Raw genomic sequence first — 57,671 nt, 5'->3', positions numbered from 1 at the left:
AAGGACAAGGGCGCGACCGATTTCGTGGGTAACTACGCCGTCGGTAACAGCAGCCTGAAGGCGATCCAAGCGACCGTCGACCTCCTCTGGTCCACGAAGATTCACCGCATGATCGACTTCGAGTACGGCATCGGGCTCGGCGTCGGGTTCGTGTTCGGCGATCTCCTCAATAACTGGGTGAAGGAGGGCACGGGCAACCCGCAGTACTCCGCGAACGGCAAGACCTACGTCCAGTGCGACGCGGCAGAGGACCGCACGCCCAGCACGGGCTCGGGCTGCAACCCACGCGATCACCAGGCGTCGAAGGTCAACCGCGTGGGCGGGTACCTGGAGCCGAGCTGGGCCAACGGGGGCTCGAAGCCGAACGTCATCCCGTGGGTCGCCATCCCGCAGGTCGGCCTCCGCTTCAAGCCGGTCAAGCAGTTCGAGGGGCGCCTCAGCCTCGGCCTCGCGCTCACCGGGTTCTGGTTCGGCTTCAGCGGCAGCTACGGCTTCGAGCGACCGATCGCCCGGGGGCCCGAGCTCGCGCCCCCCCCGCCGCCGCCGGCAAGGTAGCGGCGGGTCGCGGTGAAGATCCCCGCGCGCTACGAGGGCGCGCAGCAGCTTGGTCAGGGTGGCGGCGGCGCCGTCTACGCGGTCACCGATCGAATCACGGGCGCCCGGTTGGCGTTCAAGGTGCTCGCGGAGGGCGCGGGCGAGGCAGAGTCTCGCGCGCTCGTGCGCGAGGCGGTCGCGCTCTCGGCCCTCGACGGCCTCGGCCTGCCGCGGATCATTGGCTTCGGTGCTCTGGCGAGCGGCGAGCGCTACATGGTGCGCGAGCTTGCGCCCGGCGACGCCCTCGACGCGGTGCTCGCCACGCCGGAGCGCGCGTGGCTCGCGCCGCTCGCCGACGCGACCGATCAGCTTACGTTGCTCCACCGAAGTGGGCTCCTGCACGGAGACGTGAAGCCCGCGAACATCGTCGTGAGCGCGGAGGGCCGCGCGACCTTGGTCGACCTCGGCCTCGCCGCCCCGCTGCGCGAGGGCGGACCCGCGCGTGGGCTCACGCCCAAGTACGCGGCGCCGGAGGTGCTCGCGGGGGAGGCCGTCGGTGTGCGGGCCGAGGTTTACGCGCTCGGCGCCACGCTGCAAGAGGGCCTCGACGAGCGCGGCGACGAGCTTGAGCGCGACGTGTACGCGGCCCTGACGCGGGTCGCGAAGCGGGCGACCGAGGGCGAGCCCGAAGATCGCTACCCGAGCGCTGACGAGCTCGGGACCGCGCTGCGCCGGGCGGCGGGGCTTGGCCAGGGCGCGCTCACGGGGGCGCTGGGCTGGCAGGTCTTGGGGCTCGAGGCCCTGGGCGCGTCGCTCGAAAAACGTGTAGTATCCATGCAAGAGGGCGGTGCGCTCGCGCTCGAGGGGCCGCTAGGCTCGGGCCGGTCTACGCTGCTCCGGCGCCTGGCGTTCTCGCTCGGCCTACAGGGCGTGCCGGCGGCCGTCGTCGAGGCCCCGCAGACCGGCCTGTCCGCGCTGGAGGCGCTCCGGCTCGCGACCGCGGGCGCGGCGCCCGGCAGGTTGGTGCTCTGCGTCGACGACCTCGCGGCGCTGCCCGCGGACGCCCTGGCGGCGCTGCGGGCCCTGACCGCCGAGGGCGCGCGCCTCGTGGCGGTCGCGACCGAGGAGGAGCTGCGAGCCGTGGCCAAGGGCCCGAGCGCGCGCTTCGAGATGCCCGAGCTCGAGCCGCGTGCAGCGGAGGAGCTCGCGCGCAGGGTGATCGTGTCGCTCCCGGACTCACTCGTCGCGCACCTCGTGGAGCGCGCGGGCGGGAACCCCGGCGCGCTGCGCGATCTGCTCCACAAGCTCGGGCGCGAAGCCCTCGTGTCGGCCTTCGACGTCGACGCCGCGCTCGCGAAGCACGACGCCGCCCTGGAGAGCACGCGCGCGGACTCGAAGTCACTCGAGCTCGTCGCGGAGGCGGAGGCCGCCGCCGATCGCGGCCGGTTCGACGTCGCCGTCGACGTGCTCTCCGGCCTCACCGCCGCCGGCCCAGACGAGCGATTCCGCGTGGCGTGCGTGCGCGCGCGGGTCGACCTCGCGAAGGGAGACCCTCGCGCCGCGGCGAAGGAGCTCGACGCGGTCGCGCAGCTTGGCGACGCCGCGGGCGCTCGCGTGTGGACCCTTCTCCGGGCTCGCACCGCGATGCGCCTCGGCGAGTTCGCGCGCGCGCTCGAGCTGACCGAGCCCATCACGCGAGGGCGCCTGGAGGACGCCGTGGCCTCGGAGGCGCTCGCCGTGCGCGGCGTCGCGCTCGCGTACTCGGGCGAAGATGCGCGCGCGCGGCAGACGCTCGAGTCGGCGGTGATGGTGGCCAACCTCGCGCAGGACGCGCGCGCGCTGGGTATCGCCAAGGGCTCGCTGGGCGTCGCCCACCAGCGCGCGGGGCGCCCGGCCGATGCCCGGAGGGCGTACGAAGAGGCGCTCGCCGCCGCAGAGCTCGCCAACGACGCGTGGGGCGTCGCGACGGCCCGGCTGAACCTCTCGGGCCTGGCGCAGGGCGAAGGCGACCTCGGGCGCGCTATCCTTCACCTCGAGGCGGCCACGGATCTCGGGCAGCGGGCGGGTGGCGCGCTCGCGTCTCGCCAGGCGGCGCTCAACCTGGCGAATCTCGACCTCTATCTGGGCCGCGTCGGTCGGGCGCGCGCGACGATCGAGGCGCTCGACGCCGACAAGGAGGACCTCCCGCCGGCCGCCCGCGCGCAGCTGCTCGGCCTCCACGCGGACCTCGCCCAGCGTGAGCCGGGGGAGTCGCCTGATCGCGAGCGCGCGCGCGAGCTCTACGAGGCGTGCGCCGCGGCGTACGACGCGCTCGGGCGACCGCACGACGCGGCTGAGGCCCGGCTCGAGGGCCTCCTTGTCGCGATGCGGGAGCCGCACCCCGACCCCGCGGCCGTGCTGCGCGAGCTCGAGGCCCTCCGGGGTGCCGGAGAGCTCGGGTTCGGCGAGCACGAGGCGCTCGCGTCCATCGTGAAGGCCACCTGCCTCACCGCGGCCGGCGACGAGGTGGCGGCGAAGGCCGCGCTCGACGACGCCTACGAGCGCGCGCGCGCCGACGGGAAGCGCGAGTTCGCCTGTCGCGCGCTCGAGGCACGCGGTGAGCTCGCCGCGTCACAGGGGAGCACGGCGACCGCGAGGCGCGACACCGAGGCGGCGCTGGCGATGCTCGAGGAGGTCGCGGCGAAGCTGCCGCGAGATCTTCGCGAGGTCTTTTGGGACGCGCCCCGCCGGCGTGCGCTCCGCGCGGCGGTGGCCACCACGCTCACCACCGCAGCCGGTCGCTCGTCGCATTCGTCGCATTCGTCGCCCCCGAGTCTGAGCCGCACCACGCGCGCGGCCGGGGGGAGCGGTCTGCCTGACTCCGATCGGCTCACCCGCATCTTCGAGATCACCCGGGACCTCGCGCGTGAGAAGGAGCTCGGTCCGTTGCTCGAGCGCGTGGTCGATCACGCGATCGCGCTCGTCGGCGCGGAGCGCGGGTTCGTGCTCCTCGTCGACGAGGACGGTAAGCTCGTCGCCCAGACCGTGCGCGGCCAGCGCGCCGAGGACGGCCACGCGAGGTTCTCGCGGAGCGTGGCCGAGAAGGTCCTTGCTGAGGGCGAGCCCGTGATCGCGGCGAGCGCCCGCGACGACGAGCGCCTCGCGCAGGCCGTGAGCGTGCACCAGCTCATGATCCAGTCGATCGCGTGCGTGCCCATTCGCGGGCCGCAGCTGGCCCAGGCCGCCATCGGGGCGTTGTACCTCGAGACGCGCCTCCGACCGGGCTTGCGGTTCCGGGAAGAGCTCCCGACCCTCTCGGCGTTCGCCGACCAGGCGGCCATCGCCATCGAAAACGCGCGACTCATCGAGGAGAACCGACGGCGCGCCAACGAGCTCGCGATCGCGAACGAGGAGCTGCAGCGCGCCCGCGTGCGTCTCGAGGAGTCGTTGGGCAGGCGCACCGAGCAGCTCGCCGCGACGCGACGCGACCTCAAGCTCGTGCGAGCCGAGCTGAAGAGCCACTTCGGCTATGCCGGGATCGTCGGCACGAGCGCTCCCATGCGCAAGCTGTACGCGATCCTCGAGCGCGTGAAGGACACCGACGTGCCCGTGCTCGTCACCGGCGAGAGCGGCACGGGCAAAGAGGTCGTCGCGCGGGCCATCCACCAGGTGTCGGCGCGGGCGAAGAACGTGTTCACCGGCGTGAACTGCGGCGCGATCCCCGGCAACCTCCTCGAGAGCGAGCTCTTTGGTCACGTGCGCGGCTCGTTCACGGGCGCCGACCGCGAGCGGAAGGGGCTCTTCCGCGAGGCGGAGGGAGGGACCATCCTGCTCGACGAGATCGGGGAGATGCCCCACAAGATGCAGGCGGGGCTTCTGCGGGTGCTCCAAGAGAAGACCGTGCGCCCGGTCGGCGGCACGGCCGAGGAGCCGGTGAACGTGCGGGTGATCGCGGCGACCAACCGCGACCTCGAGCACATGGTCCGGGAGGGGACGTTCCGCGAAGACCTCTACTACCGGCTCCACGTCATCACCGTCGAAATCCCGCCGCTTCGAGGCAGGCGCGACGACCTCCCGGCCCTCGTCGATCACTTCCTCGGCATCTTCGCCGCGCGCCATCGACGGGAGCGCAAGACGGTGAGCCGCGCCGCGATGAAGAAGCTCGCGGGCTACGACTGGCCGGGTAACGTGCGTCAGCTCGAGCATGTGCTCCTGAACGCGTGGCTCATGAGCGACGACACCGAGATGGGGCCTGAGGACTTCTCGCTCCCCGCGACGGCGGCGGAGCCGAGGGCGCAGGGCGGCCCCGCCCGGCCGCGCACGCCGGGCGAGTTCCGGCTGTCGGAGAAGGAGCGCATCCTCGACGCGCTCGGCCGCGCGAGCTGGAACCGCATGCAGGCGGCCAAGCTCGCGGGCATCCCGAGGCGCACCTTCTACCGCCGGCTGAAGGAGTACGGGATCCTCGAGACCGAGGGGGGCGATGAGGCCGAGGGCGACGGGGCGGACGATTGATCGACCGCGCTGATCTCTCGAGGTCAGGTCACGTAGTGGACGGGCTCGCGCGCGAGCCAGGTGCGCTGACGGCGAGCGAAGACCCTCGTCGAGCGGGTGATCGCCTCGACGAGCTCGGCATCAAGGAGCTCGCCGTCCACCGCTGCGAGCGCCTCGCGGTAGCCCACCGAGCGCATGGCCCGCGTCTCACGGTGTCCGGCGAGCGCGAGCGCCCGAACCTCGTCGAGCAAGCCGCCCGTGACGAACGACTCGACGCGCGCGCGTATGCGCCCCGTGAGCTCCTCGGGAGTGCGCGCCGGCGACACGAGCAGGGCCGCGTGGCGCCGCTGGCGGAAGCCGTGGGCGCGATGGAGGTCGGAGAGCCGCTGCCCGGTGAGCTCGAACACCTCGAGGGCGCGGCTCACCCGGAGCACGTCGTTCGGGTGGAGCCGCGGCGCGAGCCCGGGATCGGCCGCCTCGAGTAGGAGGTGGAGGGCATGAGAGCCTTCGCGCGCGACGAGCTCGCGGTGCCTCGCGCGGATGGTCTCATCGCCCTTGGGCGCGTCGCTGAGCCCCGAGAGGAGCGCCTTCACCCACAGGAACGTGCCTCCGCAGACGATGGGCGTGCGCCCGCGCGCGCGGACCTCCGCGATCGCGCGGTCGGCGAGCGATACGAAGCGCGCGGCGTCGAACGGCGAGGAGGGATCGGCCACGTCAATCAGGTGATGCGGGACGCGCGCCCGCTCCTCGGCGGTCGGCTTCCCCGAGCCGACGTCGAACCCTCGGTAGATCTGCACGCTGTCGGCGCCCACAATCTCGCCATCGAGGCGCTCGGCGAGGTGCAGCGCGAGGGCGCTCTTTCCCCCCGCCGTTGGGCCGACGACGCAGAGGAGCGCGCCCGGCTCGCTCCGGAGCAGGTCCAAGACCGCCGCGCCCTGCCGCTCGAGCTCAGCGTCCGACACGGCGCTCGAGCTCGTCGAAGGGCAGGCGGGTCACGACGGGTCTGCCGTGCGGGCAGTGGCCCGAGAAGTCGACCTCGTCGAGCGCGGTGAGGAGCGCGCGCACCTCTTGGGGGTCGAGCATGTCGCCGGCGCGCACGGACCCGTGGCAAGCGAGGGTCGCCAGCGCGAGATCGACGCGGCCCGAGAGCGGTCGCGTTGCGCTCCTGCCGAGCTCCGCGCCGAGCTCGCGTACGAGGTCTTCGGGGCTCGCGCGCGACAGCAGAGCCGGCACCGCGTGGACGGCGACGCTCCGCTCGCCGAACGGGCGCACGTCGAAGCCGAGGGCGGCGATCTCGGCCTCGGCCTCGGTGAACAGCGCGACGAGCGCGTGACCGACGTCGACCAGCGCCGGCGTGAGGAGGCCCTGGGATGAGGTGGAGCGCCGCCGGCGGGCGGTCACGAGTCGGTGAAAGAGCACCCGCTCGGCTGCCGCGTGCTGATCGAGCACGTAGAGCCCGTCGGCGCCCTCGCAGACGAGGAACGTGGCCCGCACCTGCGCGAGGTAGCGCAGTGCACCGTAGAAGCCCTCGGCGGGGGCACCGAAGAGGGCCTCGCGGAGCGGCGCGGCGCCCTGCCGCGGGAAGAGCTCGGCTGCGTCCAAGGGGGGGGCGGTGGGCTCGTGCGCGGCGGCGGTGGGTCGCTCCGGCGCGTAGACGCCTTGCGGATCGTCACGGACCGGGAGCGCGGTCGACAGCGAGCGCGCGGCGTAAGGGTCGAGGCCGGAGGGGGAGTCGGCGGGGCGGCCAAACGCGTTCGCGCGGTTGGGGCCGAGCCCGAGCGCCGGCACGGCGAACACGCGCCCGAGCCCCTCGTTGAGCGCGCGGACCACGGCGCCCTGTAGCTCACGCGCGTCGTGGAAGCGGACCTCGGCCTTCTGCGGGTGGACGTTCACGTCGACGCGCTCGGGGGGCATATCGATGTAAAGTACACCCACAGGGTACCTGCCGGGCTCGAGCACCGAGCCGTAGCCCTGGGCGACCGCCCGCGCGAGGGCGCGATCGCGCACGGGCCGATCGTTCACGAGGATCTCGAGGCCCGTGGCGCCGCTGCGCGCGCGCTCGGGCGCGGAGAGGAACGCGCTCACTCGGTAGGGCCCGCGCTCCCCGAAGACCGCGCGCAGCTCCTCGCCGGGGACGACCTGGGCGACCCGCTCCTCGCGCGACGCGGCCCGCAGGTAGTCGCGCGCGGTCTTGCCGTCGCGTAGCAGCCGGAACGCCACCCCAGGGCGGCAGAGCGCTGCGTCGGCGATGACCGCGCCCACGTGAGCGCTCTCGGTCGCGGGGGCCTTCAGGAACTTCCGCCGAGCGGGGACGTTGTAGAAGAGGTCCGCCACGTCGACGCGCGTGCCCACCGCGGCCCCGCAGGGGCCCGAGGGCTGCGGGTGTCCCCCGTGGAGGACGACGCGGAACGCCTCGGATTGGCCGCGCGCTCGCGTCGTCAGCGTGACCTTCGCGACCGACGCGATGCTGGGGAGCGCCTCGCCCCGGAAGCCGAACGTACCCAGGTGTTCCAGGTCCTCGATGCGCGCAAGCTTGCTCGTCGCGTGGCGTTCGAACGCGAGCGTGGCCTCGATCGCGGTCATGCCGTCACCGTCGTCGACCACGGCGATGCGGCCCAGCCCCCCTTGCTCGATCTCGACGGTGACGCGCGTCGCGCCGGCGTCCACGGCGTTCTCGAGCAGCTCCTTCACGACGCTCGCCGGGCGCTCGACGACCTCGCCGGCGGCGATCTGGTTGGCGAGCGCGTCGGGCAGGCGCCGAATGCGGCACGCGGGCGTGGCGGTCGAGCTCACTCCTCGGCGCTCGCCGGCTCCAGCAGCTCGCGCGCCCGCGGTCTCGTGAGGGCGAAGATCACGAGCAGCGCGACGAGCGTGCGTGCGCCTAGCATCGCTGGGGCCAAGAACTCGAGGAGGGCGCGCGTGACGCGCTCGTGGCGATCGCGCTCTTCGCGCGAGACGAACGGGCGCGGCGCGTTGCCCATGCTGCGGACCACGTACACGTCGCGTTCGGCCCAGCGGATCTCCTTGGTCGCGGCGAACGTAACGACCGCGAGCGCGGCCTGCACCGAGAGCACCTGAACGAGGGCGCTTCGGCCGCCTGGCTTGCCGGCGAGGCCGCGCGCGGCGAGCGAGAGGATAGCGGCGCCGAGGACGAACGCCGCGGCGCCGAGGGGGAACGCGTGCCCACGTGCTGCGTCGCGGGCCGTGAACCAGCGCTCGATCGCGCGGTCGAGGCGCGGTCGCTCAGCCTCGTCTTTCAGCTCGAGGTCGACCCGCATCGCCGACGGCTCGGCGTGGTAATATGCGACGTTCTCGCAGCCACCTACCCACCCGCCGGTGCCCAAGGCGAACGCCATGGCGAGCGCCGCCACCAGGTAGAGCGGGCGCTTCTTTGCGGGGGTTGGGGGCACCGTGCTCACCCCCTCGACCTAGCACGGGGGTCCGTAGAGCGCCTGTGAAACGCGCTCTGTCGAACTTCGTCGTCGGCGTGAAATTTTCGGCGGCGCTGCGACGACTCCCCTTGCGATGCTGGTGGCGTTGCTCGACTCGGCTGCTTCCACGTTCGCGCGCGACGGACGCCCCGCCGTGGAGGTGCGGGCAGCGGCGGAGCTTGGCCCGCTCCGGCCCCTCGTGCGCGCCGTCGTCGCGGCGGTGTTGCGCGAGGCGGTCTCGCACCCCGACGTGGAGGACGCGGTCCAGGAGACGCTCCGCCGCGCGATCGAGTCACGGTCGTGGCCGGCCGGCGCCACGCGACCCTGGCTCCTCGGCATCGCTCGACACGTCGCGCTCGACGCGCTGCGCATGCGGCGCCGCGACCGCGCGCGCCGCGCGGACGGCGACGCGGCCCCAGAGAGCGCGACGGGGCGCTTCGTCGAGCGCCTCGCGGACCCGTCGGTGCCGGTCGACGACGCGCTCGATGCGGCGCAGCGGGAGGCCCTCGTGGCGCGCGCGCTCTCCCGACTCCCCGATGGGCCACGGCGGGCGCTCGAGCTCTTTCACGCCGAGGGCCTCGGGTACTCCGCGATCGCCGAGCAGCTCGGGGTGCCCCTCGGCACCGTCGCGACCTGGGTGACCCGGGGTCGCCGCGCCCTCGCCGAGGTGGTCGCCCAAGAACCAAGCGAGAGCGCGAACGCAGGTCGATCGCGGCCCCAAGCCGCAGGCGAGGTGACGCGATGAACGACACGTCCTCAGACACGCCCGCCTCGCTCCCCGAAGATCTGCTCTATGGGGAGGACGGGCACGCGAGCGATGTGGTGCTCACCTGCCTGGCCGACGGCGAGGAGGCGCTCGTGCCCGGCCGCGTGCGTGTCCACGTCCTCGAGTGCGCGGTGTGCAGCGCGCAGCTGGGGAACGCGGCGCTCCTCTCGCTCCGCGCCCACGACGAGGTGCGCGGTTACGTCGCCGCGCGGGCCAAGGCCGCGCCCGCTCCGCCCCACTCTCCCTATCTTGCGCTCGCGCTCGGCTCCCTCGTGGCGGGCCTCTCCGCCGTCCCGCGGCTCGCGTCGCTCGCGGCGGAGGCCCCGCGCCTGGGTCGCGACCTCGCCCACGGCGGCCCGAGCTTCCTGCGCGTACTCCGCGAGGCGGCGTGGCTCGGGGCTCACGCTCTCGTCGGCCGAGGTCTGTCGGTCTCTCTCTCGGCGTCCTTTGCGCTGCTCGCGTGCGCGGTGTGGCTCGCGCGAGCCCGCGCGCGCGCTCGCCCGTAGCGCGAGGCCGCTCTCGTTTTCGCTCTTCGCCTCCAACGAACTGGAACAATCTATGCTCTCTTCCCTCTTCACCTCTCACGCTCTCCGGGCCCTCGCGAGGCTCCTCGGCCCCGCGCTCGCCGTCCTCGTCTTCCTCCACGCCGCCGCGGCCGAAGCGAGCGTGCGAAAAGAGGGGACGTGGCCCCGCGACGAGGAGGCGGTCACCTTTCACTACGAAGGCACGCGGGCGGGCGGGCTCGAGAAGCTCGCCGAGCAGGCGGGCTGGTCGCTCGTGCTCGCCGACAAGGGAGGCCTCACCACGCCGCACACCGTGTCGGTGTCCATGAAGGAGCAGGCTCCCGCGGACGTGCTCGACGCGCTGCTCCAGGATGGCACTTTCGCGGCGTATCGAAAGGGCTCGCTCGTCCGGATCGAGGTGCTCGACGCGGGTGCTCCGACGGCGATCGCGCCCGCCCCCACGCGCGCGGAGTCGCGCGAGGACGCCGAGGACATGAAGGTGATGGGCGGGACCGGCACGGTCGAGAAGGGCCAGTCGGTGAGGAACCTGACGGTGATGGGCGGGCACTGCGACGTCTACGGGCGCGTGGACGGCGACGTGAGCGTCATGGGCGGCTCCGTGGTGCTCCACGACGGCGCGGTCGTGGAGCACGACGTGACGACGATGGGGGGGCACGTCGAGGTGAAGAAGGGCGCCGAGGTGCGCGGCCGCGCGTCGACGCTCGGGGGATCCATCGAGGACCAGGACGGCGAGCTCGTCTCCGGCCACGTGGATGGCGCGGCGATGAGGGCGAGCGGGCGAGGGCACGCCCCGCCTTCGCGCTCGTCGGGCGTGCTCCGGCGGGCGAGCGATGCGGTCACGAACACCGCGCTGCTGTTCCTGCTCGGCGTCGTGTTCCTGGCGGTCGCGCCGGTGCGCATGGAGTCGCTGCGGGTCGCCGTCGCGAAGGCGCCGATGAGGCAGCTCGGCTTGGGGGTGCTCGGCGTGCTCGGCTTCGTGGTCGCGGTCGTGCTCCTGTGCGTCACGGTCGTGGGCATTCCCTTCGCGGGTGTGGGCCTGATGCTCGGGCTCGTGGCGCTCTACGCCGGCATGGTCGCCGCGCTCACGACGCTGGGCGCCGCGCTGTCGAAGCACAAAACCGAGAATCCTTACGCGCACTTGGCCGTTGGCTGCGGCGTGTTCCTCTTCGCGTATCCGCTCCCCTGGGTGGGACCATGGCTGGTGGCGGCGCTCGCGCTGGTGGGCGTCGGCACGATCGTCTCGACCCGCGTCGCGGGGTACTTTCCTGCGAAGAAGGGCGCCTCCGTCGACGCGCTCCCCGAGGGCCCGTATCGCTGAGCATCCGGCGGCGCGGCGGGGAGGTCGGCGCGAACGATCGGCCCGCCGCGCGGCGAGGCGAGTGGTGTACGTTGGTGTACCCATGAGCTACCGCCGGCTTCCGCTCATCGTCACCGTCGCGTCCATCTCGCTGTCGCTCGCCGCGGGCGTCACGCCCCGACCCGCGGCGGCCCAGGCGCAGCTCTCGGAGGCCGAGCGCAAGGCGACCGCACGCACCCTCTTCGCGCAGGGCGTGAAAGAGCAGGACACCGGGCAGCACGCAGCGGCCCTCTCGCTCTTCCAGAAGGCGCAGAACCTCTTCGACGCGCCGACGCACCTGCTCCACATCGCGCAGTGCCAGAGCGCCCTGGGCAAGCTCGTCGAGGCGGCCGAGACCTACGAGACGCTCAAGCGCGTCCCGCTCGCGCCCGGCGCTCCCGAGGTGTTCGAGGCGGCCAAGGCGAAGGCCGACACGGAGCTGCCGCTGCTGCGCGCGCGGATCCCCACGCTCCGCGTCGATCTCACGCCGAAGCCCGCGGGCCTGTTGGACCTCCAGCTCGTCGTCAATGGCGTGCTCATCCCCGCCGACCTCGTCGGCATCGCCCGGCCCGTGAACCCCGGGCCCACGAAGCTCGTCGCCAAGGCCACGGGCTACAAGGACGCGGAGCTCGAGGTCAACCTCAGGGAGAAGGAGCAGCGCTCGGTCGGGCTCGCGCTCGTGCCCGGCCAGAGCAGCCTGCCCGCCGCGGTCGTCGTCGCCGCCCCGGTCCGAGGCCCGCAGGACTCGCCGCGAGATCCGCACTATGTGCCCGACAAGCCGGCCCCAAAGGAGCCCGGGGCGCGCATCACGCTGTCGTATTCGCCGAACATTCCCCTGAACGGGAACAACGACCTCTCGTTCGACGCGGTCGCGCACAACATCGGCGGCGAGTTCATCTTCGGTCAGGGCGTCTTCCGCTACCACCTCTTCGCGGGCTTCTCGACGGTCGCTGGCTTCAAGGGGGTGCGGTTCGACCCCGTCACGTTCGGCGCCGCGATCCCCGTGTCGAAGCGGGAGGGCCTGCGGATCGAGATCGAGCCTACGTTCCAGTTTCTCAACCTGAACGTCATCGGCGGCAACGGTGGGGCGATCGCGGCCGTGTCCGCGGGCGGTGACATTCGGGTGAACGCCGCGATTGGCAAGCTCTTCTTGTCGCTCGCGCCCGTCGGCGTCGACGTCCGCTGGGCGGCCGCCGGCTCGGGCCCGGGCTTCGCGGGGGCGGGCATCGGCGCGGGCGTCGATTTCCGGCCGCGCCTGCTGATAGGCGTCGAGCTCTGAGCACGCGTCGGGCGCGGGACAGAGCGCGCCCGCGGCCTGGTGGGTGCCGTCGCTCGCGCGCGAGGCCGGCGCTTCCGCTCAGCGGTGAGGTGGTACATTCGCGCGACGAGCCGTGACCACGTCGACCACCACGAGCCCCTATCCGCAAATAGGGCACTACCGCGTCGTGCGCCTGCTCGGGCGTGGTGGGATGGGCAGCGTCTTCCTCGCCCGCGACATGCGCCTTGGGCGATCTGTCGCGCTCAAGCTCCTAGCGCACGAGCTGTCGAGCGCGACGGACCGCAGGCAGTTCGACGTCGAGGCCCGTACGACGGCGAGCCTCTCGCACCCCAACATCGTGACCCTCTTCGACATCGGCGAGCACGAGGGCCGCCCGTGGGTAGCGCTCGAGTACATCGACGGCTGCACGCTCGCGCAGCGCATGAGCGAAGATTGGCCGACGTCCGCCGAGACCCTGAGAGTCGGGCTCGCGATCGCCCGCGCGATCGAGGCCGCCCACCGCGCCGGCGTCGTGCACCGAGATCTGAAGCCCGCGAACGTGCTCCTCGGCGTGGACGGGCGGCCGCGGGTCGTCGACTTCGGAATTGCCCGCTTCGTGGGAGGGCACTCCGAGCCTCCCCCGTCCACCGCCGAGGGCGACGACCTCACGCTGGTAGGCACTCCCTCGTACATGGCGCCCGAGCAATGGCGGGGCGAGGATGGCCCCGAAACCGACGTGTGGGCGCTCGGCCTGATTCTGTATCAGCTGCTCTCGCGCGCCCACCCGCTGCGGGGGCTGGACGCGGCCCAGATCGCCCTCCGCGCGGAGCTCGCCGAGCCCGTGCCCTCGACTCCCGAGCTCCACGCGGCGTCGCCCGAGCTCGCCCCCATCGTGATGCGGTGTCTGCGCCGGCTCCCGAGCGAGCGGCCTACGGCGACCGAGCTCGTCACGCAGCTCGCGGCGCTCGAGGGGCGCCTGCGCGCTCCGACCCCGACCGAGAACCCCTTTCGCGGGCTGCTCCCGTTCTCTGAGCGGCACGCGCACCTCTTCTTCGGGCGCGACGGGGAGGTGAGCGCGTTCGTCGAGCGACTCCGCGCCCAGTCGATCCTCGTCGTCGTCGGCTCCTCCGGCGCGGGCAAGAGCTCGTTCGTGCTCGCGGGCGTCGCGCCGCGAATCAAGGAGTCGGCCAGCGTGCGCGTCATCACGGTGCGGCCGCAGGGGCGCCCGTTCTCCGTCCTCGCGGAGAGCATCGTGCGCGAGACGCCCTCGAGCTCCGGTGTCTCCACCCTCGTCGACCCGCCGCGCTTCGCGGGGGCTCGCGAGCCCGAGGCGCTCGCGGACCCGCGGCAGCTCGAGGCGCGCCTGCTCGAGTCGCCCGGGCTGCTCTCGGTCGTGCTCACCGAGATCGCCGCGAGGACGGGCGAGCGGGTCCTCTTGGTGGTCGACCAGCTCGAGGAGATCTGCACCGTCGTCCACGATCGGGCCGAGGCGCGCGCGTTCCTCGCCGCCGTGTGTGGCGCCGCGGGCGATCCGAACGAGCCCGTACGCGTCGTGATGACCGTGCGCGACGACTTCCTCGGCCGACTCCCATGGGGCGCGAACAGCGGCGCGGCGCTCTCCGGGCTCGTGTTGCTCGCACCCCCCGACACCGACGCGCTGCGAGAGATCGTGCGACAGCCGCTCATGCAGACGGGATATGCCTTCGACGACCCCGCTCTGCTCGAGGAGATCGTGACCTCGGTGCGCGGGGAGGCCGCGTGCTTGCCGCTGCTCCAGTTCGCGATGAGCCTCCTCTGGGCTCGCCGCGACGAGACGCGTCAGCGCCTGGTCCGCGCCGTCTATGACGAGATCGGTGGCGTGGGCGGCGCGCTCGCCGCGCACGCCGAGAACGTGGTGGGGGCGCTCGACCCGGCCAGCCTCGAGCTCTGTCGTCAGCTCCTCCTTCGCCTCGTGACCGCCTCCGGGACCCGGCGCGCAATGGGGCGCGCGGCCCTCGTCATGGGGCTCTCGGCGGGCGCCGAGGGGCTGCTGGCCAAGCTGCTCGACGCGCGGCTCCTGGCGCAGCAGCGCGGCGATGACGCTCGGGTCGAGCTCGCGCACGAGTCCCTCACGCGCGTCTGGCGCAGGCTCGAGCGCTGGATCGAGGAGAGCCACGAGGACCTCGCCGTCGCCGCCGATCTCGTGGCGGCGGCCGAGCGCTGGGAGCGGCTCGGCAAACGGGACGACGAGCTCTGGCAGGGCGACGCACTCCGCGACGCCTCGAGGCTGGTGGCCCGAGGCTCGACGCGGCTCCCCGACGTGGCGCTCTCCCTCGTGCGGGACTCGACGCGGCGGGAGCGCCGCGGGGCCCTCCGGAGGACCGTCGCGGCCGCGTCCCTCTTCGTCGCCGCGGGCGTCGCGGTGCTCGCCTCCTCGATGGCCGCGTGGGCGCTGCGTGAGCGCAAGAACGACGCGCTCGGGGCCGCCCGGCGGGCCGAACAGGCCAGCGCGCTCCTGCTGGAGGAGCGCGCCCTCGCGAGCTTCGCGGATGGCGACAACCACGCCGCGCGCGCGCAGCTCCGCGCCGCGCTGGAGGCGCGCGACTCCGTGTCGTCGAGGAACCTCGCGCGAAAGCTGGAGAGCGCGCCGCTCCGGGTGTACCTGCGCCACAACACCGTGGTCTACGACGGCCTCTTGTTGTCGGACGGGCGCACGTTCTTCGCGGCGAGCCACTCCGGGAACATCGGCGTCTTCGACACCTTCACGCTCGAGCAGCGCGTCCTTCGCGGGCATACGGATCAGGTGCTCGGGCTCGCGCTGCTGCCTGGCGGCCGCCTGGCCTCGGCCAGCTGGAACGGCGAGCTGCGCGCCTGGACGGTCGGCACCGGCGGCGGAGCACAAGTGGCGAGGCGGCCAAGCTTCACCGCGCTCGCGACCTTTGGGGCGACGATCGCGGCGTCGCGGGATCGGGAGTTGCTGCTGGTGGACGCGGGCGACAAAGTGCGCACGATCCCCCTCGAGGTCACCCAGCCGTTCGGGCTCGCCTTCGGCCCGGACGGCAAGGAGGTCTTCGTGGGGGGCGCCGAGGGCAAGGTGCGGGTCGTCGATCTCCGGACCCACGCGGTCGCCCGCGAGAGCGAGGCCGGCGCGCCCATCTCGCGGCTCGCCGTCGACCCGAACGGCCGCTTCCTCGCCAAGGGCGGGCGCGACGGGAGCCTCACGGTCCTCGACCTCCACACCCTCCGCCGACGGAGCGAGGTGCGCGCGAGCGGCGGTGCGGCCCGCGCGCTCGCGGTCTCGAAGGATGGGCGCGTGTGGATGAACGGCATGGACCGCCGCATCGTGGCGTGGAATCCGGGGACGGGCGCCCTCTCGGCGGAGGTGGCCACCCACCTCGACGAGGTGACGAGCCTGTCCATCACGGAAGACCAAGCCTCCCTGGTCGCGACGGGCACCGGGGGCTCCGAGATCTGGAGTCTCGCGGCCATGCCGCGCGAGCGCGTCATTCCGCCGGACCCGCACCCTATCCTCGATATCGCATTTTCAGCAGATGGCCGAGAGCTCGTGAGCGCATCTCACAAGAGGATCCTCGTGTGGAGCACCGCCACGGGACGCCCGGTCACCGAGATTCAACGCCACGGCATCCGCAGCCGGGATGTCGCGCTGGACGCGGCCAATCACCGCGTGGCGGCGGCAGACGAGCGCGGCGGATTGGCCCTCTGGGAGCTGCCCTCGGGTCGCCCGCTCGGCACCCTCGGGACAACGGCGGTCGTGCCCCTCGGCCTCGTCTACTCCCCACGATATGACCTCGCCGCGGTCGGCACGAGCGCGGGCGCGATCCTCGTGTATGCGCTCGACGCGCGCGCGCTTCGCTTCGAGCTCGTCGACCCGGCCGGGAGCGCCGTGCGAGCGCTCGCCCTCTCGCCCGACGGCGCGACGCTCTATTCGTCGTCGATCGATGGCACTCTGCGCGCGTGGGACCTGGCCACGCGGAAGGCCAAGGTGCTGCACCGCGTGGCGACAGGCAACTACGGCCTCGCCCTGTCGAAGGATGGACAGCGCCTCGCCGCCACGTCGCCCGACGGCGCCGCGCTGGTGCTCGACGTGGCGTCCTCGGCGGTGACGCCGCTCGGACACTTCGCGGGGCGGCTGTACCGCCCCGCGTTCTCCCCGGACGGGGGCACGGTCGCGCTCCCTTGCTCGGACGGCAAGGTGTACCTCGTCGACGTCGCCGCGAAGGGGCCGCCGCGCGTCGTGACCGGGGCTCATGGTGAGGTGAACGTCGCCGTGTTCAGCGCCGACGGAGCGCTCCTCGCGACCGGGAGCGACGACCACACCGTGCGACTCTTCGACGCCACGACGGGCAAGCCACGCTGGATCGCGATGGGAGCCGCCACCGTCAAGGGCCCGGTCCCGAGCGAGCCGGGCGCGACCGCCGGCCTCGAGCTTCCGAACCGGCACATTGTCGGCTTCGACAGCGGCCTGGTGGAGGTGCGCCACGCGGCAGGGGGCGCGACGCTCGTCCTCCGCGACACGCCCCCGCACGCGGTGACTCACGTCGTGGAGGGGCCCTCGGGGACGCTGGCGCTCGGCTTTGCGGACGGGTCCTTCGGGGTCTGGGATCCTGGCACGGGGCGGGCGCTCGATCGCGTCCTCCTCCACGGCCACCTCGCGAGCCTCACGGTCAAGGGCGGGCTCGTCGACGCCGAGACCGAGCTCGGCGACCGCGGTAGCCTCGACCTCTCGATCCTCGGCGTCGACTACTGCGCGCTCATGTCAGACCTATGGCGGCGAACACCCTTCGTGTGGCGATCGGGCTCGATTCGCGTGGAGGCGCCCACGGGGGGACGGTGTCCGCCCCCCGACCGCGGCCGGTAAGCGCGCGCGTCCCGGCGTGCGGCTCGCGCCGCCGCCAACACGCGCTAGCCTGAGCAGCCCATGCACGCCGCCCTCTCGCCGCTCCACTCCGCGGTCTCTTCGTGGTTCGCTGAGGTCCTCGGGGAGCCCACCGCGCCTCAGGTCGGCGCGTGGCCGGAGATCCGCGCGGGCCGCGACGTGCTCGTGGCCGCGCCGACCGGCTCGGGCAAGACGCTGGCCGCGTTCCTGGCCGCCCTCGACGAGCTCGCCCGCGAGGCCGAGGCGGGCACGCTGCCCGACGAGGTCCGCGTCGTGTACGTCTCGCCGCTGAAGGCGCTCTCGAACGACGTGCACAAGAACCTCATGGTGCCGCTCGAGGCCATCGGGGTGCGCCTCCGGCCGGGCGCCGTCGAGCTCCGCGCGGCGGTGCGCACCGGAGACACTCCGCAAAAGGAGCGCGCTCAGGTCACGCGGCGGCCGCCGCACGTGCTCGTGACCACGCCGGAGTCGCTGTACGTGCTCCTCGGCTCGGAGTCGGGGAGGCGAATGCTCTCCACCGCGCGCTCGGTCATCGTCGACGAGATCCACGCCGTGGCCGCCACGCGCCGCGGCGCCCACCTGTGCCTCTCGCTCGAGCGCTTGGAGGCGGTCGCCGGTCGCAAGCTCCAGCGGGTCGGTCTGTCGGCCACACAGCGGCCCGTCGAGGAGGTGGCGCGCTTCCTCGTGGGCACCCGCCGCGTGGCACGCGACGGCGGAGGAGCGCCGAGCTGCGCCATCGTCGACTGCGGACACCTGCGCGCGGTCGAGGTGGAGATCGAGGTGCCGCGGTCGCCGCTCGAGGCCGTGATGAGCGCCGAGGTCTGGACCGAGGTCGTCGCCCGGATGGCGGAGCTCGCGCTGAGCCACCGCACGACCCTCGTCTTCGTCAACACGCGTCGCCTCGCGGAGCGCGTGGCCGCTCAGCTCGAGGCGCGCCTCGCCGAGACCATCGGCCCAGGCCTCGTGTGCGCACACCACGGCTCCATGTCGCGCGACAAGCGGCTCCACGCCGAGCAGCGCCTCAAGGCGGGCGATCTGCGCGTGCTCGTGGCCACGTCGTCGCTCGAGCTAGGCATCGACGTGGGCGCCGTCGAGCTCGTGTGCCAGGTGGGGGTCACGAAGAGCATCGCGGCGCTGCTCCAGCGCGTCGGTCGCGCGAACCACACGACCACGGGCACGCCCCGCGGCAAGCTCTTCCCCCTCTCGCGCGACGAGCTCATGGAGGCCGCGGCGCTCGTCGACGCCATCGCCCACCGCGACCTCGACGCGCTCGCCGTGCCGAGCGGTGGCCTCGACATCCTCGCGCAGCACATCGTGGCGGCCGTGGGCGACGCCGAGGCGCCGCGCGACGAGCTCTACGCCCTCGCGCGCGGCGCGTGGCCGTACCGCGATCTGTCCCGCGAGGACTTCGACGACGTGATTGAGCTGCTCCACGAGGGGGTCCGCACGCACCGCGGCCGCCGCGGCGCGCACGTGTTCGTCGACGGCACGACCGGCGTCGTGAAGGGGCGCCGTGGTGCTCGCCTCGCCGCGCTCACGTCGGGCGGCGCGATCCCCGATCAAGGCGACTACACCGTGGTGGAGGAGCCCCAGGGGCTCGTGGTCGGCACCATCAACGAGGACTTCGCGATCGAGAGCATGGCCGGCGACATCTTCCAGCTCGGCACGACCTCCTGGCGCATCCTCCGGGTCGACCGAGGCACGGTGCGCGTCGAGGACGCGAAGGGGCAGCCGCCGTCGATCCCCTTCTGGCTTGGCGAGGCGCCCGCGCGCACCCGGGAGCTGTCGGCGCGCATCGACGGCCTCCGTGACGCCGTGTCGGCGCAGCTCGAGGCCGGCCGCGACGCGGACTGGCTCGAGCGGTGGCTCGTCGAGGCCCGGGGCCTGCCCCCGGCGGCCGCGCGCCAGCTCGCCGCCTACCTCGCCGCCACGCACGCGGCGCTCGGCGGCCTGCCTACCGAAAAGAACATTGTTTTCGAGCGTTTTCATGACGATCTCGGGGGCTCGCAGATCGTCATCCACGCCCCGCTCGGCGGCCGCGTCACCCGCGCGTGGGGGCTCGCGCTGCGCAAGCGATTCTGCCGCTCGTTCGATTTCGAGCTCCAGGCCGCCGCCACCGAGGACGCCGTGCTCCTCTCGGTCGGCGCCGTCGAGGGGGTCGATCTCACCGCGCTGCCCAACTTCCTGAGCTCGAAGACGGTTCGCGCGGTGCTCGTGCAGGCGCTCCTCGACGCGCCGATGTTCGGCACGCGCTTCCGGTGGAACGCCACGCGCGCGCTCACGCTCCTGCGCATGCGAGGTGGCAAACGGGTGCCGCCGGGTCTCCAGCGCCTCGAGGCGGAGGACCTCCTCGTGAGCCTCTTCCCCGAGCAGGTCGCGTGCCTCGAGAACATCGTCGGCGATCGCGAGATCCCCGACGCCGTGCTCGTTCGCCAGACCGTCCACGACTGCCTGCACGAGGCGATGGATATCGACGGCCTCGAGGACGTGTTGCGGCGTGTGGAGGCGGGCGAGATCACGATCCGCTGCGTCGAGACGGTCATGCCGTCGCCGCTCGCCCACGAGATCCTCGCCGCCAAGCCCTACGCGTTCCTCGACGACGTGCCCTTGGAAGAGCGCCGCGTGCAGGCGGTGTTCGTCCCCCGCGGCCTCGACGGCCAGGGCGCGCCGCTCGATCCGGCGATCGTCGCCGAGGTGCTCGCCGAGCTGCACACGCCGCTCGCCGATCGCGACGAGGCTCACGACCTGCTCCTCCAGACCGGGTTCCTGTTCGACGACGAGCTCGTCGCCGTGGGTGGCGCGTGCATGGCCGCGCTGCTCGGCGAGCTCGCCCTCGCGGGGCGTGTGCGTCGCGTGCCCATCGGGGCGGGGCTCCGCCGCGGGGCCCACGTGGCGATCGAGCGCCTCGCGCGCGTGGCGACCCTAGGCGCCGACCACGGATCGCTCGCCCCCGTGCTGCTCGGGCGGCTCGAGGTGCGCGGCCCACGCCCCGAGGCCGATCTGCTCTGCGAGCTCGGTGTCTCGTCCGAGCGCCTCCGCGAGACCCTCGGCGAGCTCGAGCGCACGGGTGAGGTGCTGCGGGGCCGCTTGGATCCTCGGGTGTCCGCCGAGGTCGTCTGGTCGAAGCGCCTCGTCACCCGTGTGCGCCGCCGCATGCTCGACCGGCTGCGGGCCCAGATCGAGCCCGTACACGCGCAAGACCTCATGCGATTTCTCCTTTCGTGGCAGCGACTTACGGGACTTCGAGCGGGCGGCGTCGACGGCCTGTACGGCGTCATCACCCGCCTCGCCGGCGCGAGCGCGCCCGCCGGCGCCTGGGAGGACGAGCTGCTCGCGCGGCGCGTGTTGGGCTACGATCCACGGTGGCTCGACCAGCTCTGCTTCGCGGGGCGGGTGGCGTGGCTCCGGCTCGAGGGTCGGGTGGCCGGGGAGCGCGCGTCGGGCCCTTCGCGCGCGCTTCGCACGAGCGCCATCGCGGTGATGCCGCGCGAGCTGACCGATCTCTTCGTGCCGAGGCCGACGGAGCGCACCGGGACGCCGACCGCGGCCGAAGACGTCGCGCTCTCGTCCACTGCGCAGCTCGCGCTCGGCGTGCTCCGGGCGCGCGGGGCGAGCTTCTTCCAGGACGTCGCGCGCGAGGCGCGCCTCCTCCCCGAGCCGGCCGAGCACGCGCTCGCGGAGCTCGTCGCCGCGGGGCTCGCGTCGTGCGACGGCTTCGCGGGGGTCCGCGCGCTGCTGCTCTCCTCGAAGGACCGCGAACGCGCGCGTCGCCATCCGCGTGGCCGGGCGGGCCTCGCCGCCTCGCTCGACCTCGGCGGCCGGTGGTCCGCCAGCACCCAGGCGGCCACGCCCCTCGCCGACGAGGCGCGCGCCGAGGGGCAGGCGCGCGCCCTCCTGCAGCGCACGGGGGTCGTGTTTCGCAAGCTCGTCGAGCGCGACGCGGGGCTCCTCCCTTGGCGCGATCTGCTGTTCGCGCTCCGCCGGCTCGAGGCGCGCGGCGACGTCCGCGGCGGCCGCTTCGTCGCGGGCTTCTCGGGCGAGCAGTTCGCGCTGCCCGAGGTGGGCGTCGCGCTCCGCGCCGCACGCTCCGCGTCACGTCGGCCAGGGGCCGGCGAGGTGGCGGTGGTGAGCGCCGCCGACCCGATGAACCTCACGGGGATCGTGCTGCCGGGCCCCCGCGTGCCGGCCGTGCTCGGGCACCGGCTGCTCCTCGAGGACGGCTTGGTCGTGGCGGTGTTCGACGCGGGCGGAGTGCGACACACCGGCGAGACTACGCTGGACGCCTCCCAGGTGAACGCGCTGCTGCGCCGTGGACCTCGCGCCTCCGCGAGACAGGCCGACGACGAGGAGCGCGCGGCGGCGCCGTCGGCGTGATCACCCGCTCGCGAGCGGTCTGTTCGAATGGTTCAGCAGTTGCGTGTGGTTGGTTCGGTGGTGCCTAGCCCGGATAATTCACTGGACGTGGGCGTGGTCTAGCTAGAACGTGACGTCTCCGCCTGGCGGAGGCGCGGGCGAAGGCGTCGGCGAGCTCGGAGCGGCCGCCGGCGTCGGTGAGCTCGGAGCGGCCGCCGGCGTCGGCGGCGTCGCGGGGGAAGCGGGCGCGCGTGGCGCGGGCGGCGGCACACCGTGCTCGTACGGCGTGGCGGTCTCCTCCTGGCGCGTGCGCGTGCGCCACTTGCGCTCGCGTCCTTCCCATAGCTCGAAGTCGATGCCGAACGTGAGTAGCCCGCCGGCCCCATACTGCACGGGCGAGTCGAAGCCCGTGAGGGGCCGGTAAATCATCGCCGACACATTCACGAGGTCGAACAGGTGCGCGCCGTAGCCTACCGCCGGCACGAACAAGAGGCCGCTCGACGCGATCGTGCTGCCGTTCTGGGCCTTGTTCGTGAAGCCGTCGTTCTGGAAGCCCGTCGTGAAGCCGAGCGAGAGGAACACGTGGCCGTACTCGCCCGCGCTGCCGAACATGTAGCTCGGCACCAGCGCCCCCTGGAAGGTGAGGTGCGTCTCACGGGCTTCGGTGAAGAGTGCATACCTCACGTTGTTCTGGTCGACGGCGCACGGCACCGTGGCCGAGCACGCCGCCTGGTCGGTGCCCACGCGGTTCCACTGGGCGTAGGGCACGCTGTTCCACAGCGCGTTCAGGCCGAAGCCGAGGCCGAACGCGCGCGCGCGACCGAAGCGGACCTCGCCATGGGCCTCGGGTCCAAAACCCCACGTGCCGCCTCGGCTCGGGACGGGCATGGTGCCGGTCGTGGCGCTCTGCGCCCAGCGGTAGGCCGCGTACGACCCGCGGACGCCGAGCTCGAAGCCGCGGACCGGCGCCACCGTCAGGCTACCCTCGGACGTGATCTCCGGCACCTTGAGCGCCGTGTCGTGCAGCTCGGCGTAGGGCTTCTCGTAGACGTCGCCGGCCGCGAGCGTGCCGGAGAGCCGCAGCGAGCCGTCGGGCGCCGTCCGCCCGTCGAACGGGAGGGGCTTGGCCGCCGGCGTCAGGCCGGTGTAGCGGTATGGGGTGCTGGGCGGCGTGCAGCCGCTCACCACGAGCCACGCGAGCGCCGCCTGCGCGGCGGAGGAGAGGGCGCTTCGGTTCAAGGCGAGACCTCGCCTTCGGCGCGGGCTCGACTTCGACCCATTTTGGGGGGGCTCGCGTTCTGGTGCATGCGGACGCGAGACTAGCGAAGGCCGTGCCACACCGCCCGCGCAGGATTCGGAGGCCTCGCGGTGGCCATCGCGGCCGGCGGGGGCCGCGCCGCATGACATTCGTGCCCCGAGTCGTGTAGACGGGCTTCCGCAGCGCGCGCGAGAAACGTGCATACTGCATGAGAAGCCATGACCCCAAGCAAGAACCTGAAGGTGAGCCCCGCAGGGGCGAACGAAGGTCGATGGAGAGCCCGAGCCGAAGGCGAGGTCTCGCCATGAACACGCAAGCGAGCCGACGGCGAGCGGCGTGCCTATGCCGCCCGACCGAAGGGAGGAAGGCATGAACCCCTACGCCGAATGTCCGAGGCTCCCCGAGGGCGAAGCGGTGCCTCTACGGGGCCTCGTGGCTGGGGAGCCGCTCGAGCTCGAGATCGGTCCCGGTCGCGGCGGGTTTCTCTTCGAGCGCGCGATCGCCGCGCCGACGGCGGGGCTCGTCGGCCTCGAGGTGCGCCGCAAGTGGGCGACGATCGTCGACCAGCGCCTCGCGAAGCAGGGCCTCGGGGCGCGCTGCCGGGTCTTCGCGGAGGACGCGAAGCTCGCCCTCCCACGGCTCGCGCCGACGGGCGGCGTGCGCCGAGTGTTCATGCACTTCCCCGACCCCTGGTGGAAAAAACGCCACGAGAAGCGCCTCGTGATGGGCGACGTGTTCCTCGATCAGGTGGCCCGCCTCCTCGCGCCCGGGGGCGAGCTCTTCGTGCAGACCGACGTGGAAGAGCGCGCGGTCGCCTACGCGGCCGCGATCACCGCGCACGGCGCCTTCAGCCCGGCGGGCGACGTGGCCGGCTCGCCCTGGCTCGCGGAGAACCCCTACGACGCGCGGAGCCCGCGGGAGCACCGCGCGATCGCCGACGGACTGCCCGTGCATCGTATGCGGTATACACGTAACTAGAGCGACGCGCCTCGTCTTCGGTTCGTGTCACTGGGGGCAATCGTCGAACCAGTCCGTCCCGCAGGGCCTCGGCTCCGCGGCGGAGACGACAGGGCCCGCCAGCGCCATGACCGCGGAGAACCGCAGCGCCAGCGAGATCGCGCGGCACGGCACCGCGCGGCCGTCGTCGGCGCGGGTTCCGGGCAGATCCATCACCGCGCAGACACGTCGCTTCGCCTCCAGATAGAGCGGCTCCTGCCGGCAGAGCGGCTGGAGGCTGATCGGCGAGCGCAGCACCTCGAGGCCGGTGAGCAGATCGGCGGCCAGCACGCGCCCCGAGAGGATGGCGTCCCGGAGGCGCAGGAGCGGGCCCTCGCGCACGAGCCTCCCGACGAGCTTCGCCTCCTTCGCTCGTGCTCGGAACAGGCCGACGCGGAGGTCGATGTCGAGCGTCGCGACGAGCACGCCGTCGCGCACGTACGCCGCGCGGTCGTCTATGCGCGTCTCGAACGGGAAGGTCTGCGAGGTGCCCACGACGGAGTCGTCTTCGACCTGCCAGGTGTCCGTGCCGTCGAGCTTCGGGAGGGGGCTCGGGCCCGCGTCGGTGCGCCCGAGAATGCCGGGCGAGGCGATGACGCCGACATGCACCGCGTCGTCGTTGTCGGTGCCGTTGTAGCCCTGCAGCTGCACGAGGATGTTCTGGCTGCCCGCCTTGATGTAGTCGGTGCCGGTGTACTCGCCGCGGCCTGGGAAGAGGGCGAGGGTCGACGTGAGGAGCGGACCGAGCACGTTGTCGACGCCGCGCGGGCCGTCGCACGCGGGCGACGGGTTCACCGCGAGGGTGCAGGCGGTGGCGCCGGGGCAAGTGCAGAGGCCGTCGAGATCGTAGCCTTCGCCCGCGCGCCCGTACTCGAGGGTGTCGCCCGCGAGGAGGAACGCCGACGAGGTCGGATCGCCCGGCGGGGGCCGGCTCGGAGGGAGCAGCGGGTCGCAGGTCGGTGGGGCATCGACCGCGGCCTCGACGGGCGGGGGAGGCGGCGCGCTCGTGTCGGGAGCGGCCTCGGGCCCCGCGGGGGTCGCGTCGACCGTCCCTCCCGAGTACCCGTCGAGCGGGTTCAGCAGAGTGCACGAGGCGGCGATGCCCAGCGCCCCAGCCGCCGCGAGCGCTCGTCGCCCCAGTCGCATCAGAGGCACTCGGGTTTCGGCTTCTTGATGCCGTCGACGATCGTGAAGGGGGGATCGCAGCGATTCTGCGCGGGGGTGGCGGTCGCCGTGGGCTTGGCGGTCGGGCGGGGTGGGGCGGCGCGCGCGGGCGTGGGGGCCGCCTTCGCGGCGGGCGTGGTGGACGCGGTCGGCGCGGTCGGCGCGGTCGGCGCGCTCGCGGACGCCGAGGGCGTGGAGTTGGCCGCGACGGCGGCGGTGTTGGGGGGCGCCGCGGTCATCGCGGGCAAGGCCGAACCGGGCGCGCCAGCCGCGGGCCCGCGCGTCGTCGAGGGCGCGCGGGTCACGAACACCGCGCCGGCGACGAGCCCGCCGGCGATCATCACCGCCAGGGCGATGAGGCCCGCCCGCCCGCGCCCCTGGCGCGCCTGCTCCGCCTGGTCGCGCGCGAGGCTCAACCGGGCCTGGGTCGCCGATGCAGGGACCTCGAACTGCGACTGGGAAATGGAGGGGTAGGGCGCGCGGGGTTGGGCGGCCGCCGCCGTCTCGGCCGACGTGGCGAGGAGCGTCGACGTGCTCGGCAGACCCGAGCTGCTCTCGATTTCTTCGATGCGCGAGGCGCGCGACAGGAGTGGCTCGCCCCCGAGCTCTTGGACCCACTCGCCCACGATGCGCGGCGTCGCGGGCTGCTGCGCGCGCTCCAGCGCGACGGCCATGTCGCGCGCCGTCGCGTAGCGCTGCGAGAGGTCTCGGGAGAGCCCGCGGAGCACGACGGCGTCGAGCGCGGGCGTGCACTCCGGCCGGTAGGCGCTCGGGGGCGGGATCGGGTCGTTCAGCACCTTCAGCGCGATGGTCGCCTGCACCTCCGCGCGGAAGAGGCGCATGCCGGTGAGGGCCTCCCACAGGCAAACCGACGCGGCCCACACGTCGGCGCGCCGATCGACCGCCTCCGCCATGATCTGCTGCGGTGACATGTACGCGAGCTTCCCTTTGAGCTCGTCGTTCTGTGTAGATTGCAGTCTTCCACTCGCCTTCGCGACCCCGAAATCGAGCACGCGGGTCGCGCCGTCGACGCCCACGATCACGTTCTGGGGCGAGACGTCGCGGTGCACGATGCCGAGCGGCTCACCCCGCTCGTTGCGGGCCTCGTGCGCCGCGTGCAGGCCGTTCAGCGCGTCGATCACCATCGCCGAGCAGATGGCGAGCGGGACCTCTTGACCGGCGCGGCGGGTCGCGCCGATGAGCCGGCTCATCGACTCGCCGTGGACGTACTCCATGACGAGGAAGAGCTCGTTCGGCTCGCGCACGACGTCGAGCATCGGCACGACGTTCGGGTGCCGAATGCGCGCGACGAGGCGGGCCTCGTCGAGCAGCATCGCGACGAACTCTTGCTCCTGCGCAAAGTTCGGGTGGAGGCGCTTCACCGCGACGGTGCGCGAGAACCCCGCCTCGCCGACGAGACGCGCGAAGTGCACCGTGGCCATGCCGCCGGCGGCGAGCACCCCGTGGAGCTCGTAGCGACCGATGCGGATCGAGCCGCTCGCGTCGGAGAGCGAGGGCCGCGGTGGGGGGTACGCCGCGGGCACGGCGCCGCGCGCCGAGCGGGACGAACCGCTGCCCTCAGAACTCACCGCGCACCGCGCTTTCGAGCCAAGAGGGCCGCGTGTCGCGCGTGACCGCCGCGCGCCCCGGGCGCGTGATCTCCGGGCGCGTGAGGTAGAGGGTGAGCGCGCCGGCCAGCGCGAGCACCCCCACCGCGAGCGAGACGTCCGCGACGATGAAGCGCGTGCGCACGCTCGACACGTCGCTGTCGAGGCAGCTCGGCTTGCAGGCCTCGAGGCCCGATTTGCCGCTCGCGCCCGAGACCCCGAAGCCGACGAAGGCGCCGGCGCCCACGAGGCCCAGGCCGCCGAGCGCGTACACGGTCCATGGCACCGGACGCTCGACGCTGGTCGCCGTGTGCGGTGCCTCTCGGCCCGGGTCTCGCGGCGCCGGGGTCGCCGGCGCGGACGTGCGCGCGAGCGTCGAGATCGCGGCCACGCGTTGCGACTTCTCGCCTTCGCGTACGATCTGCTTGACCGTGACGGGGGGCTCCCCCGGAGGTTGGAACACGAACGTGTGCTCGCCCGGATCGAGGTCGAAGGCGCGACCGTCGGTGCGGGCGCCCGAAGGCCTGCCGTCGATCGTCGCGGGCACCCGCGTCTGGTCGGTGCCGTCGCGGCCCTTGAACGACAGCACGATGGAGGGGCGTCGCGCGTCGACCTCCTTCAGCCATCCGGCGCAGTCGGCCTGGAGCGTGCGCGGGCAGCCGTCGCTGAGGCACACGCCGAGCTTCTCGCGCGCTGCGCCGAGCGCGCTCTGCTTCATGTCGACCTGCGCGCCCTGGTAGGCGTTGATGCACTGCTCCTTCGAGGGTGGCGCTGCGAACGCGATCGAGCCCAGCGTGAGCCACGCCGTAGCGATCCCCGAGCACGACACCCACCGCACCCACCGCATCGGAGGATCGTACCACGCGGTGGGGGCCCGGGCCCAAGGACTTCCAGTGAGGCGTGCGGACACCGGGCGCGCCGCCCGTCACCCGACGAGCCGAACCAGTTGGCGGCACAAGTGCTTGATTTTAAAGGGAAAACTTGTAGCGCGCGACACCGTCGGCGGGCACCTGCACCGTCGCCGAGAGCGCCTTGCCCTCGGCGGTGGTGCACGTGATCTTGTGGGTTCCGGCGGGCAGCTCGATTCCGGCGGCGGGCGTGGCGCCGCGGGGCTTGCCGTCGACCGTGACGTTGCACCAGCCGCCGCTCGCGCCCACGTTCAGCTTGCCCACGCCACCCGCCGCGGCAGGGGGCGGCGTCGCGGCGGAGGCTGCGGTGTGCGCGCTCGCGCTCGCGCTCGGCGCTGGGCGGCGGTCGTGCGAGGCGACGGCCGTGGGGCTCCGCTCGAGGGCGACGTCGAGGCGCTTCTTCTCGAGCGGGCCACCGGTGAACGTGACCGACTTGTCGACGAAGCCGGGCGCGGAGACCGTGACGGTGTGCTCCACCCCGGACGAGAGATCGGCGACCTCCGGACCGGCGGCCAGCTTGCCGTCGATCGTGAACGTGGCGTCGGCCGCGGGGGGGGAGAGCACCACGTTCAGCACCACGGAGCCGCGCCTCAGCTGCGCGCGCACCTCTTGGGTGGGCAGGCCGTCGGTGAGGGTGACCTTGTGCCGCGACTGCTCGTGGTCGGCCATCGACAGCTTGACGTCGAGCTCTACGCCGCGCGGCAGCTCGAGCGAGGCGGGAGTGGTCTCGGTCCGCAGGTCGCCGTTCAGCCAGATGGAAGCCCCCGGCGGATCGCTCGTCACCACGAGCGTGCCTCGCGCCGGCGGCCGGGCGGGGACCGCGGCGCTCGCGAGGGCCTCGTCGGCGTGTCGCGCGCGCAGGCCACCGAGCACCCCCGCGCCGATCGCGAGCAGCACGGCCGCCCCGACGCCCACGGCGAACCACGGGCCCCGCGCGCCGCGGCCGTGGGCGACGGCGTCCGTGACCGTGTGCGCCGCCGCCGGCATGCTCGGCGTGACCAGGCGCGCGCCGTTCGTGAACGCGTCGAACTCCATCGTGGACTCGGGTGGCCTCATCGATGCGTGCGCGTGCTGCGAGTCGATGATGTCCGCGAGCTGCTTGCCCTGCGAGAGCGCCTCCTTTTGCGCCGCGAGCTTGTCCTCGAAGAGGCTCTGCATGAAGCCGTGGAGCGCGAGGCTGCTCACGCCCACGCGGTGGCGCCGCACGAACTCCTCGAGGTCGCGCTGCATGGCCCGCGCGCTCGGGTACCGCTCGTCCTTGTTCTTGGCGAGCGCGCGCATCACGATCGCCTCGAGGTCCTTCGGGTAGTCGGAGCGCACCTGCGATGGCAGCGGGTACTCCTCGTCGCAGATGAGCTTGAGCGTCTCGAACTCGCTGCCACCCTTGAAGAGGCGCTTCCCGGTCGTCAGCTCGAACAGCATGATCCCGGTGGCGAAGATGTCGGTGCGGGCGTCGACCGCCTCGCCGCGGGCCTGCTCGGGCGACATGTAAGGGACCTTGCCCTTCAGCTTCCCGCTCTTCGTGTGCTCGGCGAAGCGCTTGTCGCTCTTCGCGATACCGAAGTCGACGATCTTCACGTCGCCCCCGAACGTGACGACGACGTTCTGAGGCGACACGTCGCGGTGCACGATGTGGAGCGGCTGCCCGTTCATGTCGTGGTGCTCGTGCGCGTAGGCGAGCCCGGCGCACATGCCCAAAATGATGGCGAGCGCGTGCTCGACGGGGAACTCGTTGACGTCGCGCTTCTTCATCTGCCGCACGATCGAGCGCAGGTCCTCGCCGTGGACGTGCTCCATCGCGATGAAGTAGCTGCCGTCGACCTGGCCTACGTCGAACGTCTGGCACACGTTCGGATGGGAGAGCGTCGCCGCGACGCGCGCCTCGTGCAGGAGCATCTCGATGAACGCCGTGTCTTGGCTCACGGCGGGCAAGATGCGCTTGATGACGATGAGCTTCTCGAAGCCCGCGACGCTGCGCTGGATGGCGAGGAAGAGCTCCGCCATGCCACCCTGCGCGAGCTTGCGCAGCAGCGTGTACTTGCCGAAGCGCTTGGGCATTCCGTCTGCGGGGTCGGCCGTCGCGGCCGTCGACTCCGGAGCCATCGAGGCCGGCGGAAGCGCCCCGGACGACGCGGCGTCGATGGGCGCGCCGGTGGGACTCATCGGCGACGCAGCCACGGGCTCACTCGACGGAGCGAGCCAGGCGGGTGCGGCGATGGCGGCAGGGAGGGAAGAGCGAGACATGTCTCCTCGGCAGACGAGGCGGGAACGCTACACGCGAAGTGACGACAAAAACAGCTAGTCAAAGGGTAGTCCGGCGCCTCTCGGCGGTCAAACGCGAGGGTCGAGCCGGGCGGCCCCCCGCGAGGGTCTCCATAGCGCGGCCCCACCTGGCGTGCCACCCTTCCTCGCACGGCGCAGTGGCGCCCCCGAGGCCGCCAAAGAAGTGCCGCCCGGGAACCTGGCGCTGCGGGCGGCGTCCGAGCCCGGACCGGCCACCCTAGCCCCCGAAGAATCGGAGCCCCCTTGACCCTCGATCCCCGCCTCTGCGCCCGTTCCTCGCCCCGCCCCGCGCGCGAGCTCGGGTTCTACGCCGGCCTCGCCCTCGTCCTCGTCGCCGCGAGCGGCTGCGCCGAGCCGCCCTCGGGCGCGCGCCCGCCGGAGCTCGGGCCCCCTCGGAAGGAGGCGGCGCAGCACCAGATCTTCTCGCCCAAGGTGGAGGGCTCGGTGCGGGAGCTCGCCGAGCGGGGGGAGCGCGCCCTCCTGGCGCAGCGCTGGCGGGAGGCGGCGGACGCGTACGAGGCGCTGGTGGGCGCGGAGCCGACCGCGAAGGACGCGCCGGCCTGGATGGCCTCGCTCGGCGCCGCCTACGAGGGACTGGGCGAGCTCGAGCGCGCGCGCGCCACCTACCGCCGCCTCGTCGCGGCCTTCCCCGCCGACACGCACGTTCGCGGCGCGCGCATGCGCGAGGTGTCGCTCGACGCGTACCTCGACGACTGGAAGGCGCTCGGCGAGCTCGGCGACACGATCCTCGCGTCCGCGCGCCCCGGCGAGCACGACGTCGACCGCATGTTGGGCCTAGGCGCCCGGGCGCTGCGTAAGGTGCAGACGGGCGACGACGTGGCCGCGCTCCGCGACGTGAACGAGGGGCTCGAGCTCATGGAGTCGCTCCACTATGGCGCCTCGGGTCGGCTGCCCGTGCCGGCCGCCCAGCTGCGCTTCGCGCTCGCCGAGGTGCGGCGCGTGCGCTCGGAGAAGATCGCCCTGCAGCCCGTGACCGACGACTTCCTCGTGAAGATGGAAATGCGGTGCCAGGGCCTTCTCGACGCCCAGAGCGCCTACGCCGACGCCATCCGCAGCGTCGATCCCACATGGGCGAAGATGAGCGGCGTTCGCGTCGGCGAGATGTACCGCACCCTGCACCGCGAGCTCATGGCGGTGCCGCCGGATCGCGCGAAGTCGGAGAGCGACCGCAACCTCTTCTACGCGATCATGCACGTGCGCTACCGGGCGCTCGTCGAGAAGGGCATGGAAATGATGACCCGCACGATCGACTTCGCGAAGAAGTCGGACGACGAGTCGGTGTGGGTCACCCGCGCCCGCGAAGCCAAAGAGCAAATGCAGCGCTCGCTCGACGAAGAGAAGGCCCAGCTCGCGAAGCTGCCCTACACGGAGGCCGAGGTCGAGCGCACCCTCGAGATGATGCGCGAGCGCGCGCTCGCTCGGGCCCAAGGGAAGCCGGTGCCCCCGTTGAAGCTCCCAAAGGGCAAGTAGCCCGATTTCTGACCGCGTCAGCGTACCCCGCCACGCTTGACACCACCCGAGACCCGCGGTATGTCGCGCATCCCTTCACGGCGAAGGTGCGTCCACAAGGCAGGTAGCCCACCCGGGGCCCCGCTCGAGGCCGCAGCAGCGCCGGTGGGGGGGATCGCACGCCGATGGCTTGCGTCGTCTCCGAAGCTGAGGTACCAACGCCGCGTCAAACGCTGGCGTAGCTCAATTGGCAGAGCACCGGTTTTGTAAACCGGCGGTTAGGGGTTCAACTCCCCTCGCTAGCTCGGTCGAGCCTCGGCGCTCCCCGCTTCCTTGAAATCTCGTTCGTGCAGTTTCGGAGGGTTACCCGAGTGGCCAAAGGGAGCAGACTGTAAATCTGCCGGTTTTACCTTCGATGGTTCGAATCCATCACCCTCCACGATATCTCCAAGCTCTCTCCAAAAGCGTCGTCTCCGTCCTCTTCGCTTCGTTCGCCGGTCCGCACCGGCGCGCTCTCGCGGGTGTAGCTCAGTTGGTAGAGCTTCAGCCTTCCAAGCTGATTGTCGCCGGTTCGAACCCGGTCGCCCGCTCGGCCTCTCCCTCTTCGTCCTAGCTTCTTCGTTTCGCTTCGTTTCGCTTCGTTTCGGTCTCCTACACTGCCCACCTAGCTCAGTGGTAGAGCACTTCCTTGGTAAGGAAGAGGTCACGGGTTCAAGCCCCGTGGTGGGCTCGGCGAACTCCCCGGTTCGAGCCGAGGTTCGGCAAACCGCTTCCCCTTTCATCCGCGCCCCTTCGCGAGTTTTCAGGAGCTTTCCATGGCGAAAGAGAAATTCAACCGCAGCAAGCCCCACGTGAACGTCGGCACGATCGGTCACATCGACCACGGCAAGACGACGCTGACCGCATCGCTCGTGAAGGTGCAGAGCAAGAAGGGCCTGGCGAAGGTCATTTCTTATGCCGACATCGCGAAGGGCGGCACGGTCCGCGACGCGACGAAGACCGTGACGATCGCGGCGTCGCACGTGGAGTACGAGTCGGCGACGCGCCACTACGCGCACGTCGACTGCCCCGGGCACGCGGACTACATCAAGAACATGATCACGGGCGCGGCGCAGATGGACGGGGCGATCCTCGTCGTGTCGGCGCTCGACTCGGTCATGCCGCAGACGCGCGAGCACGTGCTCCTGGCGCGCCAGGTGGGTCTGCAGCACATCGTGGTGGCGCTGAACAAGTGCGACGCGGTGGAAGACGAAGAGATGCTCGACCTGGTCGAGATGGAAGTGCGCGAGCTCCTGTCGAAGTACAAGTTCGACGGCGACAACGCGAAGATCGTGCGCGTGGCGGCGTTCCCGGCGCTCCAGGGCGAGGCGAAGTGGGAGGAGTCCATCGGGCAGCTCATCGCGGCGCTCGACTCCGACGTGCCGGAGCCGGTTCGCGACATCGACAAGCCGTTCCTGATGGCGATCGAGGACGTGTTCTCGATCAAGGGCCGCGGCACGGTGGTGACCGGTCGCGTGGAGCGCGGCATCGTGAAGACGGGCGAAGACGTCGAGATCATCGGCTTCCGCGACACGCGCAAGACCACGGTGACGGGCGTGGAGATGTTCCGCAAGCTGCTCGACGAGGGCCGCGCGGGCGAGAACATCGGCGTGCTCCTCCGCGGCATCGAGCGCACGGACGTGGAGCGCGGGCAGATCCTGGCGAAGCCGGGCTCGGTCACGCCGCACAAGAAGTTCCTGGGCGAGGTGTACGTCCTCAAGAAGGAAGAGGGCGGCCGCCACACGCCGTTCTTCACGAACTACCGCCCGCAGTTCTACATGCGGACGACCGACGTGACCGGCACCTGCGAGCTCCCCGAGGGCACGAAGATGGTCATGCCCGGCGACAACATCACGATGACGATCTCGCTCATCGTCCCCGTGGGTCTCGAGGAGCAAATGCGCTTCGCGATCCGCGAGGGCGGGCGCACGGTCGGCGCCGGCATCGTCACCAAGATTCTGGAGTAATCGTGCGGGCGCTGACGCGCTCATGACCGAGGGAGCAGACCATGGGTGATCGTATCGAGGTCTCCCTGGTCTGCACCGAGTGCGAGGGGCGCAACTACCGCACCACGCGTCGGCCAGACCAGGTCGGGCAGCTCGAGAAGAAGAAATTCTGCCCGAGCTGCAAGCGTCACACGGTCCACAAGGAGACCAAGTAGCCGGGCCTGTCGCGCCGTCGAGGTGCGCCAGGCCCCGCCGATCCCCCCCGCTGGGGGTGGTCATCCGTCGGAGAAGAGTTACAGTTCCTCGCTCGTCGAGGACCCTAGGGGTTTAGCTCAGCTGGTAGAGCAGCGGATTCCAAATCCGCAGGTCGTGGGTTCGAGCCCCTCAGCCCCTGCTAGAACAAGAGAAGAGAGTGAGCCGACGGTCTCACCAGAAGCGCAACGAACCATGGCCGACCAAGAGCTCGAGAAGAATGCCGACGAGGCCGAGGAAGAGTCCTCGGCGGGCGAAGCCTCGACCGACGAGGCGGATGCCCCGGGCGACGAGTCCGGCGAGCCGGCCGTGAAGGTGCGCGCCGACGTGCTCGATCCCGTGGAAGAGGCCGAAATCGAGGCCGCGCTCGCCGCGCAGACCGGCAACGTGCTCGGCGCCGAGCGCTTCGTGTACGCCGCATACCTCGCCGGGGCCGTCATGGCCGCCTTCGTCTTCTCGAAGCTCGGGCACGCGGCCTGGCTCAAGCTCGCGGCGTGGAAGCCCGAGCAAATCGGTGAGCCGCGCGACGAGCTCGTGTATCTCGCCGCGGCGCTCGTGGGGGTCGGCGTAGCCCTCCACTACTGGCGCCGTAAGGACGCGCGCCAGTACGCGACCGAGGTCGCCGAGGAGCTGTCGAAGGTCACCTGGCCAAGCAAGAAGGAAGTCCAGAACTCCACCTTCATCGTCGTGCTGACCACCCTCTTCGCGACGGTGTTCTTCGCGCTGATGGATCAGTTTTGGCGCTTCATCACCGACAAGGTCTACGGCTTTTAGGGCCCCGGGGTTCCGTCATGACTAAGAAGTGGTACGTCATCCAAACCTACTCGGGCTACGAGAACCGCGTCCGTGAGTCGCTCCAGCAGCGCATCAAGGAGTTCGGGAAAGAGGCCATGTTTGGGGAGATCTTGATCCCCACCGAGACCGTGCAGGAGGCCCGCGCCAGCGGCAAGCCGCGCGTTCGGCAGAAGAACAGCTTCCCGGGGTACATCTTCGTCGAGATGGACATGGGCGAAGAGGCCTGGCACCTCGTCAAGGACACCGCGAAGGTCACGGGTTTCATCGGAAACCAGCGCCCGCAAGAGGTGAAGCCGCCGCAAATCGACGACCTCCGCAAGGCGATCGTCGAGGGCACGGTGAAGCCGAAGCCCCGCGTCTCCTTCGAGACCGGCGACGAGATCCGCGTCATCGACGGAGCCTTCGCCAACTTCATGGGCACGGTCGAGGAAGTGAAGCCCGACAAGCAGAAGCTCAAGGTGAAGGTCAGCATCTTCGGTCGCGCCACGCCCGTGGAGCTTGACTTCACTCAGGTCGAGAAGCGCGCGTAATCGCAGGGGTTTTCGGCGTCCACGCCGCGTCGACGCCGCTCTTCGGGGCGGCGTCCTTGTTTTGTGCGCGGCCGGCCTCGTCGCGCGGATCCTACGAGCCCTCCTGTTCGATGGGGTCTCGCGTGGCGAAGCCCCACTCGGCGTACGCTAGCGCCATGCTCAGACGCGCGCTGCTTCACGTGTGCCTCCCTCTGCTCGTGCTCGCGTGTGGAACGGCGGACGTCCCTGCCGAGGGCGGCGGGCCTCCGGTCGAGGTGGTGGCCGACGCCTCTGCCGTGCTCGACGCGTCCCCGGCCGACGCGTCTCTTCCGGCCCGGGATGGCGCGCCCGACGGGCCGCTGGACGCGTCGCCACCTCGTCGCGCCGAGGTCGCCTTCGTGGGCAGCGGTGACGGGAACGTCCGGACCTACGCGGTAGACAGCGCGACCGGGGCGCTGGCTCCGAAGGGGGTCACGGCGGTCGGTGGCGATCCGTCGTACCTGGCGTTCGACGAGGGGCGCCGGCTCGCGTTCGTCGTCGACTCCACCCGCAACCGCGTGCACGCGTATTCGGTAGACCCCAGCACCGGGACGCTCACGAAGAAGAACGACGTCGCCTCGGGCGGCACCGGCGCGACGCATGTCTCGCTGGTCCCAAGCGGCCGCTACCTGCTCGTCGCCCACTACACGAGCGGGCAACTCAGCGTGGTGCCGGTCGCCGCCGACGGCACGCTCGCGGCCCCCTCGGACGTCGTCTTCGCGGGGGAGAAGGCCCACTACGCCCAGATGGACGCCGCGCGGCGCACGGTCTTCGTGCCGTGCCTCGGCGCCAACGTGGTCGCGCGCTACACGCTCGACGAGGGATCGGGGGCGCTCGCGGCGCTTGCCCCGGTGGGCCTCCCCGCGGGCGCGGGGCCGCGTCACCTGGCGTTCGCGCCGAGCACGCCCTTCGCGTTCGTGGTGAACGAGCTCCAGAGCTCCGTGACCTCGTTTGGCTACGATGCGGCGACCGGCGGCCTCACCCTGATCGAGACCAGGTCGTCGCTGCCCGTCGACTTCGCGGGCGCGAACACCGGCGCGGCGATCTTCGCGCACCCCGCCGGTCGATACGTGTACTCGTCGAATCGGGGCCACGACTCGATCGCCCGCTTCGTCGTGGAACCGACGGGGCGGCTGACGCTCGACGGGCACGTTTCTACCTCGGGCCGCACCCCGCGCAGCTTCACGCTCGCGGGCGGGGGTCGCTTCGCGTACGTGGCGAACCAGGCCTCCGGGACCGTGTGGGGCTACACGTTCGTCCCCGCGAACGGTGAGCTCGTGCCGATGGGCGTGGCGGCCCTCGCCGAGGGCCTCGGCGCCGCGAAGTTCGTGGGTACCGCGCGCTTCGTCGACCCGTAGCGGCGCCTGCCGGCCCGCTCCACTTTCTCGGGAACCTTCGCGTCGCGCGCGTGTCTCACCCCCCCGGAACCGCGGAGGCGCAGCCCCGCCGTCCGTTGCGGCACCTCGCCTTCGGCTCGGGGCCGCCATCGACCACCGTTCGCCCCTCCGGGGCTCACTTTCAGGTTCATGGCGGCACCTCGCCTTCGGCTCGGGGCCGCCATCGACCACCGTTCGCCCTCCGGGGCTCACTTTCAGGTTCACCCACCACTCGTTGGCCTGGCGGTCCTCGCCGGGGAGGTCGTCGTGCGCAGAACGCTCGTCATGGCTCCGCTCGCGCTGCTCGGAGCGTCGCTGGTTCTCTCTTCCTCGGCCGTCGCCCTGGCCGAACCCACGGTCAACGAATGCTTCGCGATCTCTCAGGCAGAGCGCGACACGGGCGTCGAGCTCGCGATGGCGAACGGCTGTGACCGCGGCATCTCGTGCCACATGACGTGGAAGCTCCAGTGCGAGAGCCCGTCCGGCAAGGTGACCGCAGAGTCCCGCGGTCGCGCTGGCGTGCTCTTGGCGTCCGGCGAGCACCACAAGACGTTCGCGTCGGCGTCTGCCTGCCAATCCCACGCGGGGTGGACGCTGTCCGATGTGCAGTTTGCATGTACTCCGGTCCGCTGAGAGGACGGCCCGCCTCGGCGCTCGGGCTTCGCCGACCGCGCGCTCTCTCGACTCTAGCGGAGCCGCGCGCGGTGCGCGGCTACCCAGGGCGCGAGGCGCGCGCCGGTCTCGCCGCGCTGGGCAGCGACGGTCCCCGTGGCGCGCTCGATGCGAGAGGCGGCGAGCGCCACCGCGACCGCCACGGCCTCTCGCTTGCCGTCCGGCACCGTAGGGTAGCCCACGAGCTGGTCGGCGTGTCGATCCAGGAAGCCGGTGTCGTAGCGGCCCGCGACGAACTCGGGGTGCTCGAACAGGCGCTGGTGAAACGCCAGGTTCGTGCGAATCCCGGTCACCACGTACTCCGAAAGCGCGCGCCGCATGCGGGCGACGGCGCGCTCGCGGGTGGGCGCCCACACGCTGAGCTTGGAGATGAGCGGATCGTAGAAGCTCGAGATGGTGCACCCGGCGTACGCGCCGCCGTCGTCGCGGACGCCCGGCCCCGACGGGACGGACAGCCGCTCGATCGTGCCCGGCGAGGGCAGGTAACCCGCGGACGGGTCCTCGGCGTAGATGCGGCACTCGATCGCCGCGCCGCGGGCCGAGAGGTCCTCCTGCTTCATGGTGAGCGGCTCGCCCTGCGCGATGAGCACCATTTCGCGCACGAGGTCGAGCCCGGTGACGAGCTCGGTCACGGGGTGCTCGACCTGGAGGCGCGTGTTCATCTCGAGGAAGTAGAAGCCGCCTCGGTCGTCCACGAGAAATTCGAAGGTCCCGGCCGAGTGGTAACCGACCGCCTTCGCGCCTTGGACGGCGATGCGGCCCATCTCCTCCACGAGCGCGCGTGACGCTGCCGGCGAGGGGGTCTCCTCCACGACCTTCTGGTTTCGACGCTGGATGGAGCAGTCGCGCTCGAACACGTGCACGAGGTTCCCGTCGCGATCGCCGAGCACCTGGATCTCCACGTGCCGAGGCTTCAGGATCGCCTTCTCGAGGTACACCTCGTCGTCGCCGAAGAACTTCTTGGCCTCGGAGCGCGCGCGCTCCCACGCGCTCTTCATCTCGGCCGCGGAGTGCACGAGGCGCATGCCCTTCCCGCCGCCGCCGTTCGCCGCCTTCAGCAGCACGGGGAAGCCGATTTTCGAGGCGGCCTGGGCGGCCTCCTCGGCGGAGCTGCAGTTCGCGCCGGGCACGACCGGCACGCCGGCCGCGCTCATCTTCGCGCGAGCGGCTGGCTTCGAGCCGAGCTGTCGCATGGCGCTCGCCGGCGGGCCGATGAAGGTGATCCCCGCGCGCTCGCAAGCGTCGGCGAACTCTGGGTTTTCGCTGAGGAATCCGTAGCCCGGGTGGACGGCGTCGCAGCCCGCGCGCTTCGCCACGTCGAGGACCTTGTCGATGCGAAGGTAGCTCTCCGCCGCCGCCGCGGGCCCGATGGGGTACGCCTCGTCGGCCACGCGCACGTGCAGGGCTCGCCGGTCGGGATCGGAGTAGATCGCGACCGCGCCGATGCCCATCTCGTGGAGCGTTCGCGTCACGCGCACCGCGATCTCGCCGCGGTTCGCGATGAGGACCTTCTTGAACGAACGGAACTTCTGCGCCGACGCCATCGCGCGGGAATATCAGGGTTCTCCTTCGCGCGGAAGCGCGGCCGCGCGTCGCGTCCGGGCGGCGGCGGTTTCGCGCGGGCGTCGGGCGGCGTAGGATGCGGAGCGTCGCGCGTCGCGCGACCCCGGTGGCCCCGTGAGCAAAGGACGAAGGCAGGAGGCGCAAGGCCTGTTCGACTTCGGCGCCCCCGCGCCCGAGCGCCCCCCCGCGCCCGAGCGCCCCCCCGCGCAGGCGCCTCGCGAGCCGCTCGCTCGGCCCGAGGCCCGCGTACCTCTCGCAGCGGGGAGCGAGATCGTTCCGCCGTTCCCGTTCGCCCCGAGCCCCGGAGCTGGCGCCCCGCCGCCAACCCCGGCCGCCGTGGCACCGGGCGCGCCCGCCCCGAAGGATCGCGAGGCCCCCGAGCCGCTCAGTGTCTCCGCCCTCGGCAAGCTCGTCGAGCGCGCCCTCCTGCAGCGGTTCGCCGATCCGGTCATGGTCGTGGGAGAGGCCGTGAACGTGCGCCCCGCGCAGAGCGGACACTTGTATTTTACACTGAAGGACGAAGAGGGCGACGCGACCCTCGACGTGGTCGTGTACCGCACGAACCTCACGCCCCGCGCGCGCGCGCTCGTTCTCGACGGCGCGAAGGTGGTGCTCCGCGGGCGGCCCACCTACTACGCGCCGCGGGGACGGCTCCAGTTCATCGCCGACCGCGTGGGGCTCTCGGGCAAGGGCGCGCACCTCGAGGCCCTGCAGAGGCTGAAGGAGAGGCTCGCCGCCGAGGGGCTCTTCCGCGACGACCGCAAGCGCGCGCTGCCTCGCGAGCCTCGCGTCGTCGGCGTGGTCACCTCGAAGACCGGCGCCGTCATCCACGACATCTGCCGCGTCGCCTTCCGCCGCGGTGGCGCCCACATCTTGCTCGCGCCCGCGCAGGTCCAAGGGGCGGCCGCGCCGGCGGCCATCTGCCGCGCGCTGCGCGAGCTGCAGCGCGTCCCCGAGGTGGACGTCATCATCGTGGGGCGCGGCGGAGGCTCCGCCGACGACCTCTCCGCGTTCAACGACGAGGCCGTGGTGCGGGCGGTGGCCACGTGCCGGGTGCCGATCGTGAGCGCCGTCGGCCACGAGGTCGACGTGACGCTCGCGGACTTCGCCGCGGACGCCCGCGCGTCGACGCCGTCGCAGGCCGCAGAGTTGGTCGTGCCGGACGCCCAGGCGCAAGCGAGGCTCCTCGCGGAACGCCGCGCCGCCCTCGTCCGCGCGATGCGCTCCAGGGTGGGCGAGGCCCGGCTCGCGCTCGCCTCGACCCAGCGTCGGCTCGGCGATCCGCGCACCATCGTCGCGGTGTCCCAGCAGCGCCTCGACGAGCGCCGCGTCCGGGCCGCGGCGGCGGCGCGGAGGCGCATCGAGCGCGCCGCGGAGGAGCTCCGCTCGCTCACGCGCCGGCTCGCGCTGCGGAGCCCCCGCGTCGTGCTCGCCGCCGAGCGCGCCGTCGTGGTTGCCGGGGTCTCGCGCCTCTCGGCGGCCGCCGAGCGCGCGCTCTCCGCGCGCCGCACCGAGCTCGCGGCCCTGGCGTCGAGACTCGACGCGCTGAGCCCGCTGAAGGTGCTTGCGCGCGGCTACGCGATCGTGACCACCGCGCGCGGCGCCGCCGTGCGCAGCGTGGAGGAGGTGCGCGAGGGCGAGTCCGTGAGCGTGCGCGTCGCCGACGGCACGCTCGAGGCAGAGATCACCTCGGTTCCCAAGCGCAGGGCGCCCGCGTGAGGGCCGCGCGCTTCGCCCTCCTCGGCGATCCGGTCGCGCACTCACGCAGCCCTCGCATGCACCACGCCGCGTTCGAGGCGCTCGGGCTGCCGCACACGTACGTCGCGATTCGGGCCACGGCCGCCGAGGTCGACGGCCACGTCGCCGCCCTTCGCGCTGGCGCCTACGACGGCCTCAACGTGACCGTGCCCCACAAGGAGCGCGCGCTCGCCCTCGCCGACGAGGCCGATCCGCTCGCGCGCGTGGTCGGCGCCGCGAACACGCTCACCCGCGCGCGCGGCGGGGGCGTGCGCGCGTTCAACACCGACGCGCCGGCGGTCATCGACGAGCTCCGAGGCCTCGCGCCGGAGCGCGGCGCGCGCTGGTCGGGCCAGACGGTGGTGGTGCTTGGCGCCGGCGGGGCGGCGCTCGCCGCGGTGTGCGCGGTCGCAGAGCTCGGGGTGGGGCGCGTCGTCGTGCGGTCACGCCGGTTCGAGCAGCGCGAGGCGGCCGCGGCGTTCACTCGCGACCTCGGGGGGCGCCTCGAGGGGCGAGTCGAGCTCCTGGCCGCGCCCCTCGTAGCCGATGCCGGCGTCGAGGCGCGAACCGAGGCCGTCATTCAGGCGACCAGCGCCGGGCAACATGTCGGCACGGGCGAGGAGCCCGTGGACGCGGTGGCGTGGGGAGCGCTCCCCGCCTCGGCCGTGGCGCTCGACCTCGTCTACGGGCGCGCGCCCACGCCGTTCGTGCGCGCGGCGAAGTCGTATTCCTTAAGAGTTATAGACGGTTGTGGAGTGCTGGTGGGGCAGGGCGCGCGCGCCCTCGAGCTCTGGCTCGGGCGGCCCGTTCCGCGCGAGGTGATGGCGCGCGCCGTCGCCGAGGCGCGCTGAGGGGCCGGAGCGCTACCGGATCCGCTCGCGCGCCTCGCCGAACGCCGCCGCGAGCGCGCTGCACGCCTCGCCGAGCTCCGCCTTCTCGAGCACGTCGGCCGCGAGGGCCGCAGCCGCGGCCGGAGGGTGCGGCGCGCGTGGGGCGAGCAACGCGCCCGCGTGGGTCCGCGCGAGCCGCGTGGTGCCTCGCGCGTCGGTGTGGAGCTCGTAGAGCCCCTGTGCCCGGGAGGTGACGGCGAGCACCCCGTCCGCGGCGGGGCGCAGGAAGACGAGCGTGGGCCGCCCCAGCGCGAAGCTCGCCTCCCCGTCCACGAGCTGCCCTACGCCGTCGACCTCCCCGCCCAGCGTGCGCACCCACACGTCCACGTCGACCGTTCCGGCCACGGCGCGCTCCACGTGCAGGCGCGTGTAGGTCGTGATGCGTCCGGCTTGCCACGCGCTGCGCCGCTCGCGGGGCGTCGCGACGACGATCGCGGAGGAGGTCTCGACGAGCCCTCGGTAGGTCACCGCGAGGGACACGGTGGCGTGCGCCTCCGAGGACCGCGCGACGGCGAACGCGCCGAGGAAGAGCCCTGACAGCGCCGCGAGCAGCGCGACGCGGGCGACGAGCAGGGACGGCTCCGCTGTCATGAGGATCTCCGAGCGGCGAAGGGTGCGCGGCCCCGTCGCGCCGACGCCAGCGCGAGCACGAGCCCCGCCGCGGCGAGGCCCGGGGTGGTGTCGGGCGCGCCGACCGGCCCAGCGGTGCACGCGAGGCGACGAGGGTCCGTCGCGCCGTCCGCGCCGCTCGCGGAGGTCGCAGTCGGAGTGGTCGTGGTCAGGATCGCGCGTGGTCGACACGCGCCGCCCGCGCGTCCTGCAGCCCCCAAGCTCGCCTTCGCCGCGGCGCTCCCGTCCCGAGGCGGGTACGACGCGCAGAGCGCCTGGCCGTCGTCCGCGCCGAGCGCGAGGCGCGCCATCTCGGCCGTGCCGGCGCGAGGGAACATGAGCGCCTCTCGGTCCGCCGAGTGTGCGAGCCCGAGCACGTGCCCGACCTCGTGTGTCAGCACGGCCTGAAGATCGTAGACGCCGTCGCTCGGCGCCGCCGCCGCGCCCGCGCGAATGTCGTACTCCGCCGTGTTGACCTCGATGTCCGCGTCGAGGATCTCCCCGGTCGCCGAAGCGAACGTCACCGTCGTGAGCGCCAGCTCCCCCGAGCGCGCGCTCGCGCCCGCGCCTTCGGGCCCCCGCGGGCCCGCGTGAGGCCACGCGTCGTCGCGGAACACGATCGCGTTCGTGTTGGCGCCGGTCAGGCGGTACCCTACCGCCCCGCCCGTAGTGGCGGTGAGGTCGCGCGCGTCGATGTCGACGGGCCGACCCGCGCACGTGTGCTCCGTCCACGCCGCGAACGCCTCCTGAGCCGCGTCGAGCGCCTCCGCGTAGTCGACCTTCGCGCTCGCCGCCGCGTCGAGCGAGTACCCAACGCACCCCGTGCCCCACCACAGCGGGAGCGCGAACGCCGCGCCCGAGTCGCACATGGCTCGGAGCGATTCGCAGGTCTCGTTCGCCGTCGACGCGCCGGTTCGGCACGTGGTCGAGCGGCAGTAGGCCTCGGCGCGCGACGAAAGCGCGGAGAGCCCGAGCACCAGGGCCAGCGCGAGCGCGCCTCGGGCTCGGCGCGTGAGGATCGTGACGAACGTTCTAAGCATCGGGCCTCGTCAAGCTCCGTGGCACTGCCTTGGGTCGGCATTCATCGCAGCTCCCCCTACGCGGCCTTACGTTCGCGTCGTGTTCAGCAGGTATGGCTACTTCCCTCCTCGCGGTTTCGGGGCGCGCGCGCTCCGGACGTGCCACATTCCGCGTGTGTCAGCCCGCACATCCGAGTCGAACCGGCCCACCGGCGGCCCCCGCGAGAGCGCCCAGGCGTGGGCCGAGCGGGGCACGAAGAACCTCCAGCGTCTCGGCTACCGGCGCATCGTCCAGTTTCTCATTTACCTGCTCGTCATCCCGACGGTGCTCATCCTGGCGCTGGGCATTCTGTCGATGTTCCTCGACGGCCGCACCAACCTGCTCTTCGGCGTCCTCACGGTCTGCTTCGTCTCGGTGATGGCGATCGGAATGGTGCTCGTCCTCGCCTACCTCCGGCGGGAGCAGAACCTGAGCGAGCTGCAGGCCGACTTCGTCTCGAAGGTGAGCCACGAGTTTCGCACGCCGCTGACTGCGATTCGCCTCTTCGCCGAGACCCTGGAGCGCTCGTCGGGCGATCCGGTCACCCAGGCGAAGTGCGTCGCCCAGCTCAAGCACGAGACCGAGCGGCTCACCGCGCTCATCGAGCGGCTCCTCGATTTCGGCCGCATGCAGGCAGGGCGAAAGGTCTACCTGCTGCGAGAAGAGTCGGTCGCCGACGTCTTGCGGGACGTCGAGGAGGCGTTCGCGCCCTACCGCGCGCCCGCGCCCGAGCACACGTTCACGGTGGACGTCCCCGGCGACCTACCGCGGGTGCGGGTCGATCGGGCGGCTCTCACCGACGTGCTCGTGAACCTCCTCTCGAACGCGCTCAAATACGGGGGGCAGCCGCCCGACGTGCGTCTCGCCGCGCATCGCACGAAGGACGGGGAGGTCGCGTTCGAGGTGGCGGACAACGGCGAGGGCATCCCCGGGCACGAGCGCGAGCTCATTTTTCAGAAGTTCTATCGCATCGACGATCGGCTCTCGCGCTCGCGCGAAGGCAGCGGCCTCGGCCTCGCGATCGTAGCGCACGTGGCCAAGGCCCACGGCGCACGCGTCACGGTCGACAGCGTGAAGGACAAGGGCTCCACATTCACGTTCGTCCTCCCTGCCGAGCTCGTGGTCGACGACTGAGCCGACTTCCCCGCGGCGCGCCGCCGTTAGGGTAGGCTCGCGGGGTGGCAACGATTCCCGAGGGCGATCAGGCAGGCCGAGGGCCCCACGGCCTGGAGGGGCGGCACGTGCTGGTCGTGGAAGACGATCCGAGCATCGCCCTTGGGCTGCGGATAAACCTCGAGGCCGAGGGCTACCGCGTGACGTCCGCCGACGACGGCGAGAAGGCCCTCGCCCTCATTCGCGCCGAGCCGCCCGACCTGATGCTGCTCGACGTCATGATGCCCCGCAAGAACGGCTTCGAAGTCATCCACGAGCTGCGGCGCGAGGGCATCGTGGTCCCCATCATCGTGCTCTCCGCGCGCACCGGCGAGATGGACAAGGTGACCGGGCTCGAGCTCGGCGCGGAGGACTACGTCGCGAAGCCCTTCAGTCTCGCGGAGCTGCTCGCACGTGTCCGCGTAGCGCTGCGGCGTCGGGCGGTCGCGCCGCGGGCCGACGTCGTGCGCTTCTCGTCGGTCGAGGTCGACGTGTCGGCGCGCGCGGTCAAGCGCGGTGGCGAGCACGTCGAGCTCACGGCGACCGAGTTCGACGTGCTCATGTGTCTCGTCGCGAACCGTGGCAAGGCGCTCTCACGCGACGACATCTTCCGCACCGTGTGGGGGCCGAACCACCACGGCACCCCGCGCACGATCGACAACTTCCTCCAGCAGCTCCGCCAGAAGCTCGAGGTCGACGCCGCGAGCCCGCGCCACTTCCTCACCGTGCGGGGCGTGGGTTACCGCTTCGATGGCTAGCGTTCTCGCGCGCCCAAGTTCAGCGCGCGCCCGCTGATCGGCTCGAGGCCGCTCCAGTTTGTTGGGGTGCCGCCAAACCCGCGCACCTCGACGTGGCGGAATCGAGGTACTAGCGAGAGCGCCATGGACCACAACCTCCTGCGCCACTACCTCTCGACCGTCTACGAGCTGCCCACGGTGAACGGGCCGCTGCGCGCGTCGCTCGACGGCGACGCCGTGACCGATCCGTCCACGCTGCCTGAGCTGCTCACCCGGCCGTTCACGGTGCTCACCGCGTTCAACCCCCGCAGCATGCTGCTCCCGCGCAAGGTGAACGAGGGGCGGCACGCGGTGCTGCGGGACCTGCTCATCCTCGGCTGCTACCGGGTCGAGGCGTGCGTGGGCTACGAGGAAGACCCCGACAGCACCTGGCGCGAGCCCGGGTGGCTCGTCCACGGCATGGACCGGGAAGAGGCGCTCGCCTTCGGCCGGGTGTTCCGCCAGAACACCATCGTCGTGTGCCGCGCCGGTCGCCCCGAGCTGCTCGTGACCGACCCGACCTGCGACGATCTTGGGCGTACGATCGTAGGCAACTGGCGCATCCGGAGCTGACGACCGCGGGTCAGCCGAGACTCCGCGCGCACCGCACGCCGGTCATGAGGAGGCGGAAGCTCCCGGGGTGGTGCACGCGGTTCGTGCTGCGGAGGCCGTCGGCGTCGTAGTTGTAGGCGCCGGCGCGGATCGAGCGCTCGCACTCCGTGGGGATGGGGTTCGAGCCCGTGAAGCCCTGCTTGCCATCCGCCCGTAGCTTCCGCTGCGCCTCCAAGATCTCGTCGCAGGTGCCCGGCTCGCCCCGCGACGCGCCCGCTCGCGTGTACGCGAACGGGTCGTAGAGGTCTTCCATCCACTCCCACACGTTGCCGGCCAGGTCGTCGTGACCGTATGGCCCTCGACCGGCCGGGTGGGTGCCCACCTCGTCGGTCGTGCTGGACTGGAAGACGGTGCGCTCGTGCGTGGGCGGCTCGCTTCCCCAGGGAAAGCGCCGGCCGTCGTCGCCTCGGACAGCGCGCTCCAGCTCTGCCTCGCGCGGGAGGCGGCCGCCTCGGAACGTGCAGTAGGCGCGCGCGTCGCCCCACGAGATGCCCGTCACCGGCCGCTTCGGGCTCACGAACACGCCGCCGAACCGGGCGAGGATCTTCGCATCTGGAGGCCGGCACGCTCCCGCCGCGACGCACTCTCCGTAGGCCGCGTGCGTGACCTCGGTCACGTCGAGCCAGAACGGCGCCAGCGTCACGCGGTGCGCGGGTCGCTCATCCCCTTGGCCGCCCGTGTCCGCCCCCATGGTGAACTCGCCGCCGGGCACGAGCCGCATGCCGGGCGGAGGCGTGGCGCTCGCGTTCGCGCTCGCGTTCGCGTCTGCGCTCGCGTCCGCGTCGCTCGTCGCCACGGTGGGCGCGCGCGCGTCCTCGTCCCGGCTCGGGTCTGCCGGGCGCGAGCTCGTGGCCCCGGGCCCAAGCGTGGTCACCGGAGGCGGCGCGGCTTCACGCGGAAGCGGCGCGCTCGGGGCGGAGCTCGACTCGGAGGCCGTCGGGTGGCAAGCCGCCGCGGCCAGGCTCGCGGCGAACAGCGCGGAGAGGAGAGCGGCGAGGGTTCTCACTGGCGGACTCTCCGCTCCCGTCGCCGGAAGATCAACAAACGTGGGGCTGTTGGGCTCCCACCTGGCTCGTCGGGAGCGCGCGCGTCGCCGGCAGGGGAACCCGCGCCGTCCGTCGAGCTGTCGAGGCCATCCTCGCAGGGCGCCGTGCGTCCGGCGCCCGCGTGAGCCGCGCACGCAAGCCCGTGCCGCGACGCGGCGCTCGTCCCCCGTTTCCGGAAATCGAAAAAACGTGGGATAACCCCCCGGTCGCGCCCCACGCGAGGACGTCCGCGCAAGATGATCGTCGTAGAAAACCTGGTGAAACGCTACGGAGCCAGGGCGGCGGTTCGTGATCTCTCCTTTCAGGTCAAGAAGGGTGAAATCGTTGGGTTTTTGGGGCCCAATGGTGCGGGGAAGACCACGACGCTCCGCGTGCTCGCGGGATTCCTCGCGCCCACCTCGGGTCGCGTGCGGGTGTGCGGGCACGACCTCGAGGACGAGCTCCACGAGGCCAAGTCGAAGGTGGGCTACATGCCCGAGACCGTGCCGCTCTACCCGGAGATGCGCGTGGCCGAGTACCTGGCGTTTCGCGCGGAGCTGAGGGGCGTGCCGCGCGCGAGTCGCCGCGCTCGTGTGGACGACGTGCTCGAGAAGGGGAGGGTGACCGAGGTCGCGCACGTGGTCATCGGTCACCTCTCGAAGGGCTACCGGCAGCGCGTGGGCCTCGCCGACGCCCTCGTGGCCGATCCGCCGCTGCTCATCCTCGACGAGCCGACCGCTGGCCTCGATCCGAACCAGATCCGCGACGTCCGCGAGGTCATCGCGGGGCTCGGCGGCACGCACACGGTGCTGCTCTCGACCCACATCCTCAGCGAGGTCGAGGCGACGTGTGCGCGCGCCATCGTGATCGCGCGAGGTCGCCTCGTGGCCGAGGGCACGATCGCCGCGCTGAAGGCCGAGCGGGGGGTGCGCGGCGTGCGCGTGCGAGTCTCCGGCGACGAGGCGATCGCGCGCGCAGCGATCGCGGGCGTTCGCGCCCAGCTCCCCACGCTCGAGTCCGAGCCGGAGTTCGCGATCGAGGCCGACGCTCTCCGCGTCGAGGTCGTGTGGGCGAAGCAAGACGAGGCCAAGACCCGGCTCGCCGCGCAGGCGGTGGCGCGCGCGCTCGTGCAAGCGGGGCTCGGCCTCCACGAGCTGTCTCCCCTCACGGGGCGACTCGAGGACGTCTTCGCGGAGCTCACCGGCGATCGCCGCGCCGTCCAGGCGCCGCGAGCCAGCGAGCCGTCGAGCGAGGAGACGCCGCTGTGAGGGGCTTCTGGCCGATCTACAAGCGGGAGCTCTTCTCCTTCTTCGTCACGCCGCTCGCGTGGGTGCTCGTGTGCGTCTTCCTGCTCGTGCAGGGCATGCACTTCTATCTTCTCATCGACCACTTCGCCGCGCAGGTTCAGGCCGCCTCGTCCGAGACGCCCCTCCAGGCGTTCTTCGGGAACACGGTCCTGCTCTACCTCGTGCTCTTTCTGCTCGTCCCGGCCATCACGATGCGACTCTTCGCAGAGGAGCGGCGCAGCGGCACCGCCGAGGGGCTGCTCACGGCGCCGGTGTCGACCAGCGCCGTGGTGCTCGCCAAGTACGCCGGCGCGCTCACCGTGTACGTGGTGATGTGGGCGCCGACGGCCCTCTACTTGGTGATCCTCAAGCGCACGGGCGCGCTCGACTTCCACGTCGCGCTCTCTTCGTACCTCGGCGTGATGCTCGTAGGCGCCGCCTATCTCTCCCTCGGACTCCTGATGAGCGCGATGACGAAGAGCCAGTTTCTCGCGCTCGTCTTCACCGCGCTGGTGATCCTGGCGCTCTTCGTCCTGGGCGTCGGCGAGTTCGTGGCGCGTCCCGGCACGGCGATGCACGCGGTGTGCACCCACGTGTCGGTGTGGGCCGCGATGAGCGAGCTCTCGAGCGGCATCATCGACTCTCGTCGGCTCGTCTTCTACGGCACCCTCACCGTCGTCCCGCTCTACTTCACCGTGAGGGTCGTCGACGCGTGGAGGTGGGCGTGAGCGGGCCGCCCCGGCCCCGCGCGCGCCTGCGGGCCGACGAAATAGGGAAGCTCGCCGGCCTCGTTTTCGCCGCCGTCCTCGCGGTGTTGCTAAATATGTATTCTGCACGTCACTACCGCCGCTGGGACGTGACGGAGAGCCACCGCTACACCCTCACGGACGCCACCAAGCGTACGCTGCGCGATCTGCCCGACACGGTGGAGGTCTGGGTGCTCCTCGGCCAGGCCGAGCCGCTCCGTCACACGCTCTCGCAGTTGCTCGTCGCGTACGGCGGCGAGACCACCCACCTCGTCGTCAAGTACGTCGACCCCGATCACGATCCGCTCGCCCTCGAGGACGTACGCCGGCGCTTCAAGATCGAGTCGGGCAGGAGCGAAGACGGCCACGTGCTGACGGACGCCGTCGTGGTGGTCGCACACGGCGAGAAGCGCTGGTTTCTCGACTCCACCGACTTCTACGAGGCCTCCGAGAAGGAGGACGGGAAGGTGCGCCCGCGCGAAGAGCAGGCGCTCACCCTGGCGATCCGCAGCGTGCTCGGGGGCGCGCCGACCCGACTCTGTTTCACGCGCGGACACGGCGAGGCGGAGCTTGGTGACGGGACGTCGGCGGGGCTCTTCTTTCTCAAGTCGATCCTCGAGAAGGACAACTACGAGGTCGTCTCGGTGGAGCCCACCACGCTGGGCGCGCTCGAGCCTTACAAGGGCTGCGCCGTCGTCGTGGTCGCCGGCCCCCGCGGCGCCTTCCCGCCGGAAGAGGAGAATTGGCTTCGGACCTACCTCATGACCGGCGGCAGCGCGCTGTTCGCGCTCGGCCCCGTGCCGGCGCCGGGAGGGCTCGAGAAGACGGGCCTCGAGCGGGTCGTCGCGCCGTTCGGGATCGGGCTCGGCGACGTGCTCGTGGTGGAGCGCGCCGCCGACCGCGCGCTGCCGGACTCGTACGGCGCGCGCTTCTTTGTCGAGGCCCGCCCGCACGCCGTCACCGCCGCCCTCGTGAAGCGCGACGACCGGGAGCCTCCGCGCGTGCTCATCCAGCTGGCCCGCCCGCTCACCCATCGCCCCGAGCCCGGGGCCGCGCAGGCCATCGAACTGGCCGTGTCCAGCCCGGAGGCCTTCGGCCTCACCCTGCTCGACGGGGCCGCCACGTGGACGAAGACGCCCGAGAAGCAGCCCGGGTCGGCCTCCGGTCCGTTCAACGTCGCCATGGCGAGCGAGCGACCCAAGGCGAGCCCGGGCGCGGCCCACGGCCCACGCGTCGTGGTGCTCGGGGCTTCGACGGTGCTTCACGAGTCGAACTTCCGCGAGACGTGGGGGCTGCGCGGCGCGGCTCTGCTCGTCGAGAGCTCGCTCTCGTGGCTCGCGAGCAAGCCCGAGATCCTCGACGTGCCCGCGCGCGACGCGCTGCCGGCGGGGACGGCCCTGACCGAGGAGGCTCGCGGCGAGGTCCGTCGTTACGTGCTCGTCTACATGCCGCTCGCGGTCGCGCTCCTCGGACTCGCCGTGGGGCTCCGCCGACGGGCGACCGAGGGGCGGCCCCACGCGCCCTCGACGGACCCGGCCCGCGAGCCCCGCGCATCCGGTCGCGCGCGCACGCGAACGCGCCCGCCCAAGGCGCCGAAGGCCGAAGGCCCGTGAGCCGCGCGAGGCTCGGCCGTCACATCGTGCCGATCGGCCTCGGCCTCGCCTCGGTGGCGGTGGGCTGGCTCCTCCTCCGCGATCACGGCGCGACCTCGCAGGAGCGCGAGGCCCGCGCCGGCCGCGTCTTCCCCTCGTGGCGCCGAGATCAGGTCACGCGCCTCTCGCTGTCGTCGTCGTCGGGCGAGCTCGGGCTCGACCGCGATCCGACCTCGAATGCGTGGAAACTACATGGAAGTGGCGTCCCAGCCGACGGCGCCCAGGCCGACCACCTCCTCGGTGAGCTCGAGAGCGCCGTGGCCCTCCGTTCCGTGGAAGAGGCGGTCGCTTCGGGCCTCGCGAGCCCGAGAGCTCGCGGCGAGATCGTGATGGGCGGCCTCGTGTACGTCTTCGCGCTCGGCGACGAGGCCCAGCAGCCCAAAGGTGGCGCCTACCTTCGGGTCAGGGGCGAGCGCCCCGTCGTCGTCGAGCAGCGCCTCGTCACGGTCCTCCTCGCGCCACCCGCCGACTACCGCGACAAGCTCCTCGTGGCTGCCTCGGGGGCCGAGCTCGCCGAGCTGTCGCTGGCGCCGCGCGGCGCGGCGACGTTCAGCCTGGTGCGCGACGCGAAGGCGGAGGCGCGGGTCCGCTTTCGTCTGGGCGCGGGCGGGGCGTACGCCTCTCGGGGGGCGACCGACGCGGCGCTCGGCGCGCTCGCTGGTCTCCACGCCGAGCGGTTCCTCGAGCCGAGCGTGGGCGAGGCCGTGACGCGGGATCCCTCGCTCGTGGTCTCGCTTCGCGAGTCGCCCGGGGCGAGCTCCACGTTGGCCTTCGGGCAGCCTTGCCCCGGCGCAGCGGGAGAGGTCGCCGTCGTGCGGCGCGGCAACGCTCCCGTGTACGCGTGCGTGCCCTCCACCGTCGCCGCGGTGCTGGCCCGGCCATCGAGCGCGTACGAGGAGCGCGCCGCGTTCTTCGCGAGGCCCGACGAGGTAGAGGAGATCGTCGTGAAGCGGGCCCTGGGGGAGACGCTGGACATCGCTCGGAAGGGCGGCGGCTTCCGAGAGCGGGCGCCGCGCTCGCGCGATCTTGACGAGTCCGAGTCCGAGTCCGTCAGCGGGTGGCTCACCGCGCTGCTCGGGCTGCGAGGGGCCAACGCCGCGGCGAACGCGGCGGGCGAGCCGCTCGCGGTCATCACCTTGCATTATGCAAATATCGTCGAAGAGGTCCGCTTCTCGCGGGTCGACGGCAAGGTCGTGGCGCTCCGCGGCGACGGGCGCACCGTCGAGCTCGACGCGACCGCGGGCGACCTTGCGTCGCCCCCGAGCTCGCTCACCCGGCCGCTCGTGCTCCTCCCGTCGTCCCGCGCGCGCGCGCTCCGCGCCTACGAGCTGTTCTGCGAAGGGCGCTCGCAGCGCGTCGTTCGCGAAGGGGGCTATCGGTTCGCGACGGCGGGCCCCCACCCGATCGACACGGCGCTGGCGGTCGCGGCCGCCAACGCGCTCGTCGGCGCGCGCGCCGAGCGTTGGGTCGCCGACGAGCGGAGCCCGCGCCACGCGCTCTCGAGCAGCTGCGGGGCGCGGCTCGTCTTCGAGGACGACGCAGGTCCTGCCGAGGTGACCCTCGAGCTCGGCGCTGGCGCCACGGCGCCGGTGTTCGGAGCGCTCGGGGGACAGGCCGGCGTGTTCGAGGCGCCGTCCGCCCTGATCGAGCTCGTGCGTCGCCCCCTCGTCTCGCGCGCGCTGTTCAGCGTCGATCCCGCCCGGGTCTCCGCGGTCGTCGTGCGTCGCGGCGGCGCGCTCGTGAAGCTCGCCCCTGCCGACGGTGGCCCGTCTCTCGCCGAGCTCGTAGGGGGGCTACGGCCGCTCTTCGTCGCACGGGCCGGCGTGCTCGGCGCCGACGCGGGCGAAGCCCCGGTGGACGTCGAGGTCACGCTCTCCGCGGCTCCGGGCGTCGCGGCCGAGCGCGCGCGCCTCCGCCTCGGTCGACAGGTGACCGCTCCCGAGGGGGAGATCGTCTTGTGCGGTCGCGAGGGTGTCCCCTTCGTGTTCGCGGTGCGCGCCGAACGCGTCGCGGGTCTCCGCGCGCCGAGCGCGCGTCCGTCGGTGGGGTCCAGCCCTACGGCAGCGTCGCCCCGGTGATGGCCTGGTAGAACATCCGGCGCAACTGATCGTGTCCGAGGGTGTTCGGGTGCGTGCAGTCCGACGCGTACCAGCTGGGAGTGCCCGCGTAGCCGTGCCCGCGGAACCAGCCGTGGAGGTCGGTCAGGGCCTGCCCACGCGAGGCCACGGCGCGCCCGATGTCCCCGTTCCAGTTCGCGAAATAGGTGTCGGTCGGGAAGGCCGGGAGCCCCTGTCCGAGAGCGCAGCCGTGGCTGCCGAAGTCGCCCTTCCCGTCGCTGGCGTCGTAGACGTTCGCCTCGAACACGCGCACCTGGACGCCTGCGCCGAAGCGGCCGGGTGCGAGGAGCTTCGTGAGGGCGGCGCCGACGTTCGAGACCACCTGCGCGCGGGCCACGCTGTCCGCGCCGAGCACGATCTGGGGCAGCGCGGCCTTCATGTCGTTGCCCCCGCTCGTGATGCAGACCGCGACTGGGCCCGGCAGACCCCGCGGGAGCGAGTCGATCTGGCCGCCGAGCGCCGACGTCTTCGAGCCGCTCTCCGCGGCGCTTCGGTAGGTGATCGCGCCGAACTTTGCGCCGAGGTCGGCGCGCAGCAGCTCGTAGTAGAACGGGCCCTGTCCGCCCCGATCGCTGATCGAGTCTCCCAGGATGACGAGGGCGCCCAGGCTGGTCATCGGCAAGGGAGGCGGGGTGCCCGCGTCGGCCGCGTCCATCGCGCCGGGCGCGGCGTCGGAGGGCGCGCCGGCGTCCTCCACGGACCCGATCGGGCCGCTGTCCGCGGGCGGGCTGGGGACGCTCTCGGTGGGCGCTGGGGTGGCCGCGTCGGGCTCGGGCTCCGGCACCGTCACGGCGCCGCTGGAGCACGCGACGAGGGCCGCCACGAGCCCGAGCAGCAGAGGCGACAGCGGTGTGCGGGTGATAGGGACCATCGGCTCCCGGCAGCAAGACCCGTTCCTCGACGAGCTCGCCGGAAAACGTGGCGCCTCCGCGCCGTCCCCGACCAGCGGGGCAGGGGCGGTGGTGCGGCCGCGTCCCACGCGGGGGATCCAGGCGAGGCAGCCGTTGACGTGAAGGTGGCCGTGCCCGTGGGTCTATGCCAGCCTGCGCGCCGGCCCCATGCGAAGAAGAGCGCTCACACACGACGTCCACGAGGCGCGCCCGATCGTCAAATGGGCGGGCGGAAAGGCCGCGCTGGTGCCGGCCCTCCTCGCCGAGCTGCCGCAGGAGATTCGCACGTACGTAGAGCCCTTCGCGGGCGGCGCCGCGCTGTTCTTCGCGCTCGCATCCGCGCCCGTGCGTCGCTTCCGCCGCGCGCGACTGAACGATCGCAACGCCGAGCTCGTCGCCTGCTACCGAGCCGTGCAGCGCGAGCTGCCCGCGCTGGTCGAGCGGCTCGGCACCTACCGATACGACAAGGAACTTTACTATCAGGTGCGCGACATCGACCCACGCGAGCTCGGCGATGTGGAGAGAGGCGCGCGCCTGCTCTTCTTGAACCGCACCTGCTTCAACGGCCTGTGGCGCGAGAACTCGAAGGGCAAGTTCAACGTCCCGTTCGGTACCTACAAGAATCCGCGCATCCTCGACCCGCTGCTGCTCGAGCGCGCGAACGCCGCCTTGGCGGGCGTGAAGCTCACGAACGACGACTTCGCGGCCGCGTGCGGGCGGCTCGTGGCGGGCGACTTCGTCTACTTCGATCCCCCGTATGTGCCGGCGACGAGGACCGCGTCGTTCACGGCGTACTCGGCCTCGGGGTTCACGATGGTCGACCAACAGCGCCTCGTGACCTTGCTCGCCGACCTCGCGAAGCGGGGCGTAAAGGCGATGCTGTCGAACGCCGACACCCCCGAGACGCGCAAGCTCTACGCAGGCTTTCGCTGGGTCCCCGTGAGCGCCCGTCGCCCCATCAACTCCGACCCGAGCAAGCGCGGCGCGGCGGGTGAGCTCATCGTCATGAACTTCGAGGCAGAGGCGGTCGCGCCTGCGCGTGCGCCGCGGGCCAAGTCCACCGCGAGGAGGGGCGCCCGATGAACCTGGAAGTGAGCCCCGGAGGGGCGAACGAGGTGAGCCCCGGAGGGGGCGAACGAAGGTCGATGGCGGCCCCGAGCCGCAGGCGAGGTGTCGCCATGAACCTGGAAGTGAGCCCCGGAGGGGCGAACGAAGGTCTATGGCGGCCCCGAGCCGCAGGCGAGGTGTCGCCATGAACCTGGAAGTGAGCCCCGGAGGGGCGAACGAAGGTCGATGGCGGCCCCGAGCCGCAGGCGAGGTGTCGCCATGAACCTGGAAGTGAGCCCCGGAGGGGGCGAACGAAGGTCGATGGCGGCCCCGAGCCGCAGGCGAGGTGTCGCCATGAACGAGCGCGAACGCGCGGGTGGCTCGGGCGGCTCGCGTCCGGGCCTCTACGCCGACGAGGTCATCGCGGTGAAGGTGAAGGCCGAGCTCCGCAAGCGCATGCGGGGGCTCCGACGCGCAGCTCCCGCGGGCGCGTGCGAGGCCCGATCCCAGAAGATCCGCGAGCGCCTGCTGTCGCTCCCGCGCGTCGACGCGGCACGATCCATCGCGCTGTTCTTCCCCATCGAGGGTCGCAACGAGGTGAGCCTCGTGCCGCTCGACGCCGTGCTCCGCGCGAGGGGCGTGGCCATCGGGTATCCCGCCATCGATCCCGAGTCGCGGGTGATGTGCTTCCGCACCGTCCCCAACGTGGACGCGCTGGAGGAGCGCGGGTTTGGCTTCCGCGAACCGGGCCCCGAGCACCCGCGTCTCGAGGCGCCGGACGTGGTCGTCGTGCCGGCCCTCGCGGTCGCACCGAGCGGCCATCGGCTCGGGTACGGCGCCGGGTACTACGACCGCGCGCTGGCGGAGAGCGGCGCGTGGACCGTGGCAGTGCTCTACGACTACCAGGTGCTCGCCGATCTCCCGACCCTCCCGCACGACGTGCCCGTGGCGTACGTCGTCACCGACGCGCGCGCGTTCGAGCCGGACCTTGACGCTGACGTCGGCGCCGACCCCGCTACTTGAACGTGAGAAACCGTCGAATCCTAGCGGCAGCGGCGCGCACCGCCGAGGGGTGGTGGGCCGAGACGACCTTGCCCGTGCGGCCGGAGACCACGACGTAGTACTCCTCGCCGGGGCGGCTTCGGGCCTCCCCTTCGTACGAATAGCGCACGAAATAGAGAGGCACTCGCACGAACAGCGCAGATTTCACCCGGCGCTTCGTGTCGACGTACAGCGCGCTGTTTGGCGAGATCGCGCGGGCGAGCAGGGTGAGCGCGTCGCGTTCGGCGGCCTCCCGCGGCACGTCTGCCTCGAGGAGCTCACCGCCCACGGGGGTGAAGTTCCCGAGCGACTCGAGCTCCGCTAGATCGATCTCGAGCGGCTCGTGGTCCGACACGACGCCGGAGAGGAACGACGGGAGCGCGAGCTCGTAGGGGAACGCGCGTCGCGCGCAGACGAGGAGGACCGCGTCGCGGTGCCGGTTTCCCCCGGAGGGGATCGGCACGCCGCCCACGCGCACGCCCGAGAGCCCGAGGTGGAACGTGTCGACGCCGGCGTCGACGCGCCAGAAGGGGGTCCACACGAGACGGGGCACGTCGCGCGGGGGCTCGCCGAGGTCGGCTGGGCGGAGGGCCCGCTCGACGATGGCCTTGCGCGCGAGATCCGCGGCCTCGGCGAAGGACACCCGCGCGCGCACGACGAACGTGTCGCCGTCGGGGATGACGACGGGATCGGTGAGCGGGGCGAGCAGCGGGCCTCGCGGGAAGTCGGTGGAGCCCATAGGTTGTCGTGACCACCGTACGCGCTCAGGGGCCTCGCCGCACGTCGCCCGTCGAGAGGCGGGCAGAACGCGCGCGTCGCTCAGCGCAAGGCGTCCAGGATGGCCCGCACCACGAGCACCGGCTCGTCGGCGGTGCTGGCGCGAACAAGCCGCCCGTTCTTGGACAATAGCGCGGAAGTCCACGCATTTCTCGACCGCGCGAGCGCCGCGAGGTACCGCTCGCGGGCGGCGCCGTCGCATTCGACCTCGACCCCGCCTTCGAGCGATCGGAGCCGGGTGGTCTCCTCGAACGGGAAGTCGAGCTCGTCCGGATCGAGCACCTCGAGCACCACCAGCGCGCGTCCGCGCATCGCCATCGCGGCGACCAGCTCCGGCGCCTTGGGGCCGAGGTCGAGCAGATCCGACAAGACGACGATCGCCGACCCTCGCCGGGCCGACCGCGCGATCGCGCCGACGCCGGCGTCGAGGAGCTGGCCATCGCGCGCGCCGTCACCCGTGGCCTCGAGGGCCTCCAGCGTGCCGACGAGGCGCTCGAACGCCTCGCGGCCTCCGGACACGGGCAAACCCCGCGCGCTGCCTCCGATGAGCGCGCAGCCGAACGGATCGCCGCTCGTGACCGAGACGCGGGCGAGCGCGGCGGCGACGAGCGCCGCGAACGCGAGCTTGGAGGCCGGGGCGCGCGAGCCCCGGTACGCCATGGACGCCGTGGCGTCGAGGCACAGGCGCAGGGCCCGGTCGGTCTCGGTCTCGAACTCGCGGACGAGGAGGTGGTCGTGGCGTAGGAGGGAGCGCCGATCGAGCCAGCGGAGATCGTCGCCGGGGACGTAGGGCCGGTGCCCGCCGAACTCGACGCCCGCGCCGCGGCGCGCGCTGCGGTGCGAGCCCGCGTACACGCCCTCGGCCAAGACTCGTGCGCGCAGCCGGAGCGGCGCGAGCGAGCCCCAGTCAATTTTGAAGCGCATCTTGGCGCGCAGCTCGCCGCTCATGCCCAGGCCGTCACGGCAAGCCGACGTCGGGCGGCGGGCCGCCGAGGACGCCCTTGTCGTCGCTCAGCAGGTCGCGTGCGAGGCCGACCTCCATGAGGTCGAGGCCGCCCTGGTCGAGGGTCTTGCGGAGCCCCTCTTCGGCGGCCTTCGTGTCCCCCCGCAGCCGGCGCTCCATCGCTCCGTAGAAGAACGCCTCCGCGCGTTGGGCGGGGGTGGCCGCGGCCTGAAGCAGGTCGGCCGCGGGCAGCTTCCCCAGCCCAAACGCCGCGACCTTGCCGATCCAGCGGGGATCGCCCTCGGTCTGGGCGAGGAGCTTCTCCGCCAGGCCGTCCGTCGGCTGCTTCGACTCGCGCTCGAGCAGGCGGGTCCAAAGTGCATAATACACGAGATCTTCGCGCTCGAGCTTCGCGGCCGCGCCACGGTTGAGGCCGGCCTGGGCCAGGCGCAGGTCGCGGCGGAGCAGGGCCCTCGCCACCTGCTGACCCACGGTCGCCGCCGCCTGCTTCTTGTCGTGCGCGCCCGCTTCGAAGGCACGGTCCAGCGCCCGCTCTGCGCCCGTCGCGTCGCCGAAGCGATCGAGCACCCGCGCGAGGAGTCGCTCGACGCGCGCGCGGAGCTCGCCTTCGGAGTCGGCGCGCACCCGCGCCAGGTCTTGGAGAGCCCGCCTGTACACCGCCCGCGCGCCCTCACGGTTCCCCTGCTGGCGGAGGAGGTCCGCGTGGAACAGCAGCGCCTCGCCGCGCAGCCCCGGGTCGCGCAGCGTGTCCTCTTTCGTGAGCGCAGCCTGTACGCGCGTGCTGGCCGACTCGGCGCGGTTGGTGTGTGCGTCGATGCGCGCGAGGGCGAGCAGGATGGCGCCCGTCGCCTCGTGGTGGGACGCCG

The 57,671-nt window shown here is 72.3% G+C and carries 43 protein-coding genes and 5 tRNA genes (2 of these 48 only partly in view); 32 read left to right on the top strand and 16 right to left on the bottom strand.

Features of this window, described 5'->3' with window-relative positions; translation table 11 throughout:
• On the top strand, window positions 1–555 hold the 3' portion of the coding sequence (locus IPQ09_20490) for a hypothetical protein (GenBank protein ID MBL0196556.1). Its footprint begins 498 nt before the window's first position; only the last 555 of its 1,053 coding nucleotides appear in the window; its start codon lies off the left edge, out of view; its stop codon occupies window positions 553–555.
• A 12-nt stretch (window positions 556–567) separates the two neighbouring features.
• Window positions 568–5,025, top strand: a complete 4,458-nt coding sequence (locus tag IPQ09_20485) for a sigma 54-interacting transcriptional regulator (GenBank protein MBL0196555.1) — start codon at window positions 568–570, stop codon at window positions 5,023–5,025.
• Between the two features lie 23 nt (window positions 5,026–5,048).
• Here IPQ09_20485 and miaA read toward each other — a convergent pair whose 3' ends face one another.
• From miaA to IPQ09_20470, 3 genes are read right to left on the bottom strand one after another with little or no spacing between them, the layout of a single operon-like run.
• A complete protein-coding gene (gene miaA / locus IPQ09_20480; protein ID MBL0196554.1) occupies window positions 5,049–5,966 on the bottom strand; it encodes a tRNA (adenosine(37)-N6)-dimethylallyltransferase MiaA in 918 nt (305 codons plus the stop codon).
• Window positions 5,953–7,797: a DNA mismatch repair endonuclease MutL gene (gene mutL, locus IPQ09_20475; protein MBL0196553.1), complete on the bottom strand. Its 1,845-nt coding sequence runs from the start codon at window positions 7,795–7,797 to the stop codon at window positions 5,953–5,955. Before mutL ends, miaA begins: the two co-directional genes overlap by 14 nt.
• Complete coding sequence (locus IPQ09_20470; protein MBL0196552.1) at window positions 7,794–8,423, bottom strand: hypothetical protein; 630 nt, start codon at window positions 8,421–8,423, stop codon at window positions 7,794–7,796. Before IPQ09_20470 ends, mutL begins: the two co-directional genes overlap by 4 nt.
• A gap of 106 nt (window positions 8,424–8,529) precedes the next feature.
• On the opposite strand from IPQ09_20470, the gene IPQ09_20465 reads away from it, so the two are divergent.
• From IPQ09_20465 to IPQ09_20440, 6 genes are all read left to right on the top strand, one after another.
• Window positions 8,530–9,180, top strand: a complete 651-nt coding sequence (locus tag IPQ09_20465) for an RNA polymerase sigma factor (GenBank protein ID MBL0196551.1) — start codon at window positions 8,530–8,532, stop codon at window positions 9,178–9,180.
• Complete coding sequence (locus IPQ09_20460) at window positions 9,177–9,707, top strand: hypothetical protein (GenBank protein ID MBL0196550.1); 531 nt, start codon at window positions 9,177–9,179, stop codon at window positions 9,705–9,707. The genes IPQ09_20465 and IPQ09_20460 overlap by 4 nt, the downstream gene beginning before the upstream one ends.
• A gap of 52 nt (window positions 9,708–9,759) precedes the next feature.
• Window positions 9,760–11,043, top strand: a complete 1,284-nt coding sequence (locus tag IPQ09_20455) for a hypothetical protein (protein ID MBL0196549.1) — start codon at window positions 9,760–9,762, stop codon at window positions 11,041–11,043.
• Between the two features lie 82 nt (window positions 11,044–11,125).
• Window positions 11,126–12,340: a tetratricopeptide repeat protein gene (locus tag IPQ09_20450; GenBank protein ID MBL0196548.1), complete on the top strand. Its 1,215-nt coding sequence runs from the start codon at window positions 11,126–11,128 to the stop codon at window positions 12,338–12,340.
• 112 nt (window positions 12,341–12,452) lie between these two features.
• On the top strand, window positions 12,453–17,177 hold the full coding sequence (locus IPQ09_20445; GenBank protein MBL0196547.1) for a protein kinase: 4,725 nt from the start codon (window positions 12,453–12,455) through the stop codon (window positions 17,175–17,177).
• Window positions 17,178–17,237: 60 nt separating this feature from the next.
• Window positions 17,238–21,569 (top strand): DEAD/DEAH box helicase, encoded by a 4,332-nt coding sequence (locus IPQ09_20440; protein MBL0196546.1) that lies wholly within the window; start codon window positions 17,238–17,240, stop codon window positions 21,567–21,569.
• 102 nt (window positions 21,570–21,671) lie between these two features.
• Here the strand turns inward: IPQ09_20440 and IPQ09_20435 are convergent, their stop codons facing one another.
• The gene (locus IPQ09_20435) at window positions 21,672–22,787 is read right to left on the bottom strand and encodes a hypothetical protein (protein MBL0196545.1); all 1,116 of its coding nucleotides are present in this window, start codon (window positions 22,785–22,787) and stop codon (window positions 21,672–21,674) included.
• Window positions 22,788–23,175: 388 nt separating this feature from the next.
• Between IPQ09_20435 and IPQ09_20430 the strand changes: the two genes are divergently transcribed.
• Window positions 23,176–23,784 carry a tRNA (guanine-N7)-methyltransferase gene (locus IPQ09_20430; protein ID MBL0196544.1) on the top strand — a complete coding sequence of 203 codons (609 nt, stop codon included), beginning with the start codon at window positions 23,176–23,178 and terminating at the stop codon, window positions 23,782–23,784.
• 27 nt (window positions 23,785–23,811) lie between these two features.
• On the opposite strand, the gene IPQ09_20425 is transcribed toward IPQ09_20430, so the two are convergent.
• The 4 genes from IPQ09_20425 to IPQ09_20410 form a co-directional block, all read right to left on the bottom strand.
• A complete protein-coding gene (locus tag IPQ09_20425) occupies window positions 23,812–24,957 on the bottom strand; it encodes a hypothetical protein (protein MBL0196543.1) in 1,146 nt (381 codons plus the stop codon).
• Window positions 24,948–26,408, bottom strand: a complete 1,461-nt coding sequence (locus IPQ09_20420; GenBank protein MBL0196542.1) for a serine/threonine protein kinase — start codon at window positions 26,406–26,408, stop codon at window positions 24,948–24,950. Before IPQ09_20420 ends, IPQ09_20425 begins: the two co-directional genes overlap by 10 nt.
• 136 nt (window positions 26,409–26,544) lie before the next feature.
• Window positions 26,545–27,420, bottom strand: coding sequence for a hypothetical protein (locus IPQ09_20415; GenBank protein ID MBL0196541.1), 876 nt, complete (start codon window positions 27,418–27,420; stop codon window positions 26,545–26,547).
• 121 nt (window positions 27,421–27,541) lie between these two features.
• A complete protein-coding gene (locus IPQ09_20410; GenBank protein ID MBL0196540.1) occupies window positions 27,542–29,725 on the bottom strand; it encodes a serine/threonine protein kinase in 2,184 nt (727 codons plus the stop codon).
• Between the two features lie 282 nt (window positions 29,726–30,007).
• Between IPQ09_20410 and IPQ09_20405 the strand changes: the two genes are divergently transcribed.
• The 12 genes from IPQ09_20405 (at window position 30,008) to IPQ09_20350 (ending at window position 36,823) form a co-directional block, all read left to right on the top strand.
• Window positions 30,008–31,255: a hypothetical protein gene (locus IPQ09_20405; GenBank protein MBL0196539.1), complete on the top strand. Its 1,248-nt coding sequence runs from the start codon at window positions 30,008–30,010 to the stop codon at window positions 31,253–31,255.
• A gap of 211 nt (window positions 31,256–31,466) precedes the next feature.
• Window positions 31,467–31,539, top strand: a tRNA-Thr gene (locus IPQ09_20400).
• A 52-nt stretch (window positions 31,540–31,591) separates the two neighbouring features.
• Window positions 31,592–31,673: transfer RNA gene (locus IPQ09_20395), tRNA-Tyr, on the top strand.
• A 78-nt stretch (window positions 31,674–31,751) separates the two neighbouring features.
• Window positions 31,752–31,824: transfer RNA gene (locus tag IPQ09_20390), tRNA-Gly, on the top strand.
• 68 nt (window positions 31,825–31,892) lie between these two features.
• Window positions 31,893–31,964 (top strand) — tRNA-Thr (locus IPQ09_20385).
• Window positions 31,965–32,049: 85 nt separating this feature from the next.
• Window positions 32,050–33,240, top strand: coding sequence for an elongation factor Tu (gene tuf / locus IPQ09_20380; protein ID MBL0196538.1), 1,191 nt, complete (start codon window positions 32,050–32,052; stop codon window positions 33,238–33,240).
• A gap of 41 nt (window positions 33,241–33,281) precedes the next feature.
• Window positions 33,282–33,434 carry a 50S ribosomal protein L33 gene (rpmG, locus tag IPQ09_20375; GenBank protein ID MBL0196537.1) on the top strand — a complete coding sequence of 51 codons (153 nt, stop codon included), beginning with the start codon at window positions 33,282–33,284 and terminating at the stop codon, window positions 33,432–33,434.
• Window positions 33,435–33,540: 106 nt separating this feature from the next.
• Window positions 33,541–33,613: transfer RNA gene (locus IPQ09_20370), tRNA-Trp, on the top strand.
• A gap of 53 nt (window positions 33,614–33,666) precedes the next feature.
• A complete protein-coding gene (secE, locus tag IPQ09_20365) occupies window positions 33,667–34,245 on the top strand; it encodes a preprotein translocase subunit SecE (GenBank protein MBL0196536.1) in 579 nt (192 codons plus the stop codon).
• Window positions 34,246–34,262: 17 nt separating this feature from the next.
• Entirely contained in the window at window positions 34,263–34,796 is a 534-nt protein-coding gene (gene nusG / locus IPQ09_20360) for a transcription termination/antitermination protein NusG (GenBank protein ID MBL0196535.1), read from the top strand.
• Between the two features lie 155 nt (window positions 34,797–34,951).
• The gene (locus IPQ09_20355; GenBank protein MBL0196534.1) at window positions 34,952–36,172 is read left to right on the top strand and encodes a lactonase family protein; all 1,221 of its coding nucleotides are present in this window, start codon (window positions 34,952–34,954) and stop codon (window positions 36,170–36,172) included.
• Window positions 36,173–36,457: 285 nt separating this feature from the next.
• Complete coding sequence (locus tag IPQ09_20350; protein ID MBL0196533.1) at window positions 36,458–36,823, top strand: hypothetical protein; 366 nt, start codon at window positions 36,458–36,460, stop codon at window positions 36,821–36,823.
• 53 nt (window positions 36,824–36,876) lie between these two features.
• On the opposite strand, the gene IPQ09_20345 is transcribed toward IPQ09_20350, so the two are convergent.
• Window positions 36,877–38,406, bottom strand: a complete 1,530-nt coding sequence (locus tag IPQ09_20345; GenBank protein ID MBL0196532.1) for an acetyl-CoA carboxylase biotin carboxylase subunit — start codon at window positions 38,404–38,406, stop codon at window positions 36,877–36,879.
• Window positions 38,407–38,539: 133 nt separating this feature from the next.
• Between IPQ09_20345 and xseA the strand changes: the two genes are divergently transcribed.
• Window positions 38,540–40,144, top strand: coding sequence for an exodeoxyribonuclease VII large subunit (xseA, locus tag IPQ09_20340; protein ID MBL0196531.1), 1,605 nt, complete (start codon window positions 38,540–38,542; stop codon window positions 40,142–40,144).
• Window positions 40,141–41,013, top strand: a complete 873-nt coding sequence (aroE, locus tag IPQ09_20335; protein MBL0196530.1) for a shikimate dehydrogenase — start codon at window positions 40,141–40,143, stop codon at window positions 41,011–41,013. Before xseA ends, aroE begins: the two co-directional genes overlap by 4 nt.
• A gap of 12 nt (window positions 41,014–41,025) precedes the next feature.
• Here aroE and IPQ09_20330 read toward each other — a convergent pair whose 3' ends face one another.
• Together IPQ09_20330 and IPQ09_20325 are read right to left on the bottom strand one after the other, a co-directional pair.
• Window positions 41,026–41,643: a hypothetical protein gene (locus IPQ09_20330; protein ID MBL0196529.1), complete on the bottom strand. Its 618-nt coding sequence runs from the start codon at window positions 41,641–41,643 to the stop codon at window positions 41,026–41,028.
• Window positions 41,640–42,701: a matrixin family metalloprotease gene (locus IPQ09_20325; protein ID MBL0196528.1), complete on the bottom strand. Its 1,062-nt coding sequence runs from the start codon at window positions 42,699–42,701 to the stop codon at window positions 41,640–41,642. Before IPQ09_20325 ends, IPQ09_20330 begins: the two co-directional genes overlap by 4 nt.
• Window positions 42,702–42,855: 154 nt before the next feature.
• On the opposite strand from IPQ09_20325, the gene IPQ09_20320 reads away from it, so the two are divergent.
• From IPQ09_20320 to IPQ09_20310, 3 genes are all read left to right on the top strand, one after another.
• Window positions 42,856–43,854: a HAMP domain-containing histidine kinase gene (locus tag IPQ09_20320; GenBank protein ID MBL0196527.1), complete on the top strand. Its 999-nt coding sequence runs from the start codon at window positions 42,856–42,858 to the stop codon at window positions 43,852–43,854.
• A gap of 92 nt (window positions 43,855–43,946) precedes the next feature.
• A complete protein-coding gene (locus tag IPQ09_20315) occupies window positions 43,947–44,630 on the top strand; it encodes a response regulator transcription factor (GenBank protein MBL0196526.1) in 684 nt (227 codons plus the stop codon).
• A 123-nt stretch (window positions 44,631–44,753) separates the two neighbouring features.
• A complete protein-coding gene (locus IPQ09_20310) occupies window positions 44,754–45,221 on the top strand; it encodes a DUF3293 domain-containing protein (protein ID MBL0196525.1) in 468 nt (155 codons plus the stop codon).
• A 10-nt stretch (window positions 45,222–45,231) separates the two neighbouring features.
• On the opposite strand, the gene IPQ09_20305 is transcribed toward IPQ09_20310, so the two are convergent.
• Window positions 45,232–46,266, bottom strand: a complete 1,035-nt coding sequence (locus IPQ09_20305) for a formylglycine-generating enzyme family protein (GenBank protein MBL0196524.1) — start codon at window positions 46,264–46,266, stop codon at window positions 45,232–45,234.
• A 276-nt stretch (window positions 46,267–46,542) separates the two neighbouring features.
• Between IPQ09_20305 and IPQ09_20300 the strand changes: the two genes are divergently transcribed.
• From IPQ09_20300 to IPQ09_20285, 4 genes are read left to right on the top strand one after another with little or no spacing between them, the layout of a single operon-like run.
• Complete coding sequence (locus tag IPQ09_20300) at window positions 46,543–47,553, top strand: ABC transporter ATP-binding protein (GenBank protein MBL0196523.1); 1,011 nt, start codon at window positions 46,543–46,545, stop codon at window positions 47,551–47,553.
• Complete coding sequence (locus IPQ09_20295; protein ID MBL0196522.1) at window positions 47,550–48,299, top strand: ABC transporter permease; 750 nt, start codon at window positions 47,550–47,552, stop codon at window positions 48,297–48,299. Before IPQ09_20300 ends, IPQ09_20295 begins: the two co-directional genes overlap by 4 nt.
• Window positions 48,296–49,930, top strand: coding sequence for a GldG family protein (locus tag IPQ09_20290; protein ID MBL0196521.1), 1,635 nt, complete (start codon window positions 48,296–48,298; stop codon window positions 49,928–49,930). The genes IPQ09_20295 and IPQ09_20290 overlap by 4 nt, the downstream gene beginning before the upstream one ends.
• On the top strand, window positions 49,927–52,047 hold the full coding sequence (locus IPQ09_20285; GenBank protein MBL0196520.1) for a DUF4340 domain-containing protein: 2,121 nt from the start codon (window positions 49,927–49,929) through the stop codon (window positions 52,045–52,047). Before IPQ09_20290 ends, IPQ09_20285 begins: the two co-directional genes overlap by 4 nt.
• Here the strand turns inward: IPQ09_20285 and IPQ09_20280 are convergent.
• Window positions 52,025–52,957 (bottom strand): hypothetical protein, encoded by a 933-nt coding sequence (locus IPQ09_20280; GenBank protein MBL0196519.1) that lies wholly within the window; start codon window positions 52,955–52,957, stop codon window positions 52,025–52,027. The genes IPQ09_20285 and IPQ09_20280 overlap by 23 nt on opposite strands.
• Window positions 52,958–53,144: 187 nt before the next feature.
• Between IPQ09_20280 and IPQ09_20275 the strand changes: the two genes are divergently transcribed.
• Both IPQ09_20275 and IPQ09_20270 read left to right on the top strand, forming a co-directional pair.
• A complete protein-coding gene (locus tag IPQ09_20275) occupies window positions 53,145–54,059 on the top strand; it encodes a Dam family site-specific DNA-(adenine-N6)-methyltransferase (protein ID MBL0196518.1) in 915 nt (304 codons plus the stop codon).
• A gap of 318 nt (window positions 54,060–54,377) precedes the next feature.
• The gene (locus IPQ09_20270; protein ID MBL0196517.1) at window positions 54,378–55,046 is read left to right on the top strand and encodes a 5-formyltetrahydrofolate cyclo-ligase; all 669 of its coding nucleotides are present in this window, start codon (window positions 54,378–54,380) and stop codon (window positions 55,044–55,046) included.
• Here the strand turns inward: IPQ09_20270 and IPQ09_20265 are convergent.
• From IPQ09_20265 to IPQ09_20255, 3 genes are all read right to left on the bottom strand, one after another.
• The gene (locus tag IPQ09_20265; GenBank protein MBL0196516.1) at window positions 55,039–55,803 is read right to left on the bottom strand and encodes a hypothetical protein; all 765 of its coding nucleotides are present in this window, start codon (window positions 55,801–55,803) and stop codon (window positions 55,039–55,041) included. The genes IPQ09_20270 and IPQ09_20265 overlap by 8 nt on opposite strands.
• An 80-nt stretch (window positions 55,804–55,883) precedes the next feature.
• Window positions 55,884–56,789, bottom strand: coding sequence for a DUF58 domain-containing protein (locus tag IPQ09_20260; GenBank protein ID MBL0196515.1), 906 nt, complete (start codon window positions 56,787–56,789; stop codon window positions 55,884–55,886).
• A gap of 10 nt (window positions 56,790–56,799) precedes the next feature.
• Window positions 56,800–57,671: the end of a hypothetical protein gene (locus IPQ09_20255; GenBank protein MBL0196514.1), read on the bottom strand. It continues 1,345 nt past the right edge of the window; only the last 872 of its 2,217 coding nucleotides appear in the window; the start codon falls outside the window, past its right edge; it ends in the stop codon at window positions 56,800–56,802.

It is taken from the genome of Myxococcales bacterium (assembly GCA_016720545.1).
Lineage (GTDB): Bacteria > Myxococcota_A > Polyangia > Polyangiales > Polyangiaceae > JAAFHV01.
Note: the sequence above shows the minus strand (reverse complement) of the source record. Positions and strands in the feature narration are given on the sequence as shown.

Bases quoted from the DNA above. Each gene is read 5' to 3' on its own strand.
- IPQ09_20465 (MBL0196551.1), top strand. From the start codon at position 8,530: ATGCTGGTGGCGTTGCTCGACTCGGCTGCTTCCACGTTCGCGCGCGAC.
- IPQ09_20460 (MBL0196550.1), top strand. From the start codon at position 9,177: ATGAACGACACGTCCTCAGACACGCCCGCCTCGCTCCCCGAAGATCTG.
- IPQ09_20455 (MBL0196549.1), top strand. From the start codon at position 9,760: ATGCTCTCTTCCCTCTTCACCTCTCACGCTCTCCGGGCCCTCGCGAGG.
- IPQ09_20450 (MBL0196548.1), top strand. From the start codon at position 11,126: ATGAGCTACCGCCGGCTTCCGCTCATCGTCACCGTCGCGTCCATCTCG.
- IPQ09_20440 (MBL0196546.1), top strand. From the start codon at position 17,238: ATGCACGCCGCCCTCTCGCCGCTCCACTCCGCGGTCTCTTCGTGGTTC.
- IPQ09_20430 (MBL0196544.1), top strand. From the start codon at position 23,176: ATGAACCCCTACGCCGAATGTCCGAGGCTCCCCGAGGGCGAAGCGGTG.
- IPQ09_20420 (MBL0196542.1), bottom strand. From the start codon at position 26,408: ATGGCCACGGTGCACTTCGCGCGTCTCGTCGGCGAGGCGGGGTTCTCG.
- IPQ09_20415 (MBL0196541.1), bottom strand. From the start codon at position 27,420: ATGCGGTGGGTGCGGTGGGTGTCGTGCTCGGGGATCGCTACGGCGTGG.
- IPQ09_20410 (MBL0196540.1), bottom strand. From the start codon at position 29,725: ATGTCTCGCTCTTCCCTCCCTGCCGCCATCGCCGCACCCGCCTGGCTC.
- tuf (MBL0196538.1), top strand. From the start codon at position 32,050: ATGGCGAAAGAGAAATTCAACCGCAGCAAGCCCCACGTGAACGTCGGC.
- rpmG (MBL0196537.1), top strand. From the start codon at position 33,282: ATGGGTGATCGTATCGAGGTCTCCCTGGTCTGCACCGAGTGCGAGGGG.
- secE (MBL0196536.1), top strand. From the start codon at position 33,667: ATGGCCGACCAAGAGCTCGAGAAGAATGCCGACGAGGCCGAGGAAGAG.
- nusG (MBL0196535.1), top strand. From the start codon at position 34,263: ATGACTAAGAAGTGGTACGTCATCCAAACCTACTCGGGCTACGAGAAC.
- IPQ09_20355 (MBL0196534.1), top strand. From the start codon at position 34,952: ATGCTCAGACGCGCGCTGCTTCACGTGTGCCTCCCTCTGCTCGTGCTC.
- IPQ09_20345 (MBL0196532.1), bottom strand. From the start codon at position 38,406: ATGGCGTCGGCGCAGAAGTTCCGTTCGTTCAAGAAGGTCCTCATCGCG.
- IPQ09_20330 (MBL0196529.1), bottom strand. From the start codon at position 41,643: ATGACAGCGGAGCCGTCCCTGCTCGTCGCCCGCGTCGCGCTGCTCGCG.
- IPQ09_20325 (MBL0196528.1), bottom strand. From the start codon at position 42,701: ATGCTTAGAACGTTCGTCACGATCCTCACGCGCCGAGCCCGAGGCGCG.
- IPQ09_20310 (MBL0196525.1), top strand. From the start codon at position 44,754: ATGGACCACAACCTCCTGCGCCACTACCTCTCGACCGTCTACGAGCTG.
- IPQ09_20300 (MBL0196523.1), top strand. From the start codon at position 46,543: ATGATCGTCGTAGAAAACCTGGTGAAACGCTACGGAGCCAGGGCGGCG.
- IPQ09_20280 (MBL0196519.1), bottom strand. From the start codon at position 52,957: ATGGTCCCTATCACCCGCACACCGCTGTCGCCTCTGCTGCTCGGGCTC.
- IPQ09_20275 (MBL0196518.1), top strand. From the start codon at position 53,145: ATGCGAAGAAGAGCGCTCACACACGACGTCCACGAGGCGCGCCCGATC.
- IPQ09_20270 (MBL0196517.1), top strand. From the start codon at position 54,378: ATGAACGAGCGCGAACGCGCGGGTGGCTCGGGCGGCTCGCGTCCGGGC.
- IPQ09_20265 (MBL0196516.1), bottom strand. From the start codon at position 55,803: ATGGGCTCCACCGACTTCCCGCGAGGCCCGCTGCTCGCCCCGCTCACC.
- IPQ09_20260 (MBL0196515.1), bottom strand. From the start codon at position 56,789: ATGAGCGGCGAGCTGCGCGCCAAGATGCGCTTCAAAATTGACTGGGGC.